This is a genomic window from Micromonospora sp. DT201 (assembly GCF_049841575.1).
In the GTDB taxonomy this organism is placed as follows: Bacteria; Actinomycetota; Actinomycetes; order Mycobacteriales; family Micromonosporaceae; genus Micromonospora.
Genome location: NZ_JBNCKP010000001.1, coordinates 303,262 through 358,689 on the forward strand (window position 1 = coordinate 303,262; position 55,428 = coordinate 358,689).

The window sequence follows — 55,428 nt, forward strand, 5'->3', positions numbered from 1 at the left end:
GGGGGCGGCGGGGGGGGGGGGGGGGGCGGGCGGGGGGGGGGGGGGGGGGGGGGGGGGGGGGGGGGGGGCGGGGGGGGGGGGGGGGCGGGGGGGGGGGGCCGCAGCAATCGCTGCGGCCCCCGTTGTTGTTGAGGTGCTCAGCGCTTGTTGTCTTGGTCCGGGTGCGCGAAGTTGAGGTGCTCCGGAGGCAGCGGGAAGCTCACGTCGTCACCGAACGGCGACGGCGCGGCGGCCCGGTCGAAGGTGAGCTCAGTCAGCGGCAGCTTGCCCCGGTCGTCGACCGCCGGAGCGGTCGGGTGGGGCACCTCCCGGTCCCAGTTGACGCCGCTCTGCGCCTGCGCCTCGGCCCGCGGGTCGTGGGAGCCGCCCGCGTGCGAGTGCACCCCGCCCCTGGCCGCGCCCGACGACGTCGCCGAGCCCTGACGGGCGGTGGTCACGCTGGTCTGGGGCGTCTCGCCCCGACGGAAGATCTTGCTACCAAGCCACACAAGGGGATCGTACCTGCGGTCGACGACCCGTTCCTTCATGGGGATGATCCCGTTGTCAGTAATCTTGATGTGCTCGGGGCAGACCTCGGTGCAGCACTTGGTGATGTTGCAGAAGCCGAGGCCCTGTTCGGCCTGTGCGTACTCCTTGCGGTCGGTTCGGGTGTCCAGCGGGTGCATGTCCAGCTCGGCCGCCCGGATGAAGTACCGCGGGCCGGAGAACGCCTGCTTGTTCTCCTCGTGATCGCGAATCACGTGGCAGACCGTCTGGCACAGGAAGCACTCGATGCACTTGCGGAACTCCTGCGAGCGCTCGACGTCGACCTGCTGCATCCGGTAGTCACCCGGAGCGACGTCCGCCGGCGGGGCGAACGCCGGGGTCTCCCGTGCCTTCTCGTAGTTGAACGAGACGTCGGTGACCAGGTCCCGAATGATCGGGAAGGTGCGCAGCGGAGTGACCGTGACGGTCTCCTCGTCGCCGAAGGTCGACATCCGGGTCATGCAGCCCAGCCGCGGCTTGCCGTTGATCTCCATGGAGCAGGAGCCGCACTTGCCGGCCTTGCAGTTCCATCGGCAGGCAAGGTCGGGCGCGTCGGTGGCCTGCAGTCGGTGGATGACGTCGAGGACGACCTCGCCCTCGTTCACCTCGACCATGTAGTCCTGCAGGTCGCCGCCGGTCTTGTCACCCCGCCAGATCCGGAACTGACGCTTCGCGCTCATCGGTTGTCCGCCTCTCCAGCGTCGGCGACGAGGGCGTCGAAGTCAGCGAGCTCCTCGTCGGTGAGGTACTTGCCCAGCTCCGCCCGGTCGAAGAGGCCGATCAGCTCCGGCCGCATCTTCGGCAGCGGCTTGCGGGTCAGCTGCACGGTGTCGCCGTCCAACGCACAGACCAGGTTGACCTGCCGCCACTTCGGCTCCATCGCCGGATAGTCCTCCCGGGTGTGCCCGCCGCGCGACTCCTGCCGCTCCAGCGCCGCCTTCGCGGTGCACTCCGAGACCACCAGCATGTTGCGCAGGTCCAGGGCCAGGTGCCAGCCCGGGTTGTAGCGCCGGCCGCCGGCCGCGCTCACCTTGGCCACCCGCTCACGCAGCTCGGCAAGCCGACCGAGAGCCTCGGCCAGCTCGCCCTCCCGGCGGATGATCCCCACCAGGTCCCCCATGACCGCCTGGAGGTCCTGCTGCAGGGTGTACGGGTTCTCACCCGTGTCCCGTTGCAACGGGGCGAGGGCGGTCTCCACGGCGGCCTCGACCGCGTTCACGGCCACCTTCGGTCGGGCAGCCAGCCCGTCGGCGTAGCTGGCCGCGTGCCCGCCCGCCCGCTTGCCGAAGACCAGCAGGTCGGACAGCGAGTTACCGCCCAGCCGGTTGGAGCCGTGCATGCCACCGGAGACCTCGCCAGCGGCGAACAGCCCGCGTACGTGGCCGAAGGCGGCACCCGAGTCCGGGTCCACCTCCACGCCGCCCATCACGTAGTGGCAGGTCGGCCCGACCTCCATCGGCTCGGCAGTGATGTCGACGTCGGCCAGCTCCTTGAACTGGTGGTACATCGACGGCAGCCGCCGGCGGATCTCGTCGGCCGAACGCCGGCTCGCGATGTCCAGGAAGACGCCACCGGCGGGGGAGCCCCGGCCGGCCTTGACCTCACTGTTGATCGCGCGGGCCACCTCGTCGCGGGGCAGCAGCTCCGGCGGGCGTCGGTTGTTGTCCGGGTCGGTATACCAACGGTCCGCCTCTTCCTCGGTCTCCGCGTACTGCTTGCGGAAGACGTCGGGGACGTAGTCGAACATGAACCGCTTGCCGTCGGAGTTCTTCAGAACTCCACCGTCGCCGCGTACGGATTCGGTGACCAGGATGCCCTTCACCGAGGGCGGCCACACCATGCCGGTCGGGTGGAACTGGAGGAACTCCATGTTGATCAGCGTCGCCCCGGCGCGCAGCGCCAACGCGTGCCCGTCCCCGGTGTACTCCCACGAGTTCGAGGTGACCTTGTAGGAGCGCCCGACGCCGCCGGTGGCCAGCACGACGGCCGGCGCCTCGAAGAGAACGAACTCGCCCGACTCCCGGTAGTAGCCGAACGCGCCGGCGACCCGGTCCCCGTCGAGCAGCAGCTCGGTGATGGTGGTCTCGGAGAACACCCTGATCCGGGCGTCGTACGAGCCGAACTCCCGCTTGTCCTCCTGCTGAAGCGAGACGATCTTCTGCTGGAGGGTGCGGATCAGCTCCAGGCCGGTCCGGTCGCCCACGTGCGCCAGGCGCGGGTACTCGTGGCCACCGAAGTTGCGCTGGGAGATCTTGCCGTCCTTGGTGCGGTCGAAGAGCGCACCATACGTCTCCAACTCCCAGATCCGCTGCGGCGACTCCTTCGCGTGCAGCTCGGCCATCCGGAAGTTGTTGAGGAACTTGCCGCCGCGCATGGTGTCGCGGAAGTGCACCTGCCAGTTGTCCCGGCTGTTCACGTTGCCCATCGCGGCGGCGGCGCCGCCTTCGGCCATCACGGTGTGCGCCTTGCCGAAGAGCGACTTGGAGATGATCGCGGTCTTCTTGCCGGCGAGCCGGGCCTCGATCGCCGCGCGCAGACCGGCGCCGCCGGCCCCGATGACGACGACGTCGTAGTGGTGTCGTTCGATACGAGTGGTAGTGGTCATGTCAGGGGCCCTTTAGTTGATGAACCGCAGGTCGGAGAACCAGTCAGCCGCGAGCGCCATGATGTAGAAGTCGGCCAGCGCCAGGGTGCCGAGGGTGATCCAGGCGAGCTGCATGTGCCGGACGTTCAGGGCCGAGACGAACGTCCAGGCCTTGTACCGCACAGGGTGCTTGGAGAAGTGCTTGAGCCGCCCGCCGATGATGTGCCGGCACGAGTGGCAGGAAATCGTGTACGCCCAGAGCGCCACCACATTGACCAGCAGGATGATGTTGCCCAGCCCGAAGCCGAAGCCCTCGGGCGAGTGGAAGGCGAGGATCGCGTCCCAGGTGTTGATCAGCGAGATGATCGCGGCGGCGTAGAAGAAGTAGCGGTGCAGGTTCTGGCCGAGCAGCGGGAAGCGGGTCTCACCGCCGTACTCCTTGTGACCGTCCGGCACGGCGCAGGCCGGCGGCGACAGCCAGAACGACCGGTAGTAGGCCTTGCGGTAGTAGTAGCAGGTGAGCCGGAACAGCAGCAGGAACGGCAGGGTCAGCGCGGCGTCCGGGATGATCCACCAGCCGGGCAGGATCCTGCCGAAATGCGAGGCTGCCTCGACGCACCGGTCGGTCACACACGGGGAGTAGAACGGGGTCAGGTAGTGGTAGTCGTTGACCCAGTAGTTGTCGTGCATGAAGACCCGGACCGTCGCGTACGCGACCCAGGCGCTGAGCCCGATCACGGTGATCAGCGGGGCGAACCACCAGCGGTCGGTACGCAACGTCTTCGCCGCGATGGCGGCGCGCGCCCGCGCTCCCCGCGGCCTCGTTGCCGTTGAAGTCATTCGAGTCGTCTCCTCGACGGGCCCGTACGGGCGGGCTGATCTTTCTCCGGTCGGCACGCGGACCGGCGAACCCGCACCCGCTGCCACGTCATGCGCACACCAACGACCACGCCGGATCGACCGACGCAGCTAAGTGACACACGTTACGCCGATCTCTTCGAGCCGTCCGCGCAAGGGAGTGTCCCGTGTGTCTGGCCTGCGGAAAAGCACCGGCACGCCGATCGATGAGGCGTTGGCACGATCGTCACTGCGTTCAGCCGGAAGCACCTCCGGTGAAGTGCCACGACGCCAGTCGCAACGAGGGCGCAACCCACCATGCACCGTCCACCCGATCCGGTTGGCGCACCGCCCGCGCGCCCAGCCCCAGCACGGCCCCGGGCCCGAGCGCCCGCGGGTACGACTCGGTGAACCGCAGGTCTCGTACCGCCCGCACGACGGTGCCGTCCTCGATCAGCCAGACGCCATTGCGGGTCAACCCGGTGACGACGAGGCTCTTCGGGTCGAGCACCCGGGTGTACCAGAGATCGGTGACCAACAACCCTCGGCGTACGCCAGCGACGAGCGCCGCCGTGTCCGCGTCGACCACCGCACCGGCTGCCGCGCCGGTGGTGCTCCGGCCAACCGAACTGGCCGGGCCGGCCGCCGCCGGAGAGAGGCGCAGGTTTCGGGCCATCGGGCCCCAGATGGCCCCACCCGCGGCCGCGTGCCCAGTGGACTCCGCGCCCGCCTCGGCGGCTGTCCGCCGGTCGTGCGTCACCGCCCGGGTGGTGCCCGCCTCGACCAGGGTCAGCGCCCGTCGACCGGTGCCCTCCGTGTCGAACGGTAGCCCCGACGCCCCCAGCGGGTCGTCCACCAGGGTCACCGCCGAGTCGAACTGGGCTGCCCCCGGTTCGGCGAACGACTGCCGCTCGGCGTAACGCTTGCCGTTGAAGCCGTACCAGGAGAGGTTCTGCAACAGGTCCGCCACAGCGGCCGGCTCGAACACCACCTCGTAGCGCCCCGGCGGTAGCTCGACCGGGTCGGCCGCCGCCTGCGCCTTCGCCGCCGCCTGTGCGCCCAGCTCAGCGCCGTCGAGGTCGGAGAGCCGGTCGGAGCAACGCCGGGCCACCCCGTCCGCGCCGTCGCTGCGGGCGATGCCGTCCATCGCCGCCTCAGCGGAGCGGCCGTGCGCGACGTGCCCGGCCGAGTTGGCGAACGCCGACGAGCGGTGCGCGGTGCGGCAGTATCCCGCTGTGGTGAGGCCCCCGGCGGCAGCCACGAACGCGCCGACCCGGTCGGCCCGCTGATCCGGCTCGGCGTACGCGGTGGCCTCGTCCACTTCCGGGGCGTCCGGCGCAGGCGTGGGCGGTGCCAGCCCCGGCCAGCCCGGATCGGGCGGGCAGAGCCGCGCCGCGGCCAGGGTGCGCTCCACCAGCGCGCGCAGCCCGTCAGCGGTGACCACGCTTCCGCTGCCTGCGGCCGTCCGACCATCGACGTGCAGCCGGAGGCGAACCCCGACGGTCGACTCCGCGACGTTCTGGTGGATGGCCGAGTTGGCGAACCGGGTCAGCGCCAGATCCGCCCGTGTCACCACCGCCTCGGCCTGCGCGGCCGGGCCGCCGACGCGCCGAACCAGCTCGATGACCTGCCCCGCCAGCTCCAACTCGGTACGCCCACTCACGATGCCTCCCTGGTTCGCGACTGCGGGGCTCGCAAGACCGGCTCACTCCTCGCGCTCACGCCGACACCCCCACTCGCACGTTGCGGAACCGGGCCGGCGCAGCCGGGTGGCCGGTGTGCCCGGTCTGGCCGGGTTGGCCCTTGCCGCAGTTGGGCGTGCCCCAGGAGACCGTCTCGCTGGAGAGCATGTCCATCGACCGCCAGAAGAGCGGGCCGATCCCGGTGTACGTGGGATTGCGCAGCATCCGCCCCCGCCGCCCCTTCTTGATCTCCCAGCCGACCTCGCAGCCGAACTGGAAGTTGAGTCGCTTGTCGTCGATCGACCAGGACCGGTTGAGGTCCATCAGCACGCCGTCGTCGGTGGCCGCGATGATCTCGTCCAGAGTGTGCGGGCCGGGTTCCAGCCCAACGTTGGTCATCCGCACCATCGGCAGCCGGGCCCACCCATCGGCGCGTACGCTGCCGCCGTAATCCAGGCTGGCCAGGGCTGCGGAATCCCGGCCGGCCAGCACACCCACCCAGCGACCGTCGCGGACCGCGTCCCGCTTGACCGCTGGGGAGCCCTCGTCGTCGAAGCCGAAGCTGCCCAGCGCCCCTGGGATCGTCGGGTCGATGGTGATGTTCATCAGCTCCGAGCCGTAGCGCAACGAGCCGAGTTGGGCCAGGTCCAGCCAGGACGTGCCGGCGAACGCGGCCTCCCAGCCGAGGATCCGGTCCAGCTCGATGGCATGGCCAACGGACTCGTGAATCTGCAGAGCCAACTGCTCGCCGCCGAGGATCAGATCCGTCTCCCCGGCCGGGCACTGCGGTGCGGTGAGCAGCGCCCTGGACTCCTCGGCGATCTGCGCGGCGTGCGCGCCCAGGTCGAGCGACTCGACCAACTCCCAGCCGGTGGTGCCGTACTGCCCTCGGTAGCTTGGCCAGGATCGGCGCTGCGTTTCACCGTCGCCGATGGAGGTGGCGGAGATGCCGCCGCCGCACTCGCGGATCCGCTGGTCGATCCGGTGGCCCTCGCTGGAGACGAACCACTTCGCGGTGTCCCAGATCTGGTACAGGCCCTCGGCCAGGTCCGCGCCGTGCTCGGCCATCGTGCGGGTCGCGCCGACCAGCAGGTCACCCTTGTCGGACAGCGGCACCCCGAGCGGATCGATCTGGCAACCGGAGGCCCAACTTGCGGTGACCGCCTCGACGGGTACCAGATCGACCGGCGGGCCGGGCACCCGCGCGCTGGCCATCGCCGTCCGTGTCGCACGTCGGCCGGCGTCGCGGGCGGCGGCATCCGAGAGATCGGGTACGGCGTAGAAGCCCCAACTCGCCCCGACGAGCGCCCGGACACCGAGCCCGATGCTCTCGTCCTGGGTCAGCTCCTCCACGTCACCGTTGCGCGCGGTCATCGACTCGTAGCGGCGGTGCATCACCCGGGCGTCGGCGTACCGTGCACCCGCGTCGAGGGCGGCCTGGACGGCGGCGGTGGCCGCGTCGAACTCGGTCATGCGACCGACCCTAGGCCAGCCGGCCGACACCCGTCAGGGGACGAGATCCTCCGGCCGGATCGTGGCCCGCACCGGCTCGGTCAGCTCCAACACCTCGCCGCGCTTCGTCGTTGCCTTCTCCACATAGTGGCCGCCCTGGCGCTGATAAAGGCGCATTGCGCCCGTACCCTGCTCTACCAACAGGTACCACTCGATGCCAGCTGCGGCGTAGTAGTGCATCTTGAGCACTTTGTCGGTGGATGCGTTGCTCGGCGAGATGATCTCGCAGACCAGTCGCACATCAGCTGACTCGATGGTGGGCTCGTCGAGATCGATCGCGTTGGTGACGACGAGATCGGGGATCGGTATCCGACCTGGCCGGAGTCGGACGTTCACCGCCTCCAACAGCTCAAGGTCAGCCGCCTCCGCCGCTGCTTCCAGGATGTTGCCGAGCTTGCGGGAGATTCGTTGGTGCCGTGGGGTCGGTCCTGGGGTCACGTGGAGGCTCCAGTCGAAGAGTTCGACGCGTTCCTGCGTCTCGCCGAGGGCGAGGTACTCCTCTTCGGTCCACGGGCCTTCGTGGTTGAACACCGCCGCGGTCATCGTCACCTCCACCTCGTGCCACGGTCATCCTCTGCTGGTTGCTCATCCAATGATCGCACCTGACGTGCGATCACGGCCATGAATGGCCCTGCTTGGGGAGGTGGCGGGGGATGCGAGGCCGATGCTGACTCGTTACGCTCGGGCACGCTGACAGGTGCCGACTTTGTAGCTTATTTTCACCCTCGGGACTTTGCTGTAAGTTCTCTTCGTCACTGAGGGAGGCGGCCGTGGACAGTTCTGATCCGGCGCCGTCCGGGACACCGGACGACCATCCCACCGTGCCGGCGCAGCGCGGTAACGAGGACGCCTACCTGCGGGTGAGCGACCTGCGGGTCCGGTTCGACACCGAGGACGGTGTGGTGCGCGCGGTCGACGGGGTGTCGTTCGCCGTCGAGCGGGGCCGCACCCTCGGCATCGTCGGTGAATCCGGCTCCGGCAAGAGTGTTACCTCGCTGGCCATCCTTGGCCTGCACGATCCCAAGCGGACCACCATCACCGGGGAGATCTCCGTCGGTGGCCGGCAGGTGGTCGGCCTCGGAGACGAGGAGGTCCGTCGGCTGCGGGGCCGGGACATGGCGATGATCTTCCAGGATCCACTGTCGGCACTGCACCCCTACTACACGGTGGGCCGGCAGATCGCCGAGGCGTACCGGGTGCACCACCCGAAGGCCAGCAGGCGTGCGGCCCGCCAGCGAGCGATCGACATGCTGGACCGGGTCGGCATCCCGCAGCCGGCACGCCGCTTTGACCAGTACCCGCACGAGTTCTCCGGCGGCATGCGGCAACGGGCGATGATCGCGATGTCGCTGGTCAACGATCCGGCGCTGCTGATCGCCGACGAGCCGACCACCGCACTGGACGTCACCGTGCAGGCGCAGATCCTGGACCTGCTCGCCGACCTCCAGGCCGAGTTCCACTCCGCGATCATCCTGATCACCCACGACCTTGGCGTGGTTGGCCAGGTCGCCGACGAGGTGCTGGTGATGTACGGCGGGCGCGCCGTCGAGCGGGGCAGCGTCGAGCAGGTGCTCCGCTCGCCGCAGCACCCGTACACCTGGGGGTTGCTCTCCAGCGTGCCGTCGCTGCACGGCGACGCGGACGCGGACCTGTTGCCGATCCGGGGCAACCCGCCCAGCCTGATCAACCTGCCGCCGGGCTGCGCGTTCCACCCACGTTGCCGGTACGCGGACCGCACCGACGGCCGGTCCCGTAACGAGGTGCCGGACCTGCGCGCAGCCGGGGCCGACGGCCACCTGGTCGCCTGCCACCTGAGCGCCGAGGAGCGCACCGCGCTCTACGCCGAGGACATTGCTTCTGTGGGGGTGGCCCGATGACCGATGAGCCATTGCTGCGGGTGCGTGGCCTGAGCAAGCATTTCCCGGTACGCCAGGGGCTGCGCGCCACCGGTCTGGTGCGGGCGGTCGACGGGCTCGACTTCGACGTGCGCCCGGGCGAGACGCTCGGCCTGGTGGGGGAGTCGGGCTGCGGCAAGACCACCACCGGCCGGATGCTGGTGCGGCTGCTGGAGCCGACCAGCGGCAGCATCGAGTTTGCCGGGCGGGACATCACCCACGCCGGCCGCCGGGAGTTGCGCCCGCTGCGCCAGGACCTGCAGATCATCTTCCAGGACCCGTACGCCTCGTTGAATCCCCGGCACACCGTCGGCCGGATCGTGGCGATGCCGTTGCAGGTCAACGGGATCAAGCCGCCGGGTGGGATCAAGGCCAGGGTGCAGGAGTTGCTGGAACTGGTCGGGTTGAACCCGGAGCACTACAACCGGTACCCGCACGAGTTCTCCGGCGGCCAGCGTCAGCGCATCGGCATCGCCCGCGCGCTCGCCCTGCGACCCAAGCTCATCGTCGCGGACGAGCCGGTCTCCGCGCTGGACGTCTCGATCCAGGCGCAGGTCGTCAACCTGCTGCGCGACCTGCAACGGGAGCTCGGCCTGGCGTTCGTGTTCATCGCGCACGACCTGGCCGTGGTCCGGCACTTCTGTCAGCGGGTCGCGGTGATGTATCTGGGCCGGATCGTGGAGATTGGCGACCGCGCGGACATCTACGAGCGCCCGCAGCATCCGTACACTCGGGCGCTGCTCTCGGCGATCCCGGACGTCACCAAGCTCGGCCCGGCGGGCCGGATCCGGCTGACCGGTGACGTGCCCACCCCGCTCGACCCGCCGTCGGGGTGCCGGTTCCGCACCCGCTGCTGGAAGGCGCAGGACATCTGCGCCGCCGAGGAGCCGGCGCTGGTCCCACGCGACGGTGGCAACCAGGCCATCGCGTGTCACTTCCCCGAAGGGGATGCGGCCAGCACGAGCCCCGAAGGGGATGCGGCCAGCACGAGCCCCGAACCGGTGGAGTCGGCTGCCCCGATCGTCGAGGAGGTGCCGTCGTGAGCCTGTCTCCGGTGGAGGGTGTGGCGCTGGCCGAGATCGAGTCCGGCACGGAGACGGGCGTGCCCGAGACGAAGGGCGTCGTCGGCCGCTCGCCTGGTCAGCTCGCCTGGCTTCGGCTGCGCCGCGACCGTACGGCCAAGGTCAGCGGCGTACTGCTGATCCTCTTCATGCTGCTGGCGCTGGCCGCGCCGCTGATCGAGACGGTCTACGGGATCAGCCCGCGGGATCAGTTCCAGAACCTGCTGGACGGCTTCGGCATGCCGCTGGGTTACGCCGGCGGTGTCACGGGGGAGCACTGGTTCGGTCTGGAGCCGGGGCTGGGTCGGGACATCTTCATCCGGCTGATCTACGGCCTGCGGACCTCGCTCTTCATCGCGTTCGCCGCAGCGCTGATCACCGCGGCGATCGGCGTGGTGCTCGGTGCCCTCGCCGGCTACCTGGGCGGCTGGTTCGACGCAGTGATCAACTGGATCACCGACCTGACGCTGGCCATGCCGTTCCTGATCATCGCCTTGGCGCTCACCCCCACCCTGACGCTGCGCTTCTATGGCGAGCGTGGGCAGGTGTCGGCGGCCTTCGGGGTGGGCGTGCTGATCGCCGTCTTCGCCATCTTCGGTTGGACCAGCACGGCAAGACTGGTTCGTGGGCAGGTGATCGCGCTGCGCGAGCGCGAGTTCGTGGAGGCGGCCAAGGCCAGCGGCGCCGGGCTGGGGCACATGCTGTTCCGTCAGCTGCTGCCGAATATCTGGGCGCCGATCCTGGTCTCGTTCTCGCTGGCGGTCCCGCAGTTCATCACCAGCGAGGCCGCGCTCTCGTTCATCGGCGTCGGTCTCAGTGACGAGACCCCGAGTTTCGGCCGGATGATCTACGACAGTCTGGACTTCCTCCAGACCGACCCGGCGTACGTGTTCTTCCCGGGCATCATGATCTTCGCGCTGGTGTTCGCCTTCAACCTCTTCGGCGACGCGCTGCGAGACGCGCTCGACCCGAAGTCGTCCCGGTAGGGGTGGACATGGTGAGCGCGAGGAGTGCAGCGAAGCGGAGCCCCGCAGTCGCGAACGAAAGGTGGCACCGGTGTCGCGATTTCTGATCAAGCGGCTCTTCTCGGCCACGCTGACCCTCTTCGCGGTGAGCGTGCTGACCTTCCTGATGTTCTTCGCCCTGCCTCGTGACCCGGTCACCGGCATGTGCCCGAAGAACTGCAACCCGGAGCGGTTGGAGCGGGTCCGCGACGATCTGGGCCTGAACGACCCACTGGTCAGCCAGTACGCCGGCTACATGAAGGGCATCGTCACCGGACGGGACCTGGGCAGCGCTCAGGGCGGCCGGTGCGACGCACCCTGCCTCGGCTGGTCGTACGTCAGCAACGAGGCCGTCTCGGACACCATCGGCCGGGTGCTGCCGGTGACGCTGAGCATCGTGATCCCGGCTGCCATCCTCTGGCTGCTGCTCGGGGTGGGGCTGGGCATGGTGTCCGCGTTGCGCCGTGGCACCTGGGTGGACCGCGCCGCCATCGGCTTTTCCCTGACCGGTGCCTCGTTACAGCTCTACTTCGTGGGCGCGGTGCTGCTGCTGGTGTTCGTCTACAACCTGCGACTGCTGCCGGTGCCCAGCTACACGTCCCTGTTCGACAACCCGGCGAAGTGGGCCAGCGGGCTGGTGCTCGCCTGGGTCGCGCTGGCGTTCCTCTTCTCGGCCATCTACGCCCGACTGTCGCGGGCGCAGATGTTGGAGACGCTGTCGGAGGACTTCGTCCGAACCGCACGGGCCAAGGGCCTGGCCAAACCCAAGGTGTACGGGCGGCACGCGCTGCGCGCGGCGATCACGCCGGTGGTGACCATCGCCGGCCTGGACGTGGGCGGGGCGCTGGGCGGCACGGTGATCACCGAGACGACGTTCGGCATCCAGGGGTTGGGGCGTACGGCGGTGGACGCGGTGCGCTCGGGTGACCTGCCCACCATCATGGCCACCGTGCTGATCGCGGCCGTCTTCGTGGTGCTGGCGAACGTGCTGGTGGACCTGCTCTACGCGGCCATCGATCCCCGGGTGCGGCTGCGCTGAGCGGTCGGGCGTCCACCACGCCGACCGATGGCGAAAGTTATCGACAACTGTTACACAACTTGTAGTTTTTCTTCCTTACGATCCTCGGGACGTCGGCGGTTCTCGCCTCGACGGACTGCACGGCACATGCTGAAGGGGGTACTTCATGAGACCACGCGTGGCGGTTGCCGCAGGCGGCGCGATAGCTCTGGTTGTGGCATTGGGTGCGTGCTCGAAGAACACGGGCGAGGGCACCACGGTGGACACCGAGCGGCAGCAGAGTGGGGTCATCGCGACCGACCCCAAGGATTCGCAGGGCCCGGCTGCCGAGGTGAGCGGCGCTGCGAAGGGCGGCACCTTCAGCATCATCCGTGAGTCGCCGATCTCCCACCTCGACCCGCAGCGGACGTACTCGTTCGCCGGTCTGATGGCCAACCCCCTCTTCGCCCGCTACCTGACCACCTGGAAGGACGACGGCAAGGGCGGCCTGGTCCTCGTCGGCGACCTGGCCGAGACCCCGGGCAAGAACGTCAACAATGACTGCAAGGTCTGGGAATTCACGATCAAGGACGGGGTGAAGTTCGAGGACGGTCGGCCGATCACCTCCAAGGAGATCGCCTACGGCATCGCCCGCTCCTTCGACCCGGACCTCTCCGGCGGCCCCACCTACATCCAGGAATGGCTGGCCGACACCCCGCAGTTCGACACCAAGTGGGACTTCAAGAAGAACAAGACGTCGCTGCCGCCCGGCCTGACCACGCCGGACGCCAAGACGCTGCGCTTCGAGTTCGCCAAAGCCCGCTGTGACCTGCCGTTCGCGGTCTCGCTGCCGACCACCGCGCCGCTGCCCGCCGACAAGGACACCGGCGTCGACCTGGACAAGCAGCCGTTCTCGTCCGGCCCCTACAAGGTCGCCAAGAACCAGGTCGGCGTGCAGATCACCCTGGACCGCAACCCCAACTGGGACCCGAACACCGACCCGGTCCGGCACCAGTACCCGGACCAGTTCGTGTGGAGCTTCGGCCCGACCGCGGACGCCGCCAACAACCGGGTGATCGCCGACAACGGCGCCGACCAGAGCGCGCTCGCCTTCAACGCCGTGCCCGCCTCGCTGGTCGCAAAGGTGGCCGGGGACGCGTCGCTGAAGTCGCGCAGCATCCTCTCGCCGACCCCGAGCGCCAACCAGCTCGTGATCAACAACCAGCGGGTCAAGGACCTGAAGGTCCGTCAGGCGCTCAACTACGCCATCGACCGCGAGGGCATGGTCAAGGCGCTCGGCGGCCAGACCGTCGCCGCGCCGCTGACCACGCTGATGCCGCCGGCCACCATCGGCTACAAGGCGTACGAGGCGTACCCGGCGGGCCCCAACGGCAACGTCGACAAGGCCAAGGAGCTGCTCGGTGGGCAGACGCCCGAGCTGGTCCTCGGTGTCGCCGACAGCTCGGTCGAGCAGCAGCAGGGCGCCCAGCTCAAGGCCAACCTGGAGCGGGCCGGCTTCAAGATCACGCTGCGGAACATCTCGGACGACGCGAAGCTCGACGAGATCAAGAAGAAGGACAACCCCTGGGACCTGTACCTCGGTAACTGGGCGGCGGACTGGCCGAGTGGAGCCGCCATCCTGCCGGTGCTCTACGACGGCCGCACCATCAAGGCCGAGGGCAACAGCAACCAGGCCTACTTCAACGACCCGGCCGTCAACGCCGAGATCGACCGGATCCTCGCGCTGGAGCCGGCCGCCCAGGGTCCCGAGTGGGCCAAGCTCGACGAGCGGATCATGAAGGAGTACGCCCCGGTGGTGCCGCTCTTCGTTGACGTGGCCTACAACGTGCACGGGTCCAAGGCTGGCGGGATCTTCATCTCCAGCGTCTTCGGTTACCCGTCGTTCGTCGACGCGTTCGTCAAGCCGTAAGTCACACCGCAGGCAGGCAGGGTCCCCTTCCGACAGCGTCGTCGGGAGGGGACCCTTGCCGTTTCCGTCGAGCAGGTCGCTGGTGTGAGGCGCCCAATCGCATGATTCGGACACCTCGTCCAAGGCGAAGGTCAGATCGTGTGGATCGTGATGAGGTCTTCGAGACCGGCGAGGTCGCCGGCGTTGCGGGTGTAGATGGCGGCGTCATGCGCGTGTGCGGTTGCGGCGATGAGCAGGTCCGTCACTCTGGCTCGCGGCTGGCGGCCGATCTCGACGACGCGTGCGGCCAGTCGTGCGTAGCTGTCGGCGATGACTTCGTCGATGGGAAGCGGATCAAAACGGCGTTGGATGGCGCTCAGTCGCGCCAGACGGAGTGCCCTCGCTTCGGAGGTTTTCGCGATGAGCACACCGAACTGAAGTTCGGCGAGGCTGGCGACGCTGATGGCCAGTTCGCCAGGAATCGGGGTTACGTCCGTAGCGATGAGCACGCTGGTGTCGAGGATGCCTCGGCTCACCGGTCAACCCACGGATCGGTGACGGTGTCGTCGAGGAGGTCCCGATCGCCTGCCCACCCTGGGTCGGTGGGTTGGTCGAACACGCCGGCCAGATCGTCCCATTCGCGCCAGGTTCGAGGACTGACCGGGCCGAGTACGGCCGCCGGGCGGCCGGCGACAGTGATCGTCACGCGTTCACCCGATTGCGCACGACGCACCAGGTCACTGGCGTTCTGCCGCATCTCCCGCAGCCCAACTTCACGCATTCGCCGACTGTAGCACTTGTGCTACCAGCGTCGGAGGTCGTCGGTCCTCGCCCCGGCTGCTGGCCTCCGGGCGTCGAGGCGCGCGCAGTTCAAGCAAGATCGGAGGCACTGCTCCTCGGCGCGATCGCACCGTGAGGCTTGAGACTGATTCAGACCTATGTCTGACCGACGGCCTGAGCGATGGCCAGGGTGTGCTGATACTCGCGCCAGTGGGCCAGTCTGCCGTCCCTGGTTCGCAGCACCCCGATGAACGGTGCCGAGGCGGTTGCCCCGGTCGTCGTGTGAGTGCCGACCAGTTCGTATTCGACCACTATCACCTCGGGGTCGGCGGTCTCGTGCACGACCACCTTGCGGCAGTCGTCGAAGCGGATCGGGAACATCGCCTGGCCTGCTTGCGTGTACTCAAGGACCCGCTGTTTGCCCTCCGTGCGCGTCGGGTGGCCAGGTGCGGCGAAGGGTGTTTCGATCACCACGTCGTCGACGAGCGTGTCTGCCTCGTAGGTGGGCAGGTTCGCGAGCCATCGGGCGCGCATGCTGTCGAAGACCTCGCTTGGTGTCATGTGGCCCTCCTGAATAATGAGTCATGACTCGATTTACGTGACCGAGCATAATGAGTGGAGGCTCACTTTGGTAGAGGGGTCGTCGCTGCGTGCCGACGCGCAGCGCAATCGGGCACGCATCCTGGACGCCGCCGAGGCGGTCTTCGCCGAGTTCGGCACCCGTGCCTCTACAGAGGAGGTGGCGCGGAGGGCCGACGTTGCCATTGGCACGGTCTTTCGTCACTTCCCCACCAAGAGGGACCTGCTCGTCGCGATCATGAAGCGATTGCTCGCGCAACTCGTTGAGGAGGCGGAAGAACATGACCTCTTCGCGTTCTTCACCCACGCGGTGGCGCAGGCCGCAGCGAAGAAGACCGCCGTCGACCTGCTCGGCGGGTCCGGGGTGGACGTCCGGCTTTCGGAGGCGGTAGGTCACCTGGAGGAGGCGATGCGAAGGTTGCTGGAGCAGGCCCAGGCTGCCGGAGCCGTCGCGGACTCGGTACGGCTACCCGAGGTGATGGCACTCCTTGCCGGTGTGTGCCAGGGTGCCCTGCACGGTGGATGGGATGAGCAATTGCAGGCCCGCACGCTCGCTGTCATCTTCGCCGGGCTGCAGCACTACTGACCGGCGGCCCTGTGGTAAAGGTTTGACAACCCCTGGGACCTGTACCTCGGTAACTGGGCGGCGGACTGGCCGAGTGGAGCCGCCATCCTGCCGGTGCTCTACGACGGTCGCACCATCAAGGCCGAGGGCAACAGCAACCAGGCCTACTTCAACGACCCGGCCGTCAACGCCGAGATCGACCGGATCCTCGCGCTGGAGCCGGCCGCCCAGGGTCCCGAGTGGGCCAAGCGGCGGTGCGTCTGCGCGTTCAGGTGCGTTGGCGTTCCTTCTGTTGCTGCATGAGCTCCTCGATGGCGGTGGGCATGGTCGTCTCGAAGTCGATCAGCTTGACCCAGGTTGGCTTCACCAGGACCCGGACCATGCCTTCGTAGAGCGACTTCACGCCCTCCTCCCACTCGGCCCGTTGCTCGGGCGTCATCTGGTAAGTGCCGTTCCACTGGTAGTACTCGTCCGGAATGCCGTCGACGACATCCAGCTCGGCCTGGCCGCGGATGAGCAGGACCTTCGGCGGGTGCGACTCAGTGTCGATCGTCAGCGCGACCGCGGGATTGCGGCGCAACGCCGGGAGCTTCCGCGCGTTCGTCGCGGTGCACATGACGATCTCCGTGCCGTTCCAGACGATTCCGATCGGGATTGCCCGCGGGGTGCCGTCCAGCGCGATGAAGGCCAGTCTGGCCAGGTCACGGGCCAGTAGTTCCTGGCTGAGTGGACGGTTCAATACCTCATCGATGGCGTCCTGGTCCATGGTTCGAGTTCCTCAGTTGTAGTAGCGGCGGGCGCTGGACCCGACGCGGGTGATGTCGGTGCCGTAGATGTGCAGGCTGATGGCGGTCTCGTCGCCGACGTTGCGGATGCGGTGGATGTCACCGGGCGGCGCGAAGCCGCTGACCTCGCCGGGTGGGTTGTCCCGCGCGCCAGTGGGGTTGAGCGCGTCGTCGAACAACTCCTCGTGCTCGATGCCCGACAGCACGCCAACGACGCACCAGGTGATGTGGTCGTGAATCCGGGTGGTCTGCCCGGGGCGCCAGACCAGGCCGAGGATGGAGAACGCCCCGTCGGGCTCGGCGTGCAGCACGTGGCCCGCCACCCTGTCGGGCTGGCCAAGACGCTGATCGGGCGTCAGGATCTCGGGGCCGGGCAGATGCGCGCGGAGCTGGTCGGCGACCCGTTCTGCGGTGTCCGTCCAGCCGGTCCGCACGTCGACCGCCTGGCGCACGGCCGCAGCGAGATCGGTGAGCGTCGCCAGTGTCCGGATCATGGCCGCTCCTCCTTCGCGCAGGTTATTGGTCCTGCTCAGCGTCCCGCGCGCCGACTCATTCGTCTAATGACAATAGTTGGGCGAACCCATACGTATCCTTTATGAATGCTGGACATCCTGCGGTTACGGGTGCTCGCGGCGATCGCCGCGCAAGGATCGGTCACCAAGGCCGCCAAGCACCTGAACTACTCCCAGCCCGCCGTCAGCCATCATCTGGCCAGGCTGGAGGCCGAGACCGGGGCCCGGCTCGTCCAGCGGGTCGGCCGGGGCATTCGGCTCACCCCGGAGGGCGAGCACCTCGCCCGCCGCGCCACCGAGATCGTCGGCCGGGTCGACACCGCCGCCGCGGAACTGTCGGCGATGGTGGGCCTGCGCACCGGCCGCGTCCGGGTCGCCGGCTTCCAGTCGGCGCTCGCCGCGCTGGTGCCGCACGCCGCGGGCACCCTGCGCCGCGAGCACCCCGGCATCGAACTGCAGCTGACCGAGGCCCACCCGCGCGTGGCGCTCGACCTGCTGCGGGCCGGGCAGGTCGACGTCGCGGTCGTCTTCCGCTACGACGACACGACCCCGGACGACATCCGCGCCACGCATCTGTTCGACGACCCGATGTACCTGCTCAGCCTCGAACCCGGCCAGACACTGGCCGGCAACCGCGACTCCGCCTGGATCGCGGGCTGCGAGAACTGCCGCCGCGAGTTCCTTGAGGCCTGCGACCAGGCCGGCTTCGTCCCGCCCATCGCCTACACGAGCGACGACATCATCGTCCAGCAGGCATTGGTCGCCGCCGGCATGGGCGTGACCACCATGCCGGGGTTGGCACTGCGTACCCACCACGCGCCCGGAATCGAGGCCAGCATCCTTCGCGACTTCCGGCGGCACGTCTACCTGGCCACCTACGGCGAACCGCCGGATCCACCCGCGACCACGGCCTTCGTCAGCGCACTGCGCTTCGCCGTCGGGCAGACCCAACCAGGCGAGCCCACCCCACCCAGGTAGAGCAGCAAGTCCCGGGCGCGCAGGAGGGCCACTCGGGTCGCTCGTCGCCCGCCGGGTGTCCTGGCCGAACGAGATGATCCTGTTGGCTAGGTCGTACCGTTCGGCGACGCCGTCGAACATCGCGGCGACCACCGAGGGCTGCTTGTCGAGATCCGCCCGAATCATGCGGTCACCGCCGAGGTCGGCGAGGCCGTTACGAGCAGATAGTCGAGCTCCAGCCGGATGCCGTCGCCGTCGGCCACTCCTCGGTCGTTGACGAACGAGCGCAGGTCGGCGCGTAACGCCTCCCACCGGTCCTGTGCCACGAGCCGGTCCCGTTCGGCGACGACGTGCCCGGCGCTGTCGATGAGCAGGTTGGTCGCCGCGTCGACACTGGCGAAGCTCACGTCCAACCGGTGAACGACCGCCGACGTGATCCGCAGATCGGCGGCCGCCAGGACCAATCCGACCAGCTTGTCGTCTCCCCACCGGCTCGGCGGGGCGGCTGCGGCCGGAGGCGGCGGTAGATAGCCGCCCAGAACCTGGCCCATGGCCGGCAGGAGACTGCCCGGCGTCCAGGCAGCCAGCAGGACCCGGCCGGACGGGGCACACACCCGGCTCAACTCTCGCGCCGCCGCATCATGGTCGTTCGCGTAGATCACCCCGAAGACGGACAGGACCACGTCGGCCGAGTCGTCCGGAAGGGGCAGGCGGCTCGCATTGCCGACCTGCCAATCGACGGCCAGGCCGTCATCCGCAGCCCGCAGTCGGGCCAACTCCAACAGCGCCGGCTCCAGATCGATCCCGATCGTACGAGCTCCGCGATGTGCGGCCAGAATCGCCGCGTTGCCCGTACCGGTGCCCACATCGACCACCCGGTCATCCGGCCCTATCGCGGCGGCTTCCACCACCGATTCGGCGACCGGTATCAGCCGCCGTGCCATAGCCGGGTAGTCACCGGCCGCCCAGGTGGTCACGAACGCACCCATCACGCCTCCCTCGTCGCGGAAGGCGCCCTTCGATCCAGTGGTTGCGGGTGAGCGTGGCGGACCCGGTCCGTCGCAGCGCCTCTCACTCCCGGCATCACCGAACGTAGATGGTCGGCATCAGCTCTGGCAACCCCGCCACCCTGTCCGCAGTGGCCGCAGGCGCCGCGCCGGCGTAGGTGGTAGGTGATGGTGGCCGCGCCGAGCGCGATTCCCCAGAGCACCCAGGGCACGCTGGGAAGACGCAGGCCCCACCCGTCGTGGACTTCGGGGTCCCAGAGCATCATCAGCCCGGCCGGGACGAGGACGACGGCGACGACGGACGCGGGAACGATCGCGAGTGCCGGCGGCACCGGTCTCCCGGCCTTGAACCAGATCCACCGCGGGTAGACCTCGCCCCACCGGCTGACCAGGCCGTGCGTAAGCACGCCACCGAGCGCCGAGGCGATGGCGCAGCCCAGCCCGATCCCGAGCATGCCGTTGGTGTCCTGCATCATCGTGAGAAACTCCCGGCTGATGCCCAGAGGGTGGCCGAGATACCAGGCCACTCTGGTGATCTCGTAGGGCAGTGGCGCCAGGCAGGCGATCACGACGGCCCAACGCCCCCACCTCAGCAGTGTCCGCTGGGACGGTCCGTCGCCGGTCGGTCCGTGACGACGGCCGCAGTGCTGACATGCCGCACGCCTGCTTCGCTGGTACGCCAGCGTGGACACGGCCCACAGCAGACCGCCGACGAACAGGATGATCAGGTTGTTGCGGTGCCAGTACAGGATGTCACCGATGCCGTCCTGAGGGCCGGGCACCCCGGTGAAGGCGAACACCAGCAGCACCGGGGCGAACGCCAGCAGGGCGATGAGGGTGTAGTCGGGGATGATCATGGTGAGGCTGGCCGCCACGATCCAGCCGAACGCGATCATCATCGCCGACAGACGGCGAGAACCAGCGCCCCGAGCCATTGCCAGCGCGACACCAGTACCGAGTAGGCCGAGCGCCGCCATGAGCGGCGCGCCCACCCCGACCGGGACACCCTCCAGAATCGAGCCCGACTTGTGGTCGTCGTCGATCGGCGCGAACGGGAACCCGTCACCGCCGGCCGTCCAGTACACGCCGAGCATGGCGTACGCCAATGACCAGCCGGCCGCCGCGTACCCCGACCATGCCGGCCAGCGCTGCCACCACCTGATCCCGCTCTTGACCCCTGGAGACATGTCACTCCCTGCGAGAGCGCGGCGTCCGATCGCCGCTGCCTCACCAGCCTTGGCGAAGTCGGGCGTGCGCCACCATCTGCCAGCGAGGCGAGATGGAACACGACTGCCTTGTAGTCCTACGCCGATCGGCATACGACGATGCCCTTCTAGGATCAGGTGATGATGCGACGGCACCTCGGCCGAATCAGCATGGCGGCCAGCGCTTGCACGCTGGGCGTGACGTTCGTGGGCGACCTCAGCGGCCCGCCGTACCCGTTCGTCCTGGTCATGGCCGCTCTCGCGGTGCTGTTGGCCATCGCGGTGCGGTGGGGACCGCACCGGCACATCGCTCCTGCTGCCGGGCTCGCCGGGCTGGCGATGGCTCTGGTCCTCTGGTCGATCACCGACGGCATGGCCACGGCGGACCGCATCGGCGCGGCAGTGGTCTGGACGGCGCCGACACTTGTCGCGGTCGTCGCCGGAGGCTACCCACGGCTGATGCTGCACCGGCGGGCGCTGGCCGTCGAGCAGGCCCAGCGTGCTCAGCGCCTGCAGATGGCGCGTGACCTGCACGATTTCGTTGCCCACGACATCAGCGGGATCGTGGCGCAGGCCCAGGCCGCCCGCTTCGTCGCTGCCAGCCAGCCGGAGGTGGCCGGTCCGGCGCTGGAGCGTATCGAGGCTGCGGGTCTGGCGGCGCTGGCCACGATGGATCGGGTGGTCGGCATGCTGCACGAGAGCGATGCCGGCACTGTGCAGCCGCTGCCCACACTGGACGACCTGCCGGGCCTGGTGGACCGGTTCCGCGCCGCGGGTCACCTCGACGCGCACCTCGTCCAGGATCTCGGGACAGGTGAGGTGTCACGCGACAGCGCCGCCGTGGCGTACCGGATCGTGGTCGAGTCCCTGACCAACGTCCGGCGCCACGCGCCGACGTCGACCCGGATCGACGTGTCAGTCACCGGCGATGCCGCCGGCATCACGGTGCGGGTCCACAACGAGACGGCGCTGCCGCCACCCCGGCAGCGGCGGGACGGGCACGGCGGGAGGGGCCTTGCCGGCCTACGGGAGCAGGTTGCCGCAGGTGGCGGCACTCTGTCGGCCGGCCCGTCTGAGCGCGGCTGGGAAGTCGTCGCCGTCATTCCGGCGGTCGCGGCATGAACAGCACCCGCGTCCTGCTCGCCGACGACCAGCCGGACGTGCGTAGCGGCTTCCGCCTCGTCCTGGACTCCCAGCCGGACATCACGGTGATCGGCGAGGCCACCAACGGGACCGCGGCCCTGGCCCTGGCGAGCAGGCTGCGGCCAGACGTCGTGCTCACCGACATCCGGATGCCCGGCATCGACGGACTGGAACTGACCCGGCTGCTCACCGCCGCGGGCATGCGGGTGGTCGTGGTCACCACCTTCGACCTCGACGAGTACGTGGACGCCGCACTGCGCAACGGCGCCTGCGGTTTCCTGCTCAAACGATCAGGGCCCACGCTTCTGGTGGAGGGAGTCCGTGCGGCGATGGCTGGTGACGCCCTGATCAGCCCTCAGGTCACCATCCGGCTGCTGCGCGCGGTGACCAGGGCCGACCAACCCCCGGTGCCCAACCCCCTGACACACCGCGAGATCGACATCGTACGGCTTGTTGCTCAGGGCCTGACCAACGCGCAGATCGGGGCCGAGCTGTTCATCTCCGCGGGCACCGCCAAGACCCACATCGCGAACATCCAGGCGAAGCTGGGGCTCAACAACCGGGTGGGCATTGCCGCCTGGGCATGGCGGGCTCGTCTGGCCGATCCGCAAGCCGGATAGATCGTCATCCACGCAGCGGGGGAGTGACCTATTCGGGTGACGTGTCGTAGCGGTCGAGCGTCTCTTTGGACGTGGAAGCATCCCGGAAGGTCAGCTTCCACGGGCCTGTGTTGACGTCCATGTCCCTGCCGAACCCGACCCATTTGCCGGCCATCCGTCGGCCGGTGGGCTCCACGAGCAGCTGGATCGCGCCGTGGTACCGGGCTCCCCAGTAGTAGCCGGTGGGATCGGTCTGCTCCACCCAGGTACCGGTGACCACGGCATCGTCCACGGTGAGATCCATCGAAAGCGACGATGCCGCCGAGCCCGGCAGGCTACGCACGGTCAGGCGGTCGCCGTGCTGGAGGATGACCACGAGGTGCTGTCCGGCGAATGATTCGCCCCGGCCACTGGAGTGGTATTGGTAGCGGCTGAGCCACACGCCCTCGTGCGACCCCCGGACTTCGAGTGGCCTGGGCGTCGGGGTGGCCAGGCTGGACATGGGGGAGGTCAGGTCGGCGCGGACGAAGTCATTCTGGCTCATGCGCAACCCGGTGCGGACCGCGCGCTCGGCGGTGTTCGGGGCGCCCATGTTCGCTACGCTAGCGTCGCGTTACCATGGTGTCACTGTGGGTGTGTCGCGCATCTTTCGATCGCCAAGCGAACGCGAGCGTCCAATCAGCACGGAACCCCGATCGTTTGAGTACTTTCTGTAGCAGTGGTCCTTCGGCCCAGTATTCGATTCGTCCTGGCCGCCACCTGGGAGCGCCGCCGTGTCCCATGTCGATCCGCGTTTCGGTGCACACCTGCGCGCGCTGCGAACCAGCCAGGGGCTGTCTCTGCGTGCGCTCGGTCAACTTGCTCATCGGGGCAAGAGTCACCTGCACGATCTGGAGACCGGGGCGAAGGCCCCCACCCCGGCAACGGCTCAGCACCTCGACGAGGTGCTGCGAGCCGGCGGGACACTCGCCCGTCTGGTGGACGAGCCCGTCGACCACGACACGGAGGCTGGGGAGTTGCTGGCCCGGGTGCGGGTCAGCGATGTCAGCGCCGAGACGCTCGCTCGGATCGAGGCGGGTGTGGACGACCTGGCGAGCGCCTACGCGCTCGTGCGACCGGTTGATCTGCTGCCGCTGGTGCGTCGCCAGTTGGCGTATGTGGGGCGGCTGCTCGACGGTCGTGGGACGTTGACGCAGCGCCGACGGCTCGTCGTTGCCGGTGGTTGGCTGACGGTGCTGCGGGCGACGGTGCACATTGATCTGCTGCAACAGCCCGCAGCAGGTGCTCATCTGCGCACGGCCATGGCCCTTGCCGAGCAGGCTGAGCATCCGGAGATCCAGGGATGGTGTCTGGAGACGCAGGCGTGGGAGTGGCTCACCCAGGGCGACTACCGGCGGGCGATGGACCTTTCGCGGCAGGCGCAGCGGGTGGCGCCTCGGGGTAGTTCGGCGTACATCCAGGCGACCGCCCAGGAGGCGCGAGTATGGGCGCGGTTGGCTGACGTGCGGCGGACGCGTGATGCGCTGGATCGTCTGGAGCGGTTGACCGCGAACTTGCCAGTGCCGGAGCGGGCCGAGCACCACTACCGGTACGACCCGACGAAGGCGTTGGCGTACACGGCGACCACGCTGTCGTGGGCGGGTGACCCGGCCGCCGAGCAGGTGGCCCGGACCGCTTTGGCGGAATTGGACCCGCGCGGCGATGGTGGTGAGCGGCCGCGGCGCTCTGCTTCCGCCCGCCTGGATCTCGCGATGGCACTGTTGGCCGCCGACAAGCCGGACGAGGCCAGCGTCGTCGCCGCCGACGCGGTCCGGTCGGGGCGAGTGGTGTCCTCGAACTGGTGGCGGGCGCGGGAGGTGCTTCGACAGGTCCGGCACACCGGGACAGCGGAAGCGGCAACATTCCGCGAGGTGTACGAGGCGTACCGGCCAGCGACTCGATAGCGGACGACACGCGCGACCAGCGGACACGCGCGAGCTTTCTGTCACCGCCTGTTCACCAGATGCTGTGAGTGAGGGCGGGATCAGTACGAACAGGTCGCCAAACGAGACCGCCTGCCCCGGCCAGCGGAGGTGGGAATGAGCGGCAAGGACGACACCGGTGTGCCCAGCACGGGCGAGCAGATCGACGCCGCCGAACGGGAAGAAGCCAAACGCCGGTTGCTCGCGCAGGCCGAGGCGGAACGGATACCCGTGCAGGAGACGACTCGGGCGGTGCCGGATCGGCGGTGGCGTGGTGAGCCGTGATCCGGTGCCGATCGGTCGGCGGGTGGCGTACCTGCGGGTGCGGCGGAGGTTGTCGCAGCAGTCGTTCGCGGACCGGTTGGGGAAGTCGAAGAGCTGGGTGGACAAGGTCGAGCGCGGGGCCCGCTCCTTGGAGCGGGTGTCGACCATCCGGGAGATCGCGGCGGTGTTGCGGGTCGATGCCGCTGCTCTGCTCGGTCGTGACGTCCAGTCCGCTGAGGTGGCCGAGCGTCGCGAGGGCGTCGCGCGGATTCGGGCGGCGCTGTCGGCGTACCCAATGGCTTTTGGTCGCCCGACGGGCCGGGACGTGATGTCGCCCGATCGGTTGGCTCGTGAGGTGCGGCATGTGTGGATGACCTACCAGCACGCCCGGTATCCGCGTCTGGTCGAGCTGCTACCCACGTTGGTGACCGAGGTTCACCGCGCCCATGCGCAGGACCCGGAGGTCGGGCGGGCTGCGGTGGTGGAGGTGTACCGGGTGACGGCGGCGCTCCTGATCAAGCTGGGGGAGGGGAGCCTCGCCTGGTTGGCCGCTGACCGGACCACCACCGGACGGCGTTCGGGCCGACGGCCGTCGAGCTGGCGCGGGTCGCCGCCGCCGTGGAGCTGGGCGACGGGCCGCAGGCGGTCGCCAGGCACGAGAAGGCGATCGGGCGAGACGGGTGGCGGTGGCTACCGGTCGAGCATCGCGCCGCGCACCTGATCGACGTGGCGCGCGCCTACCTTCAGACGGACGACCCCGCCAACGCGTCCGGGGTCCTGTTGCGGGCCGGCAGCATCGCGCCCGCCGAGATCCGCCACCGGCCAGCCGTCCGAGACGTGGTCGCCCAGGCCGCTCGTTACCCGAACGCCCCAGCCACGATCACCCGACTCGCCATCAACCTTGGGGTGCTGTGAGCATGACGGCCTACCTCAGAGGTGGAGCAGCCGCTTGCCCGATCCTCCGACCCCGCCGGGCGACTGCGGCGAAGTCGGAGGATCGGGCGATCAGGGGACGATCACCACGCCGCCGCGTACGCCGCCTCGGGCCAGCCGCTCGTGGGCGGCCGCCGCGTCGGCGAAGGGGTACACGCCAGCGACCCGGAGTGGGATGTCGCCGCTGGTGACGAGTTTGACCAATTCGCCCAGCCGGGAGCCGTCCGGTTGCACCTCGAGCGCGAAGGTCCGGATTCCCCGCACCGGCTCCGGGCGAAGCGGGGGTGACGCGGCCACGTAGCCGCCGCCGTCGCGGACGAGGTCCAGCAGCGAGGCGCCGATCACCGCCAGGTCGATGACCGCGTCGAACGTCCCCGTCGGATCGTCGGCGCGCGACAGGAACGCCGCGCCCAGCGACTCGACGAACTCGCGGTCGTCGGCCCCGGCGAGCCCTGTGGCATGCAGGCCGGCCGCCCGGGCCAGGGCCAGAACGAACCCACCGACCTGCCCGGCGGCACCGGTGACGAGCACTGTCGAATCCGCCGGGAGCGCGAGCAGGTCAAGGGCCTGGGCAGCGGCGAGGCCATTGGTCGGCAGCGTCGCCGATTCGGTGGCGGGGACGCCGGTGGGCGCGGAGGTCAGCCCGGCGGCGTCGAGGACCACGTACTCCGCGTGGGCGCCGGCCGTGGTCTGTAGCCACGGCGAGAAGCCGATGACCTCGTCGCCGATCGTGAACTCCTCGACCGCTGGACCGACCGCGTCGACGCTGCCGGCGACGTCCCAGCCGGGCGTGTAGGGCAGACCGGTCGGCAGCGGAGCCGGGAACCGACCGGAGCGGACCATCAGGTCGACCGGATGTACGACTGACGCGGCCACCCGCACCCGGACCTGCCCCGGCCCGGGCTCGGGCACCGGCACGTCGGCCACGTGCAGGACCTCCGGCCCTCCGAACTCTGCATAGCTGACTGCGCGCATCGCCGTCTCCTTCGTGGGATTTCGTGATCACCACGACCGTACGAATCATCGGCACTGTGAGAAAGTAGGTACCCTAAAGTGCCTAGGGCACCAGAGGAGGCGACACATGGCGACGACGACTGCCGCACAACGCCGCGAACAGGCCAAACGCGACTACGACGCATTCCTGGAAGGTTGCCCGACCCGTGAGCTGCTGACCAGGCTCACCGACAAGTGGGTCGCCCTGGTGATCCCAGCGCTCGCCAGCGGCCCGCAGCGGCACGGCGAGCTCGCCCGCCGCATCGCCGGCGTCAGCCAGAAGATGCTCACCCAGACCCTGCGCACGTTGGAGCGCGACGGCCTGGTCACCCGCACGGTCACCGCCTCCGTGCCGGTCCGGGTCGACTACGCGCTCACCCCGCTCGGCCACGAGCTGTTCCCGGTCATGGTCGCGATCAAGAACTGGGCGGAGACACACATGGATCGCGTCTTCGAAGCCCGGGTCCAATACGACGCCCGCCCCTGAATACAGCAACGTATTTCGCAAGAACGGGACGTCGTCATGGTCGCCCGGATCGATACGATGTGGCGGTGGGCATCGACACGCTTCGCCGCCGGCCACTGGACCGTCTCGCCGAACTACCGTGGGCCCTCTGGTTTGGCTTTCACGTGCTGCTCTACCTGGGTGTGTGGGCGGTGGGGTTTGTCGTCTACGCCCTCATGGACCCGCCCCGGGGCACGGCATTCGCCGAAGACCTGCTGTTGATAATCATCGGGATCATGTTTCTCGCCCCGCTGTGGGCGCTGCTGAGCATCGCGGCCACCGTGTGTCTCGGGGTGCTGCGTCTGCTGTCCGACGTTCGTTGGTACTGGTTCAGGTTGGCCGCGATCCTGCTCTTCGCCGCGCCTTTTCCGCTGTTCGTGCTCAGCACCTATGGCCTACAGAAGGCTCTCCCCGTAGCTGGTGCCCAGTTGGTGACGGCACTGCTCATCGTCCAACCCCGGCAGAATCCAGGCGGATGGGCCAACCGGAGTCCCGCCATGGATGACCATCGCCGCTAGCGGATCGGGTCGCACCCCGCGTTATCGAATGCTGCTTACCGCAGATGGGTACGGAGGAAGTCCAGCTCCAGCGGGAGCAGCCGCTCGGCAGTGCCGTTCGCGGCCAGGTGCGTGGCACCGGTCAGCGGCAGCACGGCGTGCGGGCGGCCGGTGCTCAATAGGGCCGCGGAGAGCCGGAGCGTGTGTGCGGCCACCACGTTGTCGTCGACCAGACCGTGCACCAGCAGCAACGGGCGAGCCTGGTCCGGGCCGGTGACCGGCTCGGCGGCCAACTCGACAAGCGAATGGTGCGCGTAGACGTCCATGCCGTCCTCCGGCAACCCCAGATAACGCTCGGTGTACGCGGTGTCGTACAGCGCCCAGTCGGTCACCGGAGCGCCCGCGATCCCGCACCGGAACAGCTCCGGGTGACGCAGCACCGCCAACCCGGCCAGCCACCCCCCGAACGACCAGCCGCGCACCCCCACCCGACCCAGGTCCAGGTCGGGGTGCTTGCCGGCGAGCGCGGTCAGGGCGTCGATCTGGTCGGTCAGGATCACGTCGGCCATCCGTCGGTGGATCGCCTTCTCGAACGACGGGGCCACGCCCGGCGTACCCCGGTTGTCGATGGTGACCACCGCGAACCCGGCGTCGGCCCACCACTGTCGCTCCAGCCAGGCAGCCCGGGCCGCCACCACCTCCTGGTGCCCCGGCCCGCCGTAGATGTCCAACAGCACCGGCAGCCGCCGGCCCGTGACGTGGTTGTCGGGGTAGAGCACCGCCGCCGGCAGCCGCCGATCGGTCACCCGTTCCAGCAGCGGCAGCGGCGAGTAGGGCGGGGTGGCCGCGAAGGACCGCAGCTCGGCGACCTCCTGATCGCCGCGATGGATCGTCCACCGCACCCCGGCGTGGTCCAGCGACGCGACCCCGACGGCCAGCACGTCACCGCCTACGGCGGCGGTGTGCCAACCAGAGTCGGTGGTGATCCGACGCGCGTCCACGCCACCGCCGATGGTGGTGCGGACCCGGAACAGGTGCCGCTCACTCGGCTCGCCGTCGCTCGCCTCCACCAACAGGTCGGCCGGACCGCTGACGGCCGGCAGCCGACCCACCACCCGCCGCACGTACAGCGACGGTGGGGTGAGCAGGGTGCCGTCGGCGAAGAGGCACCGTGCGTCGTACCCGTCGTGTGCCAACTCCCCGCCGACCAGCACCCGACCGTCGGGCAGGTGCGCCGGAGTGCCGGCGATCGGCTCGACCCAACGCGGATCCGCCAGCTCAGCGTGCACTTGCGTCTCACCCGTGCGTGGGTCCACCGCCAGCACCAGCCCGTGCTGCTGCGAGCGGCGCAGCACGGTGATCAGCGGGCTGCCCTCGACCCAGGTGACCGCGGTCAGGTACGGGTAGGTTTCCCGGTCCCAGTGCACGTCGACCCAGCCGTCGTCAAGATCCAGCAGGTGCAGGCTGACCTCCGCATTGGGCCCACCAGCCCTGGGGTACGCGACGGCGGTCGGCGGGCTGGCCGGCTCGGCCGGGTCGTGCAGGTGCCAGCGCTCCAGGCGGGACTCGTCGACCCGGGCGGCGAGCACCATGCGGCCGTCCGGCGCCCACCAGTAGCCTCGGAACCGGCCGAACTCCTCAGCCGCGATGTGCTCGGCCAACCCCCAGCTCACCCCGGCGTCCTCGCCGGCCAGCAGGCTGTCGGTGCCCTCAGCGTCGATCACCCGCAGCTCGCCCCGCCGCACACCCTCGGCCGCGTCGGTCACGTACGCCAGTCGCTGCCCGGTCGGGTCCGGACGTGGGTCCAGCACCGGGCCGACAGCGGCCACCTCCACCACGTCGCCGTGCACCAGATCGGCCCGGAACAACCGCCCGGCCAGCGCGAACACCGCGATCCGACCGGCGGCGTCCAGCGCGTACGAGCCGATGCCGGCTGCGCTGAGCCGCAGCCGCTCGCGCAGCGCGCGTTCGCCGGGGGAGAGTGACCTGACGTCCCCGCCTTCGCCCAGCAGGGTTGCCGGATCGGCGACCAGACGCTCCTCGGCGGTGGCCACGTCCAGCAGCCAGAGCGCGTCCGCCGGATCCTCCGGGCCGGCCGAGCGCAGGAAGATCACCCGGGTGCCGTCCTCAGCCACGGAGACAGCGCGTGGCGCGCCGTGGCTGAACCGGCGGGTGCGGGCGGCCAGCTCCGGAAAGTCCACAGGCCAAATCGTAGAGCGGTACGGGAGGTGATGTGGCCGACCTGGGCGGACGCGTCAGCGCCAGCCGGCCCTAACCGCCAGTTAGAGTGACCGTCGTGACGATGCTGCCCGACCGCCGCCTGCTGCTGGTCCACGCGCACCCCGACGACGAGTCGATCGGCACCGGCTCGACGATGGCCCACTACGCCGCGGACGGCGCGCACGTCACGCTTGTGACCTGCACCCTCGGCGAGGAGGGCGAGATCCACGAACCCGCGCTGGCCCAGCTCGCCGCCGCCGAGGCCGACCAGCTCGGCGGGTACCGGATCGGCGAGTTGGCCGCCGCGTGCGCGGCGCTTGGCGTCAGCGACCACCGCTTCCTCGGCGGCGCCGGCCGCTACCGCGACTCGGGGATGATGGGGCTCGCGACCAACGAGCACCCCCGCGCCTTCTGGCAGGCCGACCTCGACGAGGCCGCCGGGCACCTGGTGGAGATCATGCGGGAGGTCCGCCCGCAGGTCTTGATCACGTACGACCCGAACGGCTTCTACGGCCACCCCGACCACATCCAGGCACACCGGGTGGCGATGCGCGCTGTCGAGTTGGCCGCCGCCGAGGGCTGCGCCCCGCTGAAGGTCTACTGGACGGCCATGCCGCTGAGCGTGTTGGAGGCCGGCATGACGCACTTCGCCGAGTCCTCCGACAACCCGTTCGGCGGCATCAAGGACGTTGCCGACCTGCCCTTCGGCACCCCGGATGCCCAGATCGCCGCCCGCATCGACGGCACCGACCACCACACGGCCAAGGAGGCCGCGATGCGAGCGCACGCCACCCAGATCCCGGCCACCTCCTGGCTCTACTCGATCGCCGGCAACTTCGGCGGCGAGTTCATGGGCGTGGAGTTCTTCACCCTCGCGATCGGCGAGAAGGGCCCGGGTGCCGGACCGTACGGCTGGGAGGACGACCTCTTCGCCGGGCTCCCCGAGGAAACCGCCACGGACCGGTCCCCGGTCGCGGCGGCCGGTCTCCGGTGACTCTGCCCGCCGCACCGATGACGCTCTTGGACGACCAGAACGCCCCGCCCCCGGCGGGGCCGCCACCGCGACTGCTGGACCTGGGCCTGCGGGTGGCCGGCGCGATCGTCGTGGTGGTCGCCGGAGTGCTGACCGGGGTGCTGGAGTTGTTGCTTGCCACGGTCCGCGTCGGCGGGCAACTGATCGGCGTGTCGGCACTCCTCGCCGTCGGTGCCAACATCGCGCTGAGCTGGTTCGCGTACGAGGTGGTCGGCCGCAGGTGGGCGGTGGCACTGCCTGCGGTGCCATGGTTCGCGCTGATGGCGGTGGCCGCCATCAGGACCAGCGAGGGCGACCTGTTGCTGGCCGGCGACAACTGGGTCGGCCTGGCCATGATCGTGGCCGGCGCGATGACCTTCGCGGTGATGGGCTTCCGGCAGGTCCTCGCCCCGCCGCCCACGCTCGGGCTGATGACGCCACACAGGTAGGGGTGGTAGATATTCCAGCCAGGGATACGAGCCCCGCGACGGGGCGTACGGCAGGAGGTCCTGGGATGGACAGACGGTGGCGTGATGTCGGGGTGCTCGTGGCGGCACTGTTCGTGGTCAACGTGGTCGCCCGGCTGATCATCCGGTTCGGCTTCGAGGGTGACGACACGGCCGCCGGCCGGGTGTCGTTGGCGATGTTCGCGGTGATCGGGCTGATCCTGGCCGTGGTCGCCTTCCGCTGGGGTCGTCTCCGTCCCTTGGCGGACTGGGCGGCCGACATGGCCCTCGTGGTGGGAGTGGCGATGGCGCTGACCCTGCTGGTCGGGCCCCTGCTGGTCGCTTACAACCCGTTCGCTGACGGTGCGGCGACGTTTCTCGCCCAGATCGGGTTCTACCTGCTCGCCGCCGGTGCAGGGGTGCTGATCGGCTACCTGGTGCTCACCGCGCTCGGGCGTGACTACCGTTCCTGGCAGCTCAAGCGGTACGCCGAGGTCAAGGCCGCCAAGCCGCGCCGCGTCGTCCGCCGCTGACCCGGCCGTTACCCAAGGACGCGCGGCGCCTTGATCAACTCACTATCGCCGTTGTGGGGGTATCCCAAGGACGTCCAATACCCCCACATCGGCGACGTGGAGTCGATCACCGACCGGTAGACGACCCAGAGTCGGTCACCGCACTCAGTGCGGGGCGACCCGGGTCAGGTAGGTGTGGTGGGTGGTGAAGCCGAGCCGCTGATAGAGCGCGACCGCCGCCGCGTTGTGCTGCTCCACCTGGAGGAACGCGTGCGACGCGCCGAGGGACACACCCCAGCCCGCCAACTCGTGGACCACCCGGCGAGCCAACCCCTGCCGGCGGGCTGCGGGCAGCACCTCGATCAGGCTGAGGCCCAACCATCGTCCCTGACCGGTCACCGTGCCCCGGCCGATCGCCACCAGCGTGCCGTCGGCGTACACGTGGGCGAAGCGGACCTGGTCCACGGCGGTGAGCACGTGCCGTCCGGCGTCTGGCAGGCCGCCCTTGCGCCCGGCCGCGACCGTCAACCATTCCGGGGTCGGCGCGGTCGCCAGCTCGACGACCGCACTGCTCCACCCGCCGGCGTCGCCCCTTAAACCGTCGGCGGTCGGCGCCTGGTCGGCCTTTCGGGCGGCGTCGGCCTCCCGGGCGTCCCCGGCGGCTGCGCCGGACAGTTGGGCGGGCAGTGAGCCGGCGCGCGTGGCTTCGCCAGCCTGTGCCGGCCGCAGGGGGAGCGGCGCGGTCTGCACCAGGGTCGGCGGGCGGGCGGTCCAGCCGCGGGCGTCCAACTCGGCACCGACCGGTGCGGCGAGTGGCAGCGGTGTATTGATCATTGCCGGCTGGCCCTGCTCGGCGTACCAGCGCTCGACCGCGTCCACGGCGGCGGGCAGTGGTCGGTCCGGATCGCCGATCGGCAGCGCCGTGTTGGCCCGCCCGGTCCAGCCGTCAGCCGAGCGGAGCAGCCAGTCACCGAGCCGGCCCCGCGTCGGTGCCGGCCAGGCCTCGTCGGCGGCCCGTTCCAGCGCCACGACCGCCGCGGCGGTCGGTCGACGGGTCGGCGGCACTCGTTTGGCACGGTGGACCTGCGTCACCGGGACCCGCAGTTGGCCCTGCGCGGTGGATAGTGTGAGATGAGTCTCGCTCAGCTCGACCAGTTCGCCGAGAGCATCGGAGAAGAGCGGTCGCCCCTCGCGAATCCCCACAATCCGGCGGACTACGATCCGGTGTCCCACATCCTGCTGTCGGAGCACGATCGACCCCCTCCCCGGCGAGATACTAGGCTCTTACCGTCGCGGGTGATCGCGGCGCGTCTTGCGGAGGAGAAGACCGGTGACCTACATCATCGCCGAGCCGTGCGTGGATGTGCTCGACAAGGCATGCATCGAGGAGTGCCCGGTCGACTGCATTTACGAGGGCAATCGGATGCTCTACATCCACCCCGACGAGTGCGTCGACTGTGGTGCCTGCGAGCCCGTCTGCCCGGTGGAGGCGATCTTCTACGAGGACGACGTCCCGGAGCAGTGGAAGGACTACACCGGCGCCAACTACGAGTTCTTCGAGGACCTGGGCTCGCCCGGTGGTGCCTCGAAGGTCGGCAAGGTGGAGAAGGACGCCACCTTCGTCGCCGCGCAGCCGCCGCGCGGCGAGGGCCACTGAACCGGCCCGCGCCGGTCTCGTCGCGGCTACCCGAGTTCACCTGGGACACTCTGGATGCTGCGGCCACCCTGGCCGCGGCGCATCCCGAAGGCCTGATCAACCTCTCCATGGGCACGCCGGTCGATCCGGTGCCCGAGGTGATCCGCCAGGCGCTCGCTGACGCGTCCGACGCTCCCGGTTATCCGCTGACCGCAGGCACCCCGGCGTTGCGGGCCGCGATCGCGGCGTGGGTGTCCCGGGCCTGTGGCGCTGGGGTCGACGGTCTCGGTGTGCTGCCGACAATCGGCTCGAAGGAGCTGGTCGCCTGGCTGCCCACCCTGCTCGGCGTTGGCCCGGGTGACGTGGTGGTGGTGCCGTCGATCGCGTACCCCACGTACGAGGACGGGGCCCGGCTGGCCGGTGCGACAGTCGTCCGCACCGACTCGCTCACCTCTGTCGGGCCGACCTCGCGGGTCCGCTTGGTCTGGGTCAACTCGCCCGGCAACCCGACCGGTCGGGTGCTGCCCGCAGCGCACCTGCGAAAGGTGGTCGACTGGGCCCGGGAACGCGGCGCGGTGGTCGCGAGCGACGAGTGCTACCTGCCCCTCGGCTGGTCGGCCGAGCCGGTCTCGGTGCTGTCCCCGCAGGTCAGCGGTGGCAGCTATGCCGGGGTTCTTGCCGTGCACTCGCTGTCCAAGCGGTCCAACCTCGCTGGCTACCGGGCCGGCTTCGTCGCCGGTGACCCGGCGCTCGTCGCCGAGTTGCTCAAGGTTCGCAAGCACGCGGGCATGATCGTGCCCGCGCCGGTGCAGGCGGCGATGGTGGCCGCACTGGGGGACGAGCGACACGCCGAGGAGCAGCGGGAGCGCTACCGCGCCCGGCGGGAGGTGCTCGCCGCCGCGTTCACAAGTGCCGGCTTCACCGTCGAGCACTCCGAGGCGGGTCTCTACCTCTGGCTGACGCGCGATGAGGACTGCTGGCAGACCGTCGACTGGCTGGCTCGGCGCGGCATCCTGGTCGCCGCCGGAGTCTTCTACGGCCCCAGTGCCGGGAAGCACGTCCGGGTTGCACTGACCGAGTCCGACGAGCACGTCGCAGCGGTCGCCGGCCGGCTGCGGGCTTGACCCTGGGCGGCCGGCGATGACCGACGGCACGAGCGGGCGGTACGCCGCGGTCCGGGCGGCGGTGATCGGCACCGGCCTGATCGGTGGATCCGTTCTGCTGCGCCTGGCCGATGCCGGCCTGGACGTGGTTGGTTGGGATCCGGACCCAGCGACCCGTGATCGGGCCCAGCGCCGGGGGGCGATCGCCCCGGCCACGATCGAGCAGGCTGTGGCCGACCGGGATCTGGTCTTCCTCTGCGGCCCGCTGCCCACCCTCCCGGTCACCCTGGCCCGGGTGGCCGAGCTGACCGCGCCCGGCTGTGTGCTCACCGATGTCGGCAGCACCAAGGTCGAGGTGGCTGAGGCGGCTGCCCGGCTCGGCCTCACCGACCGGTTCGTCCCGGGGCATCCGATGGCCGGCGCGGAGTCGTCCGGCATGACGGCTGCCTCGCCGACCCTGCTGGCCGGTGCCGCCTGGGTGCTCTGCCCGGCGTCGGGTGCCGCGACGGACGCCTTCCGCTGGCTGACCGGGCTGTTGGTGGAGTTGTTCGGTGCCCGGGTCGTGCCGATGTCCGCGCCGGCTCACGACTCCGTGGCCGCGCTCGCCTCGCACGTGCCGCACCTGCTGGCAGGTGCGCTGGCCGGGGCGACGCAGCGGGCTCCGCTGCGCGACGCGGTGCTGGCGCTGGCCGCTGGCAGCTTCTCCGACGGCACGCGGGTCGCCGGGACACCGGCGGAGCGGACCGCGAACATGCTGCTCGGTAACCGCGACCGCGTGCTGCACGAGTTGGCCGCGGTCCGCGCGTTCCTGGACGGGTTGGCCGCCGAGCTGCGGGCCGACGACGCCCCCGCGCTCATTGCCCGGTACGCGGAAGCCAGGGCAGCCCGTTCGGCGCTGCTGGACCGGCGGTTCGACGGTCAGGCCCTGGATTTCCCGGCCGGCGGCGACCATGACGCCGAGGTGACCTGGCTGCGCGGTCTGGGCGACGCCGGCGGGCACCTGACCGGGTGTCGGATCGGCCCGGACGCCGTCTCCTACACCGCGTGGCTACCGGTGGCTGACTAGGCTGAGAGGCATGGCGGTGGACAGTCCGGTGGTGCAGGTGCGCGGCGAGGCGCACCGGGAGGTGCCGCCCGAGCTGGCCCGGTTCGCGGTCACCGCGACCGCGCGGGATCGGGACCGGGAGGCCACTCTGACTCGGCTGGCCGAGCGCGCCGCCGCCATCCGGGTGCTGCTGGACGGCTCCGGGCCGGCGGTGGCGCGGCGGGAGACCGGCGACCTGCGGGTGCGACCGGAGACCCGACGCTCGGGCGAGCGGGTGGTCGCCTGGCACGGCAGCGTGACCACCACGGTCACCGTCACCGACTTCACCAGCCTCGGTGAGCTGATGCTCCGGTTGGCCGATCAGGATCAGGTCGAGGTGGCCGGGCCCTGGTGGGAGCTTCGCCCGGACAGCCCCGCGTACCGCGAGGCCCGACACGCCGCGATCAGCGACGCGCTGTTGCGCGCCCGGGAGTACGCCGAGGCGCTCGGTGCCCGCGTCACCTCGCTGATCGAGCTGGCTGACGCCGGCCCGGGTGACCGGCCGATGTTTGCCCGTGCGGCGTTCCCCGGTGGCGGCGGCTCGGGTGGTGGCCCGCCGGAGCTTGAGCTGGACCCACAGCCGCAGACCGTCCAGGCGGCCGTGCAGGCACGGTTCACGATCAGTGCGCCGGTCCTCGACTGATGCCAACGGCTCGGGTGCTGTCCGTCGACGAGTTGGTGGGACGGGCGCTGGCGCTGGCTGAGGCCGGTCCGCGACAGTTGTTGGGCATCGCAGGTGCGCCGGGCGCCGGGAAGTCCACCCTGGCCGAGCAGGTCGTGGCAGCCGTCGGCCCGACCGCCCGGCTGGTGCCGATGGACGGCTTTCACCTGGCACAGTCTCAGCTGGTCCGGTTGGGCCGCGCGGGCCGCAAGGGTGCGAGGGACACCTTCGACGCCAACGGGTACGTGTCGCTGTTGCGCCGGTTGCGCCGGCTGGAGCCCACTTCGGTGTACGCGCCGGAGTTTCGCCGGGAGCTGGAGGAGCCGGTGGCGGGGTCGATCGAGGTGCCGCCGTCGGTCCGGCTGGTGGTGACCGAGGGCAACTATCTGCTGCTGCCGGATTTTCCGTGGCAGGAGGTGCGGATGCTGCTGCACGAGGCGTGGTTCCTCGATCTGGACGCCGAGCTGCGTCAGCGTCGGCTGACCGCCCGACACGAGGCCTTCGGGCGAACGCCGGAGCAAGCGCGCGAGTGGGCGCTGGGCACCGACGAGGTAAACGCGGCCCTGATCACCCCCACCGCCGACCGGGCCGACCTGGTGGTCCGCCTGCCCGAGCCGCCGGCGGCCTGACCGGCCTGCCGAGGTCGGCACAGCCTGACCGGCCTGCCGAGGTCGGCACAGTTAGTCCAACTCGCGGACCGGCCGGGCGGGGTTGCCGACGGCGACCACGTTGGCGGGCAGGTCACGGGTTACCACCGCGCCCGCGCCGACGACGGTGTTCGCGCCGATTGACACACCCGCCAGCACGATCGCGCCGCCGCCGAGCCAGACGTTGTCGGCGATGGTGATCGGTTTGGCGGCTTCCCACTTGTCCCGGCGCGGTTCGGGTTCTACCGGGTGGGTCGGTGTGAGCAGCTGCACGTTCGGTCCGATCTGCACATCGGCACCGATGGTGATGGGTGCGACGTCGAGGAAGACCGCGTGGTAGTTGATGAAGCTGCGTGGCCCGATGCGAATCTGCCAGCCGTAGTCACAGTAGAACGGTGGGCGGATCCAGGTGCCCTCGCCGAGTTCGCCGAGAAGGTCGCCCAGTGCCGCGAGTCGGGCCTGCGGGTCGGCCGCGGCACAGGTGTTGAAGCGTTCCATCAGCCGGGCGGCCCGGTCCAGGTCAGCGATGATTTCCGGGTCGTCAGCGAGGTAGGGCTCGCCGGCGAGCATCCGGTCCTTCATGGAGGTCATCCGGTCGATGATGCCCGCCGAGCCTGTCGTTGGTTGGCAGGTCCGTCATATTTTCGACCCCTTTTTTGCATACCGCGTATGTAATACTGACGACGGTCAATGCACCTCTCATGGGTAATGACGCTCCAACGAGGAGGATCCGTTGCATCGACGCAGCAGAATGACCATCGCAGTCACCGCCGTGGCAGCCCTCGTCCTGGGCACTCCGGCGACCGCCGTGGCCAGCCCACCGACCACCATCGCCCCCGACGCCGCCCCGCGCACCGCGACCGGCGTCGCCGCCACGAAGACGGTCACCCTGCTCACCGGCGACCGGGTCACCGTCAACTCCTCCGGGTCCGCCGCTGTCCGTCCCGGCCCCGGACGTACTCATCTGCGCTTCCTCACCACCCGCGATCGCGGTCAGCTCACCGTGCTGCCGCAGGACGCTCTACCGCTGGTCCGCGCCGGTCGGGTCGACCGGCGACTGTTCAACGTGACCGGGCTGATCGCTGCCGGGTACGACGACGCCCGCCGCGACAACCTGCCGGTGCTGGTCACCGGCGAAGCGGGCGCGCGGCAGCGCACCGCTGCGGCACCCACCGGGCTGACCGTCACCGCACAACTGCCCGCAATCGGCGGCGTCGCCGCGACGGCGGACAAGAAGCAGGCCACAGCGGTCTGGGCGGCGCTCACCGGCACCGGCGACCGAGTCGGCACGGCGGGGGTTGCCGACCGGATCTGGCTCGACGGCCGCCGACACATCACCCTGGACCACAGCGTGCCGCAGATCGGTGCCCCGGCCGCGTACCAGGCGGGGTTCACCGGCCAGGGCGTTCGCGTCGCGGTGCTGGACACCGGCGTGGACGCCAACCACCCCGACCTGACCGGCCGAGTCGCGGAATCGCGGAATTTCACCGAGGTCACCGAGGCCGGTGACACGGTCGGCCACGGCACCCACGTCGCCTCGATCATCGCCGGCAGCGGTGCCGCCTCGGGCGGCAAGTACCGAGGCGTCGCTCCGGACGCCACGCTGCTCGCCGGCAAGGTCTGCGAGAACCAGGGTTGCTCGGATTCGGCAATCCTGGCCGGCATGCAGTGGGCTGCCGTCGATCAGCAGGCCGACGTGATCAACATGAGCCTGACCGGGACCGACACGCCCGACGTCGACCCGCTGGAGGCGGCGATCGAATCGCTGACCGCGCAGACCGGCGCGCTCTTCGTGATCTCCGCAGGCAACGACGGCTCGGACGGGTCGGTTGGCTCCCCGGGCACCGCGGACTCCGCGTTGGCGGTCGGCGCGGTGGACCGCGACGACGTGTTGGCCGACTTTTCCAGCCGCGGCCCCCGCGTCGGCGACGGCGGGCTGAAGCCGGACATCACCGCTCCCGGGGTGGAGATCGTCGCCGCCCGCGCCGACGGCACCGAGTTCGGCGCGCCGGTGGGAGAGGGGTACGTCGCGCTCTCCGGCACCTCGATGGCCGCGCCACACGTCACCGGCGCGGTGGCGCTGCTCGCCCAGCAGCACACCGGCTGGGCGGGACCCCAGCTCAAGGCCACCCTGATGGCCTCGGCGAAGCCGCACCCCGAGCAGACCGCGTTCCAGCAGGGTGCCGGCCGGGTCGACGTGGCCAGGGCGATCACCCAGCGGGTCGTCAGCGACCCGGTCAGCGTCTCCTTCGGGCAATCGGCCTGGCCGCACGACGACGACACCCCGGTCGCCCGCAAGGTCGGCTGGAGCAACGACGGCCCCGACCCGATCACCCTGGACCTGACCCTCGAAGTGACCGGACCCGATGGGCAGCAGGCCCCCGCCGGCATGTTCACCCTCGCGGCTGGCCAGGTCACCGTGCCGGCCGGTGGCACCGCCGGCACCACGGTCACCGCGGACACCCGCCTCGGCGACGCTGACGGTTACTGGACCGGTCGGATCGTGGCCCGTTCCGGGGCGGCGGTCGCGGTCACCCCGCTGGCCGTGAACCGGGAGGTGGAGAGCTACACGCTGACCGTGGAGCACCTGAACCGCTCCGCCGAGCGCACCGCGGACCACTGGACCACCCTGTTCGGGATGGACACCTTTGCCTACTGGGACCTCGTCAGCTCGGACGGGGTGGCCACCGTGCGGGTGCCCAAGGGGCACTACGGCCTCAGTGGCGTCGTCTTCGAGCCCGCACCCGAGGGTGAGCAGGGCGGGATGTCCCTAATGGCGCAGCCCGAACTGACCATCGACCGGGACACCCGGATCGTCGTGGACGCCCGCCGGACCAAGCCGGTACGGACGACCGTTCCGGACCGGGACGCCGCCCCGGTGTTGATCGACATCAGCGGCAACTTCACGGCCGACGACGGCAGCGGATACGGCATCGGGGTCTGGGCGGACACGTTCACCGGCCTGACCAGCGGTCATCTTGGCAAGCCGGTCTCCGCCGACCGGTTCGTCGCGACCGTCAGCAGCCAGTGGATCAAGCCGGACACGACCAACAGCCCGTACCTGTACGCGCTGGCCGAAGCGATTCCTGGCCGGGTGCCCACGGGGTTCGTCCGTGACTACACCCGACGGGACCTGGCCGCCGTCGTGCACCGGTTCCGTGGCGGCTACCCGGGAATGGAGGCCGAGCGGACCGTGTACCCCGTGCTGGAGTACAACGTCGGCGGCTCCGCCCTGGTCCTGCCCACCGTCGTGCCCGGCCAGCGGGTCGAGTACTACAACACCAAGGGTGTGAAGTGGGAATCCGACATCTACTTCGGAACGCGGGACGGGGACGGCTGGTTGAACCCGCAGGCGGCGCTCTTCTCCACCCCCACCGCGTACCGGGCCGGGCGGACTGTGGAGGAGACCTGGAACCAGGGCCCGTACGCACCGTCGTTCCCGACCCCGCGCTGGCCGCACCAGAGCATCTCCCGGGTCGGCGACACCATCCTGGCCGACGTGCCGATCTTCAGCGACGCCGCCGGGCACCCGGGCGGCTCGCTGAGCGACAGTGAGCACACCAAGCTCTGGCGCGGCGGCAAGTTGGTCGGCGAGAGCGAGTACGCCGGCTACGGAGAGTTCACGGTGCCGGCGGGTAAGGCGGACTACCGGCTCGTCACGTCGTCGAAGCGAAGCTTCACCGACCTGAGCACCGAGGTGGAATCCAGCTGGACCTTCCGGTCGGGGCACGTCGCCGGCGACACGCCGGCCCGACTGCCCCTGTCGGCGGTGCGCTTCGCGCCGCCGTTGCGGGTCGACAACAGTGCTCCGGCCGGTCAGGCCTTCGTCGTCCCGGTGCAGGTGCAGCGGCAGCCCGGCGCGCGGGCCGCCCGGGTGGAGAAGCTCGCTGTCGACGTCTCGTACGACGGCGGGAAGACCTGGGGCAAGGCGAAGCTGGTCCGCACCTCCGCCGACGGCTGGTCGGCTCTGTTGCACCATCCAGCCGGCACCGGCCACGTGTCGCTGCGGGCCACCGCCCGGGACACCGCCGGTAACACGGTGACGCAACGGATCATCCAGGCGTACCGGTTGCGCTGAGGCGTACCCCTGTCGGGTCCGCGGCCGAGCGCCGCGGACCCGGCGGGTCCGTCAGTCGTTGGCGTGCAGGGCGGCGTTCAGCTCGATGCCCCGGCCGGTGCGCGGCCGGGCCTCCAGCGCACCGGTCACCGAGTTGCGCCAGAACAACAGGCCGTCGACGCCGGAGAGCTCCCGGGCCTTGACCACCCGGCCGTCCGGCAGGGTGACCTTCGAGCCGGCCGTCACGTAGCAGCCGGCCTCGACCACACAGTCGTCGCCGAGGGAGATGCCGATGCCGGCGTTCGCGCCGACCAGGCTCCGCTCGCCGATGCGGACCTTGTCGGTGCCGCCGCCGGAGAGGGTGCCCATGATCGACGCCCCCGCGCCGACGTCGGAGCCGTCGCCGACCACCACACCCTGCACGATCCGCCCCTCGACCATCGAGGTGCCGAGCGTGCCGGCGTTGAAGTTGCAGAAGCCCTCGTGCATCACGGTGGTGCCGGCGGCCAGGTGCGCGCCCAGGCGGACCCGGTCGGCGTCGGCGATCCGCACACCGGCGGGGACCACGTAGTCGGTCATCCGGGGGAACTTGTCCACCCCGTAGACCGCCAGGTGGCGGCCAGCTGCCCGCTCGATCACCCGCAGCTCGTCCACCCGCTCCGGTGGGCACGGCCCGGCGGACGTCCAGGCCACGTTGGCCAGCTTGCCGAAGATGCCGTCGAGGTTGAGCTGGTTGGGTCGGACCAGGCGGTGGGAGAGCAGGTGCAACCGGAGGTACGCGTCGGGGGCGTCCTTGATCGGGTCGTCCAGCGAGCCGATCACGGTGACCACCTGGACGGTACGCAGACCGGGCAGTGACCGGTCCCCGAGCGCGGCCGGCGGCAGGTCGAGCACGTCCGACTTGTCCTCACCGGCGACCAGCGGCAGCTCGCCGAGGCCCAGCTTGCCCGTCGGGTACCAGGTGTCGAGCACCTGCTCGTCTGCGGTGACCGTAGCCAGGCCGATGCCCCAGGCGGAATCTGCGGACGTCACTGTTACACCTCTCGGTCGCGGCCGGGCGGGCCGCAGCTCACTCCTCGCGCTGACAGACCTGAAGGTACCGTGCGAACCATGGAGAACCCGCTGACCCCCGAGGTCCTCGCCGATCCGGTGCAGCTGACGCGCGCTCTGGTCGACATAGAGTCCGTGTCCCTCAACGAGAAGGTGATCGCCGACTGTGTCGAAGAGGTGCTGCGGGGCGTACCGCACCTGACCACCCACCGGCACGGCAACACCGTGATGGCGCGCACCGACCTCGGTCGGTCGCAGCGCATCGTGTTGGCCGGCCACCTCGACACGGTGCCGCTGAACAACAACTTTCCGTCGACCATGCGCGGCGACCTGATGTACGGCTGCGGCACCTCCGACATGAAGTCCGGCGTCGCGTACGCCCTGCACCTGGCGGTGACGCTGCCCGAGCCGCGCTACGACGTGACGTACTTCTTCTACGAGGCCGAGGAGATCGAGTCGCAGTACAACGGGCTCAACCTGGTCGCCCAGGCCTTCCCGGAGTGGCTGGAGGCGGACTTCGCGGTGCTGCTGGAGCCGACGTACGGCCTCGTCGAGGCGGGCTGCCAGGGCACCATGCGGGCCGTCGTGACGACGACGGGTGAGCGGGCCCACGCGGCGCGTTCCTGGCACGGTGTGAACGCCATCCACGCTGCCGGTGAGGTGCTGCGGCGCCTTCAGACGTATGAGGCTCGTCGGGTCACCATCGAGGGGTGCGACTACCGCGAGGGCATGAACGCGGTGCGCATCGTCGGTGGAGTCGCCGGCAACGTGATCCCCGACCACTGTGAGATCGAGGTCAACTACCGGTACGCGCCGGATCGCGACCCGGCAGCCGCGGAGGAGCACCTGCGGGAGGTGTTCGCTGGCTTCGAGGTGGTGGTGACCGACGCGGCGGCCGGCGCGGCCCCTGGGCTGGAGGCGGCTCCGGCGAAGGAGTTCCTGGCTGCGGTGGGCGCGGCACCGATCGGCAAGCTGGGCTGGACGGACGTGGCCCGGTTCGCGGCCATGGGCATCCCTGCTCTGAACTTCGGCCCGGGCGACCCCAACCTCGCCCACCACAAGGACGAGCACGTCGAGATCAGCAAGATCCGCGACGGCGCGGCAACCCTCCACCGCTGGCTAGCCCCAGCCTGACTGCCCCTGTGCACCCGGCCCGGCTCGCGCCGGTGATCGGCTCGCGCCGGTGATCAAGAGGTTCGCGTCAGCCGGGCCCGTTGTCGGTGACGCAAACCTCTTGATCAGCTCCGGAGGGGGTGGAGGCGGGGGCGGGGGTGCGGGGGGTTGGGTCTTGTTCGCGGGTGCGGCGGCGTTCGGCCACCACGTCTCGGATCCGTCGCTGCATCTGGCGACGGATCCGGATCATCTCGTTGTTGCTGATCACGCTGTCTCCTCCCCCGAAGGCGCGCGCCCGGGCATACCCGGTATGTGAATAGTAAGACGTACGGGGGAGTCGAATAGTTGCCCATGATCCCGAACTATTTCTCGACGTCCGCGCCTCGCGCACCCGGCAGGTGTCCCTCCACTACGGTTGCCCCATGAGCCACAGCAACGGACGGAAGGCCGGTCGCGGTCCGGGACAGGAACGGCACCGAGGCGCGGTCACGCTGCGCAGAGGGGCGATCCCGAGCAGCACGGCCGACCAGCGGTTGCTGGATTCACGTGGGCGGGGCGACTGGAAGACCAAGGACGCCTGGCGCGCGCTGCGCATCCTCTCCGAATTCGTCGAAGGCTTCGACACCCTCGCCGACCTGCCACCGGCGGTCAGCGTGTTCGGCTCCGCACGCAGCGGGCCGGACAGCGCCGAGTGCCGGCTGGCCGAGCAGGTGGGTGGCGCACTCGCCCGGGCCGGTTACGCGGTGATCACCGGAGGTGGGCCGGGGGTGATGGAGGCCGCCAACCGTGGCGCCAGCGAGGCCGGCGGGCTGTCCGTCGGGCTCGGCATCGAGCTTCCGTTCGAACAGGGCATCAACGAGTGGGTCGACCTGGCCATCGACTTCCGCTACTTCTTCGCCCGCAAGACGATGTTCGTCAAGTACGCCCAGGCGTTCGTCGTGCTGCCCGGTGGGTTCGGCACCATGGACGAACTGTTCGAGGCTCTCACCCTGGTGCAGACCGGCAAGGTCACCCGGTTCCCGGTGGTGCTCATGGGGGTCGCCTACTGGCAGGGCCTGCTCGACTGGATGCGCGACACGATGGCCGCCGACGGCAAGGTCGGGCCGGTCGACCTGGAGCTGATCTGTCTCACCGACGATGTCGACGCCGCGGTCCGGTACATCGTCGAGGCGGAGGCCGCACTCTCCGTCGAGCAGGAGGCGGTCCGCGACGAGGCCGTCGCCCGCACCGGCGCTGACCAACAGGCCGCAGCCGTTCAGGCAGCCGACCAGCCGAGGGACAACTGATGGCGGCGATCTGCGTCTTCTGTGCCTCCTCCCGTACCCTCGATCAGCGCTGGTTGGACCTGGCCGCCGAGACCGGTGCGGAGCTGGCCCGGCGCGGGCACACGCTGGTCAGTGGCGGCGGCTGCGTCGGCATGATGGGTGCGCTGGCCGACGGCGCCCGCTCTGCCGGTGGGCGCACCCTGGGCGTGATCCCACAGTCGCTGGTCGATCTGGAGGTCGCCGACCTGGCCTCGGATGAGCTGCTGGTGACCGACTCGATGGCCAGTCGTAAGACCCTGATGATCGACAAGTCGGACGCGTTCCTCACTCTGCCCGGCGGGCTGGGCACCCTGGACGAGCTGTTCGAGGTGTGGACCACCGCGACCCTCGCCCTGCACGCCAAGCCGATGGTGCTGATCGACACCGACGGGTTCTACCGCCCCCTGTTGGACTGGCTGGACAATTTGTCCGACCAACGCTTTCTCAAGACCGCGGGCCGCGACCTCCTGACGGTGGCCGACTCGGTCCCCGCAGCCCTGGACGCCCTGGAATCCCGCCTAACCTGACCCGGCCCCCACCCCATCCGGCGGCCGTCCACCCCCGTTGATCATGAAGCTGGCGGCACCGCTGTCGGCGTGTCGCGCCGCTAACCTCATGATCGACGAAGGTGGATGGGGTGGGGTGAGCGATCGGGTGGGGGAATGAGTGGGGGAATGGGTGGGATGGGGTGGTGTCGTATGGGCGTGATGGGATGAGCTGATGCAGGCGTACCGGTTGGTGCGGCGGTCCGGGGGGTCGGCGCCGGGGGACCCGCCGGCCGGGGGGACTTCGGCTGGCGGTGGCACTTCGGCTGGCGGTGGCACTTCGGCTGGCGCTGGCGCTGGTGGTGGTGGCGCGTCTGCGGGTGCTGTCGGGCCTACCGACGGGACGGGCCTGCGCGTCGACGCGGTGCAGGCAGAGGTGGTCGGGCACACCGACGGGCCGATGCTCGTGCTCGGCGGCCCAGGCACCGGCAAGACCAGCACGCTGGTCGAGGCAGTCGCCGCCCGCGTGACCGAGGGGGTCGACCCCGAACGGATCCTGGTGCTGACCTTCGGTCGCCGAGGCGCGACGGCGCTACGCCAGCGCATCGAGGCCCGCATCGCGCAGGACGGCCATCGAGTGCTGCGCGAGCCGCTGGTGCGCACCTTCCCGGCGTACGCCTTCGGGTTGCTCCGCCGAGCCGCCGCCGAACGAGGCGAGCCTTCGCCCCGGCTGCTCACCGGCCCTGAGCAGGATCTGATCATCCGCGAGCTGCTGGACGTGGTGGGCGAGGAGCCCGAGGACGACCCCGTCGGCTGGCCCACCGACCTGCGCCCGGCCCTGCGGACCCGGGCCTTCGCCGGTCAGCTACGCGACCTGCTCATGCGCGCCGCCGAGCGCGGCGTAGGCCCGGTCGACCTGGCCCGGCTGGGCGAGAAGCTCGGCCGCGCCGACTGGCCGGCCGCCGCCCGCTTCCTGCGGGAGTACGTCGCCGTGCTCGCGCTGCGTGACGTCAGCAACCGGGGCTCCATCGCGTACGACCCAGCGGAGCTGGTCCGGGCGGCAACCGGGCTGCTGCGCGACGACGAGGAGTTGCTGACCGCCGAGCGCCGCCGGCTCGCCCACGTGTATCTCGACGAGTTGGCCGACAGCGACCCCGCCCAACTGGAGTTGCTCTCGGTGATCGCAGGCGGCGGCAAATCCCTTGTCGCGTTCGCCGATCCGGATTCCTCCACGTACGCGTTCCGGGGTGCCGACCCAGCCGGGGTGACCACGTTCCCACACCGTTTCCGGACCGCCTCCGGAGCGCCGGCCGCGCAGGTGCTGCTGACCACGTCGTACCGGGCCGGGCCGGGTCTGCTCGCCGCGATCGCCCGGCTGGGCCGCCGGCTGCGTGGCCCGGCGGCGCACCGCCGACTGCAGCCGCTGCCGGACGCGCCACCCGGGGCGGTCGAGGTGCACACGTTCCGCTCGGCGACCAGCGAGGCAGCCTGGCTGGCCCACACGCTGCGCTCGGCCCACCTCCTCGACGGCGTGCCCTGGTCGCGGATGGCCGTGCTGGTGCGATCCACCGCGTTGCAGCTGCCCACCCTGCGGCGGGCACTGCACGCTGCCGGCGTACCCACCGTGGTGCACGGCGAGGACCTGCCCCTGCACCTGCAACCGGCGGTCGCACCTCTGCTGCTCCTGCTGCGCTGTGCACTGGAGCCGGATCGACTGGACGAGGAATCGGCGGTCGTGCTGCTGCACTCGTCGCTCGGCGGCGCTGACCCGCTGGCCGAGCGGCGGCTGCGGCAGGGCCTGCGCGCACTCGCGTTGGCCGTCGGCGACCGACGCCCCTCCGGGGAGCTGATCGTCGAGGCGTTGCGCGATCCGGCGGAGCTGGCCGGCATCGACCGGCGCTGGGCCGAGCCGGCGCAGGCGGTGGCTGGGCTGCTGGCCACCGCACGGGACGCCGCCGCCCGGCCGGGGTCGACCGCCGAGGACGTGCTCTGGGCCGTGTGGCACGCCAGTGGTCTCGCCGAGCGCTGGGCGGGCGCGATCAACCAGGGGCGGCCGGCGGCCGGCGAGGGTGACCTGGCCCGGCGGCGGCGGGCCGAGGCGGCCGACCGTGACCTGGACGCCGTGCTGGTGCTCTTCGATGCGGCGGCCCGGTTCACCGACCGGCTGCCCGGTGCCCGCACCGAGGTCTTCCTCGATCACGTGCTCGCTCAGGACCTGCCAGCAGACACCATTGCCCCAACCGCCGACCGGGGCGCGGCGGTGCGCCTGCTCACCGCGCATGCCGCGAAAGGCCTGGAATGGGACCTGGTCGCGGTGGCCGGTGTGCAGGAGGGCATCTGGCCGGACCTACGACTGCGCGGCAGTCTGCTCGGCTCCGAGCGGCTTGTCGACGTGCTGGCCGGCCGGTCTGTCGACGGTGCCGCCGCGGCGAACGTGGTGGGCCAGACCTCGGCGTTGCTGGACGAGGAACGCCGGCTCTTCCACGTCGCCATCAGCCGGGCCCGGCATCGGCTGCTCGTCAGTGCCGTCGCATCGGCCGCCGTCGGCGGTGACGACCACGAGGAGCAGCCGAGCCGGTTCCTGCACGAGCTGGGCCCCACCGCGCCGCCCACACCGCCGAGCGGTGCCGGGCCGGTCGACCCGACCGCACCGCCGGGTCCGCGCACCGGCCCGCAGACCGGGGATCCCGCCGGCAGCCCGCCGAATGCCCTCGCGTCCGCCGACGGCGCACCCGAGGGCACGACCAACGGAGCGACCGGCGGCACGAGCAGCGGCACGACCAACGGAGCGACCGGCGACACGAGCAGCGGCGTGACCAACGGAGCTACCGGCGGCACGAGCAGCGGCACGACCGAGGGCGCGAGCGGCGGCGCGACGACCAACGGTGACGGCGAGCCGGACCGCCCCGGGGCACTGCCGGTGACCCGCCCACCCCGGGCGCTCACTCTGCCGGCGCTGGTAGCCGAGTTGCGTACCGCCATCACCGACCCGGCCGCCCCGGCGGGCCGGCGGCGCGCTGCGGCGGCCGAACTGGCCCGGCTCGCCGCCGCCGGGGTTGCCGGTGCACACCCCGACGACTGGTGGGGGTTGCGCGCGCTCTCCGACGACCGGCCGCTCGTCGACGACGGGGATCCGGTGCGCGTCACCCCGTCGGCGATGGAGAGCGCACTGCGGTGCAGCCTGCGGTGGCTGCTGGAACGGCACGGCGGCAGTGGCCCGACCAGCACCGCGCAGGGGGTGGGCAACCTGGTCCACGCCGCCGCGATGCTCGCCGAGGACGCCAGCGCCGACCGGGGCGCTCTGCTCGACTACGTGGCCGCCCGGTTTGATGCGATCGAGCTGGCGGCCCGGTGGATGGCCGGGCCGGAGCGGGAGCGCGCCGAAGCGATGGTCGACAAGTTGCTGCGCTGGCTGGCCACCAATCCGCGTCGGTTGCTCGCCATCGAGCACGAGTTCGCGGTCCGCCTGAACGACCCGAATCGGCCGGTCGACCTGACCGGTCGGGTCGACCGGCTGGAGGTCGACGAGGCCGGGCGGCTCGTGGTGATCGACCTGAAGACCGGAAAGTCCACAGCTGTCACCGGCACCGAGCTGGCCGAGCATCCGCAGCTCGGCGCGTACCAGGCTGCGGTGGAGGCGGGGGCGTTCGCCGAGTTCGGTGACGAGTCCGGGGGTGCTGCGCTCGTACAGCTCGGCACCTCGGCCAAGGACGCCAGGGAACAGAATCAGCCGGCGGCCGGTGAGGGGCCGGCGGCCGGTTGGGCGACCGCGCTGGTCCGGCGAACCGCCGATACGATGGCAGCCGCCACGTTCGCCGCGGTGGCCAACTCGAAGTGCCGGGTCTGCCCGGTACGCACCAGCTGCCCGGTCTCCGGGCAGGGGCGTCAGGTGGTCGAGCCGCCAACCACCCGACGGACCAGTGAGGGCGAGGAGTGAGCCGGTGTTGCGACCTGAGACAGCACCGTGAGCCAGCCCACCCTGTTCGGCGCGGGCCCCGCGCCGGCGCCCCGGCTGGCGGACTCCGGCCCTCGGTACACGCCGATCGAGCTGGCCAAGCTGCTCCGGCTGCCAGCGCCCACCCGGGAGCAGGCCGCGATCATCGCCGCCCCGGTGGAGCCGCTGCTGGTGGTCGCGGGAGCCGGGTCGGGCAAGACCGAGACGATGGCCGCGCGGGTGGTCTGGCTGGTCGCCAACTCGTACGTGCGCCCGGAGCAGATCCTCGGGCTGACCTTCACCCGTAAGGCGGCCGGCGAGCTGGCCCACCGGGTCCGCACCCGGCTCGACCAGCTGATCCGCAGGCTCGGCCGACAGGGCCGTGACCCGCTGGACGATCCGCTCGCCGGCGAACCCACCGTCTCCACCTACCACTCGTACGCAGGGCGGATCGTCTCCGAGCACGGGCTACGGGCCGGGTACGAGCCGTCCACCCGGCTGCTCACCGAGGCGTCCCGCTGGCAGTTGGTCGACCTGCTGGTGCGCAACTATGACGGCGACATGTCCGAGGTGGATCGGATGCCGAGCACCATCACCGACGCGGTGCTGGCGCTCGCCGGGGAGTTGGACGAGCATCTGGTTGCGCCGGACCAACTGGCGGCGTGGACCGGTCGGTTCTTCGCCGAGGTGCAGTCCCGGCCGGGTCGGGTGTACGCCGACGTACGCAAGGCGCTCACTCTGCAGCAGACCCGGCTGCGCCTGCTGCCGCTGGTACGGGCGTACGCCCGGCGCAAGGAGGACTTCGAGGCGATGGACTTCGCCGACCAGCTCGCGCGGGCGGCTCGGGTGGCCCGGGATCACCCGGGGGTCGGCGAGATCGAGCGGGACCGTTTCCGGGTGGTGCTGCTCGACGAGTATCAGGACACCAGTCACGCCCAGGTGGTGTTGCTCAACGCGTTGTTCGGTGGCGGGCACCCGGTGACGGCGGTGGGCGACCCGTGCCAGTCGATCTACGGCTGGCGGGGTGCCAGCGCCGGCACCCTGGATCGGTTCCCCACCGAGTTCGCCCGCGTCGACGGTCAGCCGGCCCAGGCGCTCGGGCTCACCACGAGCTGGCGTAACCGCCCGGAGATCCTGCGGGTGGCGAACGCTCTGTCGACTCCGTTGCGGGCGGCGGGTGCCCGGGTGCCTGAGTTGCGCTCGGCGCTGACCGTTCGGGACCCGATCCCGCACCGCAGCCCTGGCGGTGCCGCAGGCGGCACGGTGCACTGCGCGATGCTGACCACGTACGCCGACGAGGCGGACTGGATCGCCGACAGTGTGCTCGCCGCTTGGCGTGGGGCGGCCCGGATGCCGGGCGCGGCCCCCGAGCACATCCCGGTGGCGCAGCGCCCGACGACTGCCGTGCTGGTCCGGGTCCGCAGCCAGATCCCGGCGATCGAGTCGGCGCTGCGCGAGCGCGGCCTCCCGGTGGAGGTGGTCGGGTTGGGCGGTCTGCTGGACACGCCCGAGGTGCGTGATGTGGTCTGCACGCTGCGGGTGTTGGCCGACCCGACCGACGGTGCCGCGCTGCTGCGGTTGCTCACCGGTGCCCGTTGGCGGATCGGGCCGCGTGATCTGGTGGCGTTGCACCGGCGGGCTCGGGCCATCGCCAACGCTCGGCGGCAGTTGGCCGCTGACGACACCTCGGAGATCACCCCCGACCTGCTGGACGAGGCGACCCTGGTGGAGGCGCTGGCCGATCTCGGGCCGGCGCAGGCGTACTCGGCGGAGGGCTTCGCGCGGCTTCGCGCGTACGGCATGGAATTGGCGCTGTTGCGCTACCGCCTGGACCAGGCGCTGCCGGATCTGATCGCGGACATCGAGCGGACCATCGGCTTGGACGTGGAGGTAGCGGTGCGGGCCGGCCGGGACGGTGCCGGCGACGCCGGCCTGGCCCGGGGCCACCTGGACGCGCTCGGTGATGTGGCGGCCCGGTTCAGCGGGGAGACGCCGGGCGCGACCCTGTCCGGCTTCCTGTCCTACCTGGCGGCCGCCGAGGACGAGGAGCGCGGTCTGGCGCCGGGCGAGGTCGAGGTGGTGGAGGGCGCGGTGCAGGTGGTGACCGCGCACGCCGCGAAGGGCCTGGAATGGGACGTGGTGGCGGTGGCCGGGCTGAGTCGCGGGCTGTGGCCGGGGCCGGTACGCAACTCCGACCACTGGCTGGGCGGGCTGGGCGTGTTGCCGTTCCCACTGCGCGGCGACGCCGACGGGCTACCCGAGTTGGCGCTGGACGAGGCGGCGGACCAGCGGGCTGTGGCCCGGGCGGTGACCGACTTCACCGACGCGTGGCGGGCGCACGACGAGCGGGAGGAGCGCCGGCTGACGTACGTGGCGGTCACCCGGCCGCGCCGGCTGCTGCTCTGTTCCGGGTACTGGTGGGGGGAGGGGACGAAGCGGCCGCGCGGCCCGTCGGTCTTCCTGCGCGAGGTGTACGACGCCTGCCTCGACGGTGGGCCGGGGCACCTGATCGACGCCTGGGCACCGGAGCCGACCCCGGATGCGACGAACCCTACGGCCGAGGTGGTGCTCCGCGCGGAGTGGCCGGCCGACCCGCTGGGCGGCCGCCGGCCGGCGTTGGCCGAGGCCGCTGGGCTGGTGCGCCGTCTGATGTCCGACGGCCCGGCTTCGGTGGTTGCCGAGCCGGTGGGGCCGGTGGTTGCCGGGCCGATGGTGTCGGTCGAGCCGGAGGCGGATCCGGAGGTGGCGCGTTGGCAGCGCGAGGCGGATCTGCTGCTGGCCGAGCGGGCCGAGCTGACCCGGCTCTCCGGTGCGGTCGAGGTGGCTCTGCCCGGGCAGTTGAGCGTCACCCAGTTGGTCGCGTTGCGGCGCGACCCGGCGGCGCTTGCGCGTACACTGCGCCGCCCGGTGCCGGCCGAGCCCAACCCGTACGCCCGCCGAGGCACCGCCTTCCACGCCTGGTTGGAGCAGCGTTTCGGCGCTGACCGTCTGCTGGATCTGGACGAGTTGCCCGGTGCGGCCGACGCGGATGCCGCGCCTGACGAGGCACTGGTCGAGCTCCAGGAGCGGTTCCTGGCCAGCGAGTGGGCCGACCGGTCACCGGTGGAGGTGGAGGTGCCGTTTGCCACGGTGATCGCCGGGGTCGTGGTGCGGGGGCGGATGGACGCGGTCTTCTCCCGGCCGGGTGGGCGGTTCGACGTGGTCGACTGGAAGACCGGCGCGCAGCCCAGCGGGCCGGCGGCGGAGGTGGCCGCTGTGCAGTTGGCCGTGTACCGCCTGGCCTGGGCGGAGTTGGCCGGTGTGCCGGTCGACCGGGTGGGCGCGGCGTTCCATTACGTCCGGCACGGGGTGACGGTCCGGCCTGCCGACTTGCTGGACGTGACGGGGCTCACGGCCATGATCGCCCAGTTGCCCGAAGATTCCGCCCAACATTGACCGCTGCGGGAAAATCCGTGGTAGGTTGACCGGGTTGCAGTTTTGGTTACCAGAGACTCTGTGTGCGCCTGGCGGGATTGTGGCCCCAGGCGCTCTTTGTTGTGTCCGGAGTTCTCCGGGCGGGGCGACCAGAAGCGACAGGCGATTCGCGCATCCCCGCGCGGAGCGCTCCTCTTCGGGCACGCAACAAGTGCGTGTCCGACGTTCCGTCAAGGAGACGAAACACATGGCTATTGGCACCGTGAAGTGGTTCAACGCTGACAAGGGCTTCGGCTTCATCACCCCGGACGGCGGCGGCGCTGACGTCTTCGCACACTTCTCGGCGATCCAGTCCTCCGGCTACCGGAGCCTGGACGAGAACCAGCGGGTCGAGTTCGAGGTGACCCAGGGCCAGAAGGGCCCGCAGGCGGAGAACATCCGCCCGCTCTGATCTTCGGATCGGTCAGCATTACCTGTCGCGCCCTCCGGGTGTGACGGTGACGGGACCGGCCCGCCCCGCCGCCGCCTGCGCACGCAGGTGGCGGCCCGGCGGTGGGCCGGCCCGTACTCCAATCGGTTCGTGCTTGTGAGTCCTGGCTGCCTTTTTGCCGCCGGTGACAGCGCCGACTTCGGCGCCCTCCCTCGACACGTGCCGCGTCGAGGAAGGCTTCCGCATGACCACAGTTATTCCTTCGTTCGCTCATACCGGTCTGGCGCCGGCGCTGCTCACCGCGCTGACCGCGCAGGGCATCACCGAGCCGTTCCCGATCCAGTCGGCGACGCTGCCTGACTCGCTCGCCGGCCGGGACGTGCTGGGCCGTGGTCGTACCGGCTCCGGTAAGACCCTCGCCTTCGGGCTTCCGCTGCTGTCCCGCACCGCTGGCCGTAAGGCCCGCCCGGGTCGTCCGCTGGCCCTGGTGCTGGTGCCGACCCGTGAGCTGGCCCAGCAGGTCACCACCGCGCTGGCCCCGTACGCCCGCGGTGTCGGGCTGCGCTGCGCCACCGTCGTCGGCGGCCTGTCGTTGCAGCGGCAGGCGGACGCCCTGCGTGCCGGCGCCGAGGTGGTCGTCGCCACCCCCGGCCGGCTGCACGATCTGATCAACCGTGGCGACGCCCGGCTCGACCAGGTCGAGATCACCGTGCTGGACGAGGCCGACCAGATGGCCGACATGGGCTTCCTGCCGCAGGTCACCAAGCTGCTGGAGCAGGTCGCGCCGCAGGGGCAGCGGATGCTCTTCTCCGCCACTCTGGACGGCGGTGTGGACCGGCTGGTCCGCCGCTTCCTGAGCAACCCGGTCACCCACTCGGTCGACCCGGGCACCGCCACGGTCACCGCGATGACCCACCACGTGCTGCACGTCGAGGCTGCGGACAAGCCCGACGCACTGACCCGGATCGCCGCCCGTGAGGGCCGCACCATCCTGTTCATGGGCACCAAGCACCGCGCCGACCGGCTCGCGCGCCAGTTGCTCTCCAAGGGGGTACGCGCGGCCGCGCTGCACGGCGGTAAGTCCCAGCCGCAGCGCACCCGCATCCTGGAGCAGTTCCGCAACGGCCAGGTGACCGCTCTGGTCGCCACCGATGTCGCGGCCCGGGGCATCCACGTGGATGGCCTGGACATGGTGGTCAACGTGGACCCGCCGACCGAGGCGAAGGACTACCTGCACCGGGGCGGCCGGACCGCCCGGGCCGGCGAGTCCGGTTCCGTGGTCACCCTGGTCCTGCCTGAGCAGCGTCGGGATGTGTCCCGGCTGATGGCCGTCGCCGGTATCCGGCCCGAGTCGGTCCAGGTGCGCTCCGATGGTGAGGCGCTCGCCCGGGTCACCGGTGCTCGCGAGCCGTCTGGTGTGCCGGTGACCATCGTTGCCCCGCCGGCACCTGCTGGTCGGGTTCGTACCGCTGGCGGCCCGGTCGCCGACGGCGCCGCCCGGCCGGCGCACCGCGCGTCGGGTCGGTCCCGCCGCCCGCGCCGCCCGCGCACCGTCTGATCTCTTACGCTCCGACCGACCCGCCCCGCTTCGGCTGGGCGGGTCGGTTTCGTCTGCGGAGGATCCGGTCGGCCGCGCTGGCCCCGGCTGCCTGGCCCCGGCTGCCCGGCCGCGCTGGCCCCGGCTGCCCCGGCCGCGCTGGCCTCGCCGTCCGGCCTCGCTCGCCTCGGCTGCCCGGCCGCGCCGTCCGGCCTCGTTCGGCGCGCCGCCCGGTCTGCTCGCCGCGCCGTCCGGCCTGTCCGCCGCGCCGTCCGGCCCTCTCGTCTGAGTCGGTAATCAGCCTCGGTTGGGTCGGCTGGCCGACTGTGCCCCGGCTGTCCGTGGTCGAAGCTGGCCAGCGGGGGGAAGTCGGGCGGGGGTCCGGCACGGGAGGGGTGGCCATGGCGGGCGAAGCCGGCTCGGGTGCACTGCGCGAACTGATCCTGGTGGTCGCGGTCGCGCTCGCCGGTCTGTTGCTCGCCACGGTTGCGGTCTTCGCACCCTGGCACGCCACCTCGGCGGGTAACGCTCCCGCCGGTCTGGTGGAGCTGCACAGCCCTGGCGATCCGGGCACCGGCCAGGTGGTCGCACACGGGAGCTGAGCAGCGGCCGGCCGACCGGGGCCGTCAGAGGGGCAGGCCCGGTCAGGATCGGTACGAGGTGTGGTCGGGTCGGCGGGGCACCGACCCGACCACATCGCCTCCGCGGCTGTCCGTCAACCAGCGTGGCCTCGCCGATCATGGAGTTGTGGTGGGCAACAGAACGCCCGTAAAGCCCCAAACCAGGCACCACAACTCCATGATCGTCAGACCTGGACCCACCCCTGGACCGCGATCTTGCACTTTCTGTCCCGACACAAGGGGCATCCCCACCCATGTCGACAACCACAACTGCAAGATCGCGGGATCTTCCTCGACACACCCTGATCTAGCAGGAGTCGCGTTATGGGGGGATTTGGTGCGGGCTTGCGCCGGGGGTGACCGGATCTACGACGTCGTGGGGGCGTCGGTGAGCAGGTTGGCGAGGGTGGTGCTGTCGACCACTGTGGCGATCGCCCCGTGCACCGCCAGCCAGACGTCGGTCAGCCCCGCGGCCACTCCGTGATAGCTGGCGCGCTCGGCCGGCAGGCCCCGCACGGTGGTGAGCGTGCCACCGACCGCCCGTAACACGTCCCCGACGGTGATTTCGTCGGCTGAGCGGGTCAGCGCGTACCCGCCGTCTGCGCCGCGATGACTGTGCAGCAGACCAGCTCGGCGCAGGTCGAGCAGGATGCCCTGGAGGAAGCTGAGCGGGATGTCCTGCACCTCGGCCAGGCTGGCCGCCTTCACCAACTCGCCACCACCGACGTCACCGTCGCCGCCAGTACCGGCGGCGACGGCGAGCATCGCCCGGAGCGCATAGTCGCTGCGCGCGGAGACGTACACCTGTCAGTTGCCCGCCTGGTCGAGCACGCCCCAGCGACGCCGGATCGCCTTGTCCGCCGCGCCGAACG

General features: G+C 70.6%; 55 protein-coding genes and 1 pseudogene (1 of these 56 only partly in view). 33 read left to right on the forward strand and 23 right to left on the reverse strand.

Annotated elements, in window-relative coordinates; genetic code table 11:
* Nucleotides 1-137 precede the first annotated feature (137 nt).
* From ACLQ28_RS01515 to ACLQ28_RS01540, 6 genes are all read right to left on the reverse strand, one after another.
* Nucleotides 138-1,205: a succinate dehydrogenase/fumarate reductase iron-sulfur subunit gene (locus ACLQ28_RS01515; protein ID WP_425684379.1), complete on the reverse strand. Its 1,068-nt coding sequence runs from the start codon at nt 1,203-1,205 to the stop codon at nt 138-140.
* Entirely contained in the window at nt 1,202-3,130 is a 1,929-nt protein-coding gene (locus ACLQ28_RS01520) for a fumarate reductase/succinate dehydrogenase flavoprotein subunit (RefSeq protein WP_425684380.1), read from the reverse strand. Before ACLQ28_RS01520 ends, ACLQ28_RS01515 begins: the two co-directional genes overlap by 4 nt.
* Before the next feature lie 12 nt (nt 3,131-3,142).
* Nucleotides 3,143-3,949 (reverse strand): hypothetical protein, encoded by an 807-nt coding sequence (locus ACLQ28_RS01525; RefSeq protein ID WP_425684381.1) that lies wholly within the window; start codon nt 3,947-3,949, stop codon nt 3,143-3,145.
* 253 nt (nt 3,950-4,202) lie between these two features.
* Nucleotides 4,203-5,609, reverse strand: a complete 1,407-nt coding sequence (locus ACLQ28_RS01530; protein ID WP_425684382.1) for a TldD/PmbA family protein — start codon at nt 5,607-5,609, stop codon at nt 4,203-4,205.
* A 55-nt stretch (nt 5,610-5,664) separates the two neighbouring features.
* Nucleotides 5,665-7,101, reverse strand: coding sequence for a TldD/PmbA family protein (locus ACLQ28_RS01535; RefSeq protein WP_425684383.1), 1,437 nt, complete (start codon nt 7,099-7,101; stop codon nt 5,665-5,667).
* A 33-nt stretch (nt 7,102-7,134) separates the two neighbouring features.
* Nucleotides 7,135-7,683: a Uma2 family endonuclease gene (locus ACLQ28_RS01540; RefSeq protein WP_425684384.1), complete on the reverse strand. Its 549-nt coding sequence runs from the start codon at nt 7,681-7,683 to the stop codon at nt 7,135-7,137.
* Between the two features lie 278 nt (nt 7,684-7,961).
* Between ACLQ28_RS01540 and ACLQ28_RS01545 the strand changes: the two genes are divergently transcribed.
* The 5 genes from ACLQ28_RS01545 (at nt 7,962) to ACLQ28_RS01565 (ending at nt 14,027) form a co-directional block, all read left to right on the forward strand.
* Complete coding sequence (locus ACLQ28_RS01545) at nt 7,962-9,017, forward strand: ABC transporter ATP-binding protein (protein ID WP_425684746.1); 1,056 nt, start codon at nt 7,962-7,964, stop codon at nt 9,015-9,017.
* Nucleotides 9,014-10,078: an ABC transporter ATP-binding protein gene (locus tag ACLQ28_RS01550; protein ID WP_425684385.1), complete on the forward strand. Its 1,065-nt coding sequence runs from the start codon at nt 9,014-9,016 to the stop codon at nt 10,076-10,078. Before ACLQ28_RS01545 ends, ACLQ28_RS01550 begins: the two co-directional genes overlap by 4 nt.
* The gene (locus ACLQ28_RS01555) at nt 10,075-11,082 is read left to right on the forward strand and encodes an ABC transporter permease (protein ID WP_425684386.1); all 1,008 of its coding nucleotides are present in this window, start codon (nt 10,075-10,077) and stop codon (nt 11,080-11,082) included. Before ACLQ28_RS01550 ends, ACLQ28_RS01555 begins: the two co-directional genes overlap by 4 nt.
* A gap of 70 nt (nt 11,083-11,152) precedes the next feature.
* Nucleotides 11,153-12,139, forward strand: a complete 987-nt coding sequence (locus ACLQ28_RS01560) for an ABC transporter permease (protein WP_393140590.1) — start codon at nt 11,153-11,155, stop codon at nt 12,137-12,139.
* A gap of 145 nt (nt 12,140-12,284) precedes the next feature.
* Complete coding sequence (locus ACLQ28_RS01565) at nt 12,285-14,027, forward strand: ABC transporter substrate-binding protein (protein ID WP_425684387.1); 1,743 nt, start codon at nt 12,285-12,287, stop codon at nt 14,025-14,027.
* A 131-nt stretch (nt 14,028-14,158) separates the two neighbouring features.
* On the opposite strand, the gene ACLQ28_RS01570 is transcribed toward ACLQ28_RS01565, so the two are convergent.
* The 3 genes from ACLQ28_RS01570 to ACLQ28_RS01580 form a co-directional block, all read right to left on the reverse strand.
* Nucleotides 14,159-14,542 (reverse strand): PIN domain-containing protein, encoded by a 384-nt coding sequence (locus tag ACLQ28_RS01570; RefSeq protein ID WP_425684388.1) that lies wholly within the window; start codon nt 14,540-14,542, stop codon nt 14,159-14,161.
* Nucleotides 14,539-14,787, reverse strand: coding sequence for a type II toxin-antitoxin system Phd/YefM family antitoxin (locus tag ACLQ28_RS01575; protein ID WP_425684389.1), 249 nt, complete (start codon nt 14,785-14,787; stop codon nt 14,539-14,541). The genes ACLQ28_RS01570 and ACLQ28_RS01575 overlap by 4 nt, the downstream gene beginning before the upstream one ends.
* A gap of 155 nt (nt 14,788-14,942) precedes the next feature.
* Nucleotides 14,943-15,347 carry a nuclear transport factor 2 family protein gene (locus ACLQ28_RS01580; RefSeq protein WP_425684390.1) on the reverse strand — a complete coding sequence of 135 codons (405 nt, stop codon included), beginning with the start codon at nt 15,345-15,347 and terminating at the stop codon, nt 14,943-14,945.
* Between the two features lie 37 nt (nt 15,348-15,384).
* Here ACLQ28_RS01580 and ACLQ28_RS01585 point away from each other — a divergent pair, with 37 nt between their 5' ends.
* On the forward strand, nt 15,385-15,951 hold the full coding sequence (locus tag ACLQ28_RS01585) for a TetR/AcrR family transcriptional regulator (RefSeq protein ID WP_425684391.1): 567 nt from the start codon (nt 15,385-15,387) through the stop codon (nt 15,949-15,951).
* A 93-nt stretch (nt 15,952-16,044) separates the two neighbouring features.
* Entirely contained in the window at nt 16,045-16,233 is a 189-nt protein-coding gene (locus tag ACLQ28_RS01590) for a hypothetical protein (RefSeq protein WP_425684392.1), read from the forward strand.
* Here ACLQ28_RS01590 and ACLQ28_RS01595 read toward each other — a convergent pair.
* Nucleotides 16,199-16,696, reverse strand: a complete 498-nt coding sequence (locus tag ACLQ28_RS01595) for a pyridoxamine 5'-phosphate oxidase family protein (RefSeq protein WP_425684393.1) — start codon at nt 16,694-16,696, stop codon at nt 16,199-16,201. The genes ACLQ28_RS01590 and ACLQ28_RS01595 overlap by 35 nt on opposite strands.
* 12 nt (nt 16,697-16,708) lie before the next feature.
* Complete coding sequence (locus ACLQ28_RS01600; protein WP_425684394.1) at nt 16,709-17,209, reverse strand: hypothetical protein; 501 nt, start codon at nt 17,207-17,209, stop codon at nt 16,709-16,711.
* 105 nt (nt 17,210-17,314) lie between these two features.
* Here ACLQ28_RS01600 and ACLQ28_RS01605 point away from each other — a divergent pair, with 105 nt between their 5' ends.
* Nucleotides 17,315-18,205 (forward strand): LysR family transcriptional regulator, encoded by an 891-nt coding sequence (locus ACLQ28_RS01605; RefSeq protein WP_425684395.1) that lies wholly within the window; start codon nt 17,315-17,317, stop codon nt 18,203-18,205.
* On the opposite strand, the pseudogene ACLQ28_RS01610 reads toward ACLQ28_RS01605, so the two are convergent.
* The 3 genes and pseudogenes from ACLQ28_RS01610 to ACLQ28_RS01620 form a co-directional block, all read right to left on the reverse strand.
* Nucleotides 18,196-18,370, reverse strand: a pseudogene (locus ACLQ28_RS01610) (bifunctional demethylmenaquinone methyltransferase/2-methoxy-6-polyprenyl-1,4-benzoquinol methylase); the annotation flags it as partial. The gene ACLQ28_RS01605 and the pseudogene ACLQ28_RS01610 sit on opposite strands and share 10 nt — an antisense overlap.
* Complete coding sequence (locus ACLQ28_RS01615) at nt 18,367-19,173, reverse strand: class I SAM-dependent methyltransferase (protein WP_425684396.1); 807 nt, start codon at nt 19,171-19,173, stop codon at nt 18,367-18,369. The pseudogene ACLQ28_RS01610 and the gene ACLQ28_RS01615, both read right to left, overlap by 4 nt.
* Entirely contained in the window at nt 19,173-20,378 is a 1,206-nt protein-coding gene (locus tag ACLQ28_RS01620) for an NYN domain-containing protein (RefSeq protein ID WP_425684397.1), read from the reverse strand. The genes ACLQ28_RS01615 and ACLQ28_RS01620 overlap by 1 nt, the downstream gene beginning before the upstream one ends.
* Before the next feature lie 159 nt (nt 20,379-20,537).
* Between ACLQ28_RS01620 and ACLQ28_RS01625 the strand changes: the two genes are divergently transcribed.
* Complete coding sequence (locus ACLQ28_RS01625) at nt 20,538-21,518, forward strand: sensor histidine kinase (RefSeq protein WP_425684398.1); 981 nt, start codon at nt 20,538-20,540, stop codon at nt 21,516-21,518.
* On the forward strand, nt 21,515-22,159 hold the full coding sequence (locus tag ACLQ28_RS01630) for a response regulator (protein ID WP_425684399.1): 645 nt from the start codon (nt 21,515-21,517) through the stop codon (nt 22,157-22,159). The genes ACLQ28_RS01625 and ACLQ28_RS01630 overlap by 4 nt, the downstream gene beginning before the upstream one ends.
* 28 nt (nt 22,160-22,187) lie before the next feature.
* On the opposite strand, the gene ACLQ28_RS01635 is transcribed toward ACLQ28_RS01630, so the two are convergent.
* On the reverse strand, nt 22,188-22,730 hold the full coding sequence (locus ACLQ28_RS01635) for a hypothetical protein (protein WP_425684400.1): 543 nt from the start codon (nt 22,728-22,730) through the stop codon (nt 22,188-22,190).
* Nucleotides 22,731-22,911: 181 nt separating this feature from the next.
* Here ACLQ28_RS01635 and ACLQ28_RS01640 point away from each other — a divergent pair, with 181 nt between their 5' ends.
* The 4 genes from ACLQ28_RS01640 (at nt 22,912) to ACLQ28_RS01655 (ending at nt 25,278) form a co-directional block, all read left to right on the forward strand.
* On the forward strand, nt 22,912-24,081 hold the full coding sequence (locus ACLQ28_RS01640; RefSeq protein ID WP_425684401.1) for a helix-turn-helix domain-containing protein: 1,170 nt from the start codon (nt 22,912-22,914) through the stop codon (nt 24,079-24,081).
* A gap of 135 nt (nt 24,082-24,216) precedes the next feature.
* Nucleotides 24,217-24,384: a hypothetical protein gene (locus ACLQ28_RS01645; RefSeq protein WP_425684402.1), complete on the forward strand. Its 168-nt coding sequence runs from the start codon at nt 24,217-24,219 to the stop codon at nt 24,382-24,384.
* The gene (locus ACLQ28_RS01650; RefSeq protein ID WP_425684403.1) at nt 24,374-25,084 is read left to right on the forward strand and encodes a helix-turn-helix domain-containing protein; all 711 of its coding nucleotides are present in this window, start codon (nt 24,374-24,376) and stop codon (nt 25,082-25,084) included. Before ACLQ28_RS01645 ends, ACLQ28_RS01650 begins: the two co-directional genes overlap by 11 nt.
* Nucleotides 25,085-25,089: 5 nt before the next feature.
* Nucleotides 25,090-25,278 (forward strand): hypothetical protein, encoded by a 189-nt coding sequence (locus ACLQ28_RS01655; RefSeq protein WP_425684404.1) that lies wholly within the window; start codon nt 25,090-25,092, stop codon nt 25,276-25,278.
* Between the two features lie 90 nt (nt 25,279-25,368).
* On the opposite strand, the gene ACLQ28_RS01660 is transcribed toward ACLQ28_RS01655, so the two are convergent.
* Entirely contained in the window at nt 25,369-26,271 is a 903-nt protein-coding gene (locus tag ACLQ28_RS01660) for an NADP-dependent oxidoreductase (RefSeq protein WP_425684405.1), read from the reverse strand.
* Nucleotides 26,272-26,377: 106 nt separating this feature from the next.
* Between ACLQ28_RS01660 and ACLQ28_RS01665 the strand changes: the two genes are divergently transcribed.
* Nucleotides 26,378-26,776 carry a winged helix-turn-helix transcriptional regulator gene (locus tag ACLQ28_RS01665; protein WP_425684406.1) on the forward strand — a complete coding sequence of 133 codons (399 nt, stop codon included), beginning with the start codon at nt 26,378-26,380 and terminating at the stop codon, nt 26,774-26,776.
* Between the two features lie 65 nt (nt 26,777-26,841).
* Nucleotides 26,842-27,312, forward strand: coding sequence for a hypothetical protein (locus tag ACLQ28_RS01670; RefSeq protein WP_425684407.1), 471 nt, complete (start codon nt 26,842-26,844; stop codon nt 27,310-27,312).
* Nucleotides 27,313-27,347: 35 nt separating this feature from the next.
* Here ACLQ28_RS01670 and ACLQ28_RS01675 read toward each other — a convergent pair whose 3' ends face one another.
* The gene (locus ACLQ28_RS01675; protein WP_425684408.1) at nt 27,348-29,492 is read right to left on the reverse strand and encodes a prolyl oligopeptidase family serine peptidase; all 2,145 of its coding nucleotides are present in this window, start codon (nt 29,490-29,492) and stop codon (nt 27,348-27,350) included.
* 86 nt (nt 29,493-29,578) lie between these two features.
* Between ACLQ28_RS01675 and mshB the strand changes: the two genes are divergently transcribed.
* The 3 genes from mshB to ACLQ28_RS01690 all read left to right on the forward strand — a co-directional run bounded on the left by mshB (nt 29,579) and on the right by ACLQ28_RS01690 (nt 31,502).
* Nucleotides 29,579-30,505 carry an N-acetyl-1-D-myo-inositol-2-amino-2-deoxy-alpha-D-glucopyranoside deacetylase gene (gene mshB, locus ACLQ28_RS01680; RefSeq protein WP_425684409.1) on the forward strand — a complete coding sequence of 309 codons (927 nt, stop codon included), beginning with the start codon at nt 29,579-29,581 and terminating at the stop codon, nt 30,503-30,505.
* 17 nt (nt 30,506-30,522) lie between these two features.
* Entirely contained in the window at nt 30,523-30,972 is a 450-nt protein-coding gene (locus tag ACLQ28_RS01685; protein WP_425684410.1) for a hypothetical protein, read from the forward strand.
* Nucleotides 30,973-31,037: 65 nt separating this feature from the next.
* Nucleotides 31,038-31,502: a hypothetical protein gene (locus ACLQ28_RS01690; protein ID WP_425684411.1), complete on the forward strand. Its 465-nt coding sequence runs from the start codon at nt 31,038-31,040 to the stop codon at nt 31,500-31,502.
* A 144-nt stretch (nt 31,503-31,646) separates the two neighbouring features.
* On the opposite strand, the gene ACLQ28_RS01695 is transcribed toward ACLQ28_RS01690, so the two are convergent.
* Nucleotides 31,647-32,732 carry a GNAT family N-acetyltransferase gene (locus ACLQ28_RS01695; RefSeq protein WP_425684412.1) on the reverse strand — a complete coding sequence of 362 codons (1,086 nt, stop codon included), beginning with the start codon at nt 32,730-32,732 and terminating at the stop codon, nt 31,647-31,649.
* Nucleotides 32,733-32,811: 79 nt separating this feature from the next.
* On the opposite strand from ACLQ28_RS01695, the gene fdxA reads away from it, so the two are divergent.
* The 5 genes from fdxA to ACLQ28_RS01720 are packed head-to-tail and all read left to right on the forward strand — an operon-like array spanning nt 32,812 to nt 36,594.
* Nucleotides 32,812-33,138, forward strand: coding sequence for a ferredoxin (gene fdxA, locus ACLQ28_RS01700; protein ID WP_030490464.1), 327 nt, complete (start codon nt 32,812-32,814; stop codon nt 33,136-33,138).
* On the forward strand, nt 33,135-34,241 hold the full coding sequence (dapC, locus tag ACLQ28_RS01705; RefSeq protein ID WP_425684747.1) for a succinyldiaminopimelate transaminase: 1,107 nt from the start codon (nt 33,135-33,137) through the stop codon (nt 34,239-34,241). The genes fdxA and dapC overlap by 4 nt, the downstream gene beginning before the upstream one ends.
* 16 nt (nt 34,242-34,257) lie before the next feature.
* Nucleotides 34,258-35,286, forward strand: coding sequence for a prephenate dehydrogenase (locus ACLQ28_RS01710; RefSeq protein WP_425684413.1), 1,029 nt, complete (start codon nt 34,258-34,260; stop codon nt 35,284-35,286).
* 10 nt (nt 35,287-35,296) lie between these two features.
* Complete coding sequence (locus ACLQ28_RS01715) at nt 35,297-35,947, forward strand: SIMPL domain-containing protein (protein WP_425684414.1); 651 nt, start codon at nt 35,297-35,299, stop codon at nt 35,945-35,947.
* The gene (locus ACLQ28_RS01720; RefSeq protein ID WP_425684415.1) at nt 35,947-36,594 is read left to right on the forward strand and encodes a nucleoside/nucleotide kinase family protein; all 648 of its coding nucleotides are present in this window, start codon (nt 35,947-35,949) and stop codon (nt 36,592-36,594) included. The genes ACLQ28_RS01715 and ACLQ28_RS01720 overlap by 1 nt, the downstream gene beginning before the upstream one ends.
* A 51-nt stretch (nt 36,595-36,645) precedes the next feature.
* Here ACLQ28_RS01720 and ACLQ28_RS01725 read toward each other — a convergent pair whose 3' ends face one another.
* Nucleotides 36,646-37,203: a sugar O-acetyltransferase gene (locus ACLQ28_RS01725; protein ID WP_425684416.1), complete on the reverse strand. Its 558-nt coding sequence runs from the start codon at nt 37,201-37,203 to the stop codon at nt 36,646-36,648.
* 160 nt (nt 37,204-37,363) lie between these two features.
* Here ACLQ28_RS01725 and ACLQ28_RS01730 point away from each other — a divergent pair, with 160 nt between their 5' ends.
* Complete coding sequence (locus ACLQ28_RS01730; RefSeq protein ID WP_425684417.1) at nt 37,364-40,690, forward strand: S8 family serine peptidase; 3,327 nt, start codon at nt 37,364-37,366, stop codon at nt 40,688-40,690.
* Nucleotides 40,691-40,741: 51 nt separating this feature from the next.
* Here the strand turns inward: ACLQ28_RS01730 and dapD are convergent, their stop codons facing one another.
* Entirely contained in the window at nt 40,742-41,701 is a 960-nt protein-coding gene (gene dapD, locus ACLQ28_RS01735) for a 2,3,4,5-tetrahydropyridine-2,6-dicarboxylate N-succinyltransferase (RefSeq protein WP_393140454.1), read from the reverse strand.
* 78 nt (nt 41,702-41,779) lie between these two features.
* On the opposite strand from dapD, the gene dapE reads away from it, so the two are divergent.
* Nucleotides 41,780-42,853, forward strand: a complete 1,074-nt coding sequence (dapE, locus tag ACLQ28_RS01740) for a succinyl-diaminopimelate desuccinylase (protein ID WP_425684418.1) — start codon at nt 41,780-41,782, stop codon at nt 42,851-42,853.
* Between the two features lie 67 nt (nt 42,854-42,920).
* Here the strand turns inward: dapE and ACLQ28_RS01745 are convergent, their stop codons facing one another.
* Entirely contained in the window at nt 42,921-43,100 is a 180-nt protein-coding gene (locus tag ACLQ28_RS01745) for a hypothetical protein (RefSeq protein WP_425684419.1), read from the reverse strand.
* A gap of 154 nt (nt 43,101-43,254) precedes the next feature.
* On the opposite strand from ACLQ28_RS01745, the gene ACLQ28_RS01750 reads away from it, so the two are divergent.
* The 7 genes from ACLQ28_RS01750 (at nt 43,255) to ACLQ28_RS01780 (ending at nt 54,538) form a co-directional block, all read left to right on the forward strand.
* Nucleotides 43,255-44,118 (forward strand): TIGR00730 family Rossman fold protein, encoded by an 864-nt coding sequence (locus ACLQ28_RS01750; protein ID WP_425684420.1) that lies wholly within the window; start codon nt 43,255-43,257, stop codon nt 44,116-44,118.
* Nucleotides 44,118-44,663 (forward strand): TIGR00730 family Rossman fold protein, encoded by a 546-nt coding sequence (locus ACLQ28_RS01755; protein ID WP_425684421.1) that lies wholly within the window; start codon nt 44,118-44,120, stop codon nt 44,661-44,663. Before ACLQ28_RS01750 ends, ACLQ28_RS01755 begins: the two co-directional genes overlap by 1 nt.
* A gap of 193 nt (nt 44,664-44,856) precedes the next feature.
* On the forward strand, nt 44,857-48,558 hold the full coding sequence (locus ACLQ28_RS01760; RefSeq protein WP_425684422.1) for a PD-(D/E)XK nuclease family protein: 3,702 nt from the start codon (nt 44,857-44,859) through the stop codon (nt 48,556-48,558).
* A gap of 27 nt (nt 48,559-48,585) precedes the next feature.
* Nucleotides 48,586-51,990, forward strand: coding sequence for an ATP-dependent helicase (locus ACLQ28_RS01765; protein WP_425684423.1), 3,405 nt, complete (start codon nt 48,586-48,588; stop codon nt 51,988-51,990).
* A gap of 226 nt (nt 51,991-52,216) precedes the next feature.
* Nucleotides 52,217-52,420 (forward strand): transcription antiterminator/RNA stability regulator CspE, encoded by a 204-nt coding sequence (gene cspE, locus ACLQ28_RS01770; RefSeq protein ID WP_007464836.1) that lies wholly within the window; start codon nt 52,217-52,219, stop codon nt 52,418-52,420.
* A 223-nt stretch (nt 52,421-52,643) separates the two neighbouring features.
* Nucleotides 52,644-53,957, forward strand: coding sequence for a DEAD/DEAH box helicase (locus ACLQ28_RS01775; RefSeq protein ID WP_425684424.1), 1,314 nt, complete (start codon nt 52,644-52,646; stop codon nt 53,955-53,957).
* Nucleotides 53,958-54,337: 380 nt separating this feature from the next.
* Nucleotides 54,338-54,538, forward strand: coding sequence for a hypothetical protein (locus tag ACLQ28_RS01780; protein ID WP_425684425.1), 201 nt, complete (start codon nt 54,338-54,340; stop codon nt 54,536-54,538).
* A 384-nt stretch (nt 54,539-54,922) separates the two neighbouring features.
* Here ACLQ28_RS01780 and ACLQ28_RS01785 read toward each other — a convergent pair whose 3' ends face one another.
* Nucleotides 54,923-55,360: an RrF2 family transcriptional regulator gene (locus ACLQ28_RS01785; protein WP_425684426.1), complete on the reverse strand. Its 438-nt coding sequence runs from the start codon at nt 55,358-55,360 to the stop codon at nt 54,923-54,925.
* A gap of 3 nt (nt 55,361-55,363) precedes the next feature.
* On the reverse strand, nt 55,364-55,428 hold the 3' portion of the coding sequence (locus tag ACLQ28_RS01790; protein WP_425684427.1) for an ABC transporter permease. 820 nt of this gene lie beyond the right edge of the window; 65 of the gene's 885 nt are visible here — the last part of the coding sequence; its start codon lies off the right edge, out of view; it ends in the stop codon at nt 55,364-55,366.

What these genes read in the sequence shown, in the direction of transcription:
- ACLQ28_RS01755 (WP_425684421.1), top strand. Translation starts at nt 44,118, where the DNA reads ATGGCGGCGATCTGCGTCTTCTGTGCCTCCTCCCGTACCCTCGATCAG.
- dapE (WP_425684418.1), top strand. Translation starts at nt 41,780, where the DNA reads ATGGAGAACCCGCTGACCCCCGAGGTCCTCGCCGATCCGGTGCAGCTG.
- ACLQ28_RS01600 (WP_425684394.1), bottom strand. Translation starts at nt 17,209, where the DNA reads ATGATCCGGACACTGGCGACGCTCACCGATCTCGCTGCGGCCGTGCGC.
- ACLQ28_RS01750 (WP_425684420.1), top strand. Translation starts at nt 43,255, where the DNA reads ATGAGCCACAGCAACGGACGGAAGGCCGGTCGCGGTCCGGGACAGGAA.
- ACLQ28_RS01540 (WP_425684384.1), bottom strand. Translation starts at nt 7,683, where the DNA reads ATGACCGCGGCGGTGTTCAACCACGAAGGCCCGTGGACCGAAGAGGAG.
- cspE (WP_007464836.1), top strand. Translation starts at nt 52,217, where the DNA reads ATGGCTATTGGCACCGTGAAGTGGTTCAACGCTGACAAGGGCTTCGGC.
- ACLQ28_RS01620 (WP_425684397.1), bottom strand. Translation starts at nt 20,378, where the DNA reads ATGTCTCCAGGGGTCAAGAGCGGGATCAGGTGGTGGCAGCGCTGGCCG.
- ACLQ28_RS01760 (WP_425684422.1), top strand. Translation starts at nt 44,857, where the DNA reads ATGCAGGCGTACCGGTTGGTGCGGCGGTCCGGGGGGTCGGCGCCGGGG.
- ACLQ28_RS01690 (WP_425684411.1), top strand. Translation starts at nt 31,038, where the DNA reads ATGGACAGACGGTGGCGTGATGTCGGGGTGCTCGTGGCGGCACTGTTC.
- ACLQ28_RS01605 (WP_425684395.1), top strand. Translation starts at nt 17,315, where the DNA reads ATGCTGGACATCCTGCGGTTACGGGTGCTCGCGGCGATCGCCGCGCAA.
- ACLQ28_RS01580 (WP_425684390.1), bottom strand. Translation starts at nt 15,347, where the DNA reads ATGACACCAAGCGAGGTCTTCGACAGCATGCGCGCCCGATGGCTCGCG.
- ACLQ28_RS01565 (WP_425684387.1), top strand. Translation starts at nt 12,285, where the DNA reads ATGAGACCACGCGTGGCGGTTGCCGCAGGCGGCGCGATAGCTCTGGTT.
- ACLQ28_RS01575 (WP_425684389.1), bottom strand. Translation starts at nt 14,787, where the DNA reads ATGCGTGAAGTTGGGCTGCGGGAGATGCGGCAGAACGCCAGTGACCTG.
- ACLQ28_RS01685 (WP_425684410.1), top strand. Translation starts at nt 30,523, where the DNA reads ATGACGCTCTTGGACGACCAGAACGCCCCGCCCCCGGCGGGGCCGCCA.
- ACLQ28_RS01595 (WP_425684393.1), bottom strand. Translation starts at nt 16,696, where the DNA reads ATGGACCAGGACGCCATCGATGAGGTATTGAACCGTCCACTCAGCCAG.
- ACLQ28_RS01710 (WP_425684413.1), top strand. Translation starts at nt 34,258, where the DNA reads ATGACCGACGGCACGAGCGGGCGGTACGCCGCGGTCCGGGCGGCGGTG.
- ACLQ28_RS01645 (WP_425684402.1), top strand. Translation starts at nt 24,217, where the DNA reads ATGAGCGGCAAGGACGACACCGGTGTGCCCAGCACGGGCGAGCAGATC.
- ACLQ28_RS01665 (WP_425684406.1), top strand. Translation starts at nt 26,378, where the DNA reads ATGGCGACGACGACTGCCGCACAACGCCGCGAACAGGCCAAACGCGAC.
- ACLQ28_RS01660 (WP_425684405.1), bottom strand. Translation starts at nt 26,271, where the DNA reads ATGCGCGCAGTCAGCTATGCAGAGTTCGGAGGGCCGGAGGTCCTGCAC.
- ACLQ28_RS01630 (WP_425684399.1), top strand. Translation starts at nt 21,515, where the DNA reads ATGAACAGCACCCGCGTCCTGCTCGCCGACGACCAGCCGGACGTGCGT.
- ACLQ28_RS01775 (WP_425684424.1), top strand. Translation starts at nt 52,644, where the DNA reads ATGACCACAGTTATTCCTTCGTTCGCTCATACCGGTCTGGCGCCGGCG.
- ACLQ28_RS01730 (WP_425684417.1), top strand. Translation starts at nt 37,364, where the DNA reads ATGACCATCGCAGTCACCGCCGTGGCAGCCCTCGTCCTGGGCACTCCG.
- ACLQ28_RS01715 (WP_425684414.1), top strand. Translation starts at nt 35,297, where the DNA reads ATGGCGGTGGACAGTCCGGTGGTGCAGGTGCGCGGCGAGGCGCACCGG.
- ACLQ28_RS01515 (WP_425684379.1), bottom strand. Translation starts at nt 1,205, where the DNA reads ATGAGCGCGAAGCGTCAGTTCCGGATCTGGCGGGGTGACAAGACCGGC.
- ACLQ28_RS01525 (WP_425684381.1), bottom strand. Translation starts at nt 3,949, where the DNA reads ATGACTTCAACGGCAACGAGGCCGCGGGGAGCGCGGGCGCGCGCCGCC.
- ACLQ28_RS01535 (WP_425684383.1), bottom strand. Translation starts at nt 7,101, where the DNA reads ATGACCGAGTTCGACGCGGCCACCGCCGCCGTCCAGGCCGCCCTCGAC.
- ACLQ28_RS01725 (WP_425684416.1), bottom strand. Translation starts at nt 37,203, where the DNA reads ATGACCTCCATGAAGGACCGGATGCTCGCCGGCGAGCCCTACCTCGCT.
- ACLQ28_RS01550 (WP_425684385.1), top strand. Translation starts at nt 9,014, where the DNA reads ATGACCGATGAGCCATTGCTGCGGGTGCGTGGCCTGAGCAAGCATTTC.
- ACLQ28_RS01720 (WP_425684415.1), top strand. Translation starts at nt 35,947, where the DNA reads ATGCCAACGGCTCGGGTGCTGTCCGTCGACGAGTTGGTGGGACGGGCG.
- ACLQ28_RS01635 (WP_425684400.1), bottom strand. Translation starts at nt 22,730, where the DNA reads ATGGGCGCCCCGAACACCGCCGAGCGCGCGGTCCGCACCGGGTTGCGC.
- ACLQ28_RS01625 (WP_425684398.1), top strand. Translation starts at nt 20,538, where the DNA reads ATGATGCGACGGCACCTCGGCCGAATCAGCATGGCGGCCAGCGCTTGC.
- ACLQ28_RS01615 (WP_425684396.1), bottom strand. Translation starts at nt 19,173, where the DNA reads ATGGGTGCGTTCGTGACCACCTGGGCGGCCGGTGACTACCCGGCTATG.
- ACLQ28_RS01780 (WP_425684425.1), top strand. Translation starts at nt 54,338, where the DNA reads ATGGCGGGCGAAGCCGGCTCGGGTGCACTGCGCGAACTGATCCTGGTG.
- ACLQ28_RS01520 (WP_425684380.1), bottom strand. Translation starts at nt 3,130, where the DNA reads ATGACCACTACCACTCGTATCGAACGACACCACTACGACGTCGTCGTC.